The organism is Flavobacterium salmonis (genome assembly GCF_903819435.1).
Taxonomy (GTDB): Bacteria; Bacteroidota; Bacteroidia; order Flavobacteriales; family Flavobacteriaceae; genus Flavobacterium; species Flavobacterium chungangense.
The window spans coordinates 57672-115342 of the sequence record NZ_CAIJDP010000083.1 but is presented as its reverse complement, the minus strand read 5'-3'; the positions used below and the strand labels follow the sequence as shown (position 1 = coordinate 115342).

The following is a 57671-nucleotide window of genomic DNA, read 5'->3' as shown; positions in this document are numbered from 1 at the left end:
GCTTGTTTAGTAATACCCATAATTAAAACATTTTAGATTTTTCGGTACTGTTTTTTTCTATGGTTTTACCACTTTGGAGTGTCATGTTTTCTTTTTCACTAAAAATAGTTACTTTTTCGGCAAGGGTATTAAAATCAGCGGTTTGTCGATGTGTTTTATCTGATGATATTTCATTTCTTACATCAGAGTTTTCCATAATTTCTCCGGCAGCGGTTTGCATAATATCGTTTCCTGCAACTACTGTTATATCATTATTTGCCGAATTATCCATATTTTCTCCTGCGCTAACAGAAACATTTTTACCTGCAGTAATACTAACATTTTCTCCTGCCTTTACTGTAAAATTCTTTGGCGCATTTACATCAATATTTCCCTGACCATCCATTTTCCAGGTATTACCACTCGGGTCTTCAATCAAAATACTTCCTTCACCGTCATTCAAAATAAATTTGATTCCTGAACGGGTATGAATCGCCTTAACATTATTTTGACCATCCGCATAACCGCTGGATTGGCTTCCATTGTATTGTGCTCCCAAAACATACGGATTCTGTGCATTGCTCCCTTCAAAACCTACTAAAACCTCTTCACCAATTTCAGGAATAAAATAAAATCCTTTACCTGAGCCTGAATGTGGCTGTATCATTCGTAGCCACTCGCTTGAATTGTTTCCGCCTGCCCAGTTGAACTGTACTTTTACACGTCCTAATCCTTCCGGATCATTATTGTCTTTTACTTTGGCTGGCTGTGTTTCGGCTTTCGCAAATACATTTACCTCTGTAAAATGTGGTGCGGCAACATCTGCCGGAATGGCCTTGAAATTACAGGAGTAATTTCCGTGGACCTGAGAGATGTGTGTTACCTCTGTCACAATAAGTTCGTGTTCTACAGTCTGGTTTACGATACTGAAAACCTGTCCAAGACCTAATGGAAAATAAGAGGTTCCACTGTAATACACACTATTGGCGTCACTTCCTGCTGTTTGCAGTTTGACCATTTCTTCGATTTCTTCACTGTTTTGGGCATTCGTGGTATAAGCTCCATTATTCAAATCGTTTTGGGTAACGGTTCCCTGGTTATGCCCCACAACAGCTGCGAAGCTGTCTTTGCTTCCTGAGGATGTTCTTGCTGAGGAGTTACGAATATTTGTGGCTCCATTATAATCATACCCTCCCAAAGAAATTTTATGAGAAGCCATATTGGTCTGGATTTTAAAACCATGCAGCGAAGATCCGTTGATGAGTTTTATTTTACTGGTTTTGGTTTGTCCGAACTGCATTCGCATTCCGTCAAAATAGAACCATTGGCCGTAACGTTTTGCCAATCGTTTTAAGAAATCAAAATTGGTTTCATTATACTGGGCCATGTATTTGAATTCCTGAAGATAGGTAGATTTTATAGCATCTCTTTCATAGAATTCTCCCGGCCCTTCTGCTAAAATATCCAATACGATATTATCCATACCTCTTTGCTGGTAGGTTCTTGATTTTTTCATGTCATCAAGAACGATAGTATGGCTGATACCTTTGACATGTAATCCTTCGGCGCTGCCATGAAGATCTATAGAAGATAATTCTGTTATGATTCCTTTGCTCATCAACCGGATTCCGGTGAGGCTTTTAAAGGTAAAGATAACTTCATCTCCAAGATACGTTCGCAATGCCTTTGCCTGATCTGCGGGATTTATGATCGCCTTGCCTGTATATTGCCATACAAAAGAAAAATGATGGTGATCTGCCATCTTTTGTGACAGTTCTAAATTATGATAAACAACATTTTGGGTAAAGCTCCCTATGCTGATATGTACCTGTTCTGAAAAATGTCCCATAATACTACTATTTATTGGTTCTTTACAATTAGCTTAAGGCAATCCAGTTGTTAGAAAATTTAGCATCGCCAAAAGTCAATTCTTTAGCCACTAATTCTATAGTAATTTTCATAGGTACTTCGGTAGTACTCGTAAATTGTTCGTCATAACCAATACAAAATGCTTTAGTAAACGTAAGCTCTTTCATTTTACTCATAGCATCTCTTCTGTAAAAAATGATTTTACCATCTTTTGTTAAATCTCCGTTTAACATCCAGGATAGAAAATTGCTGTTTTGAGTAGCTTCAATAATCATTTTTATAATTCCGCCTTTGGCATTTCCGGTAGGTTTGCTCGTATTGTCAATTTCCTGTTTGAAGCTTACATTGAATTCAAGTACATTATATTCTTCTCCGTCTATATTTAATTTAGATAAAAAACTCATGTTTAGATTTTGTTAGGTTATTAAAAGATATGAAAATAGATTTAGTGCTTATTAAACAAAAAAGGAAGTCCCATAGCAGGACTTCCTTTAATAGTTTCAAGCTTAAAAAAGTTTGATAAAGTCCAAAGGATTAAACCCATGCATTATCAAATTCTCCTCCGCCCATCGAAATTTTGCGTGCTGAGATCATAAAAGTCTCCGTTAAAGGAGTGGCACTGTTATGATCAAAGTTTTCTTTGTACTTAACCATGTAAGCCTCTGTAAACTTTAGCTCTTTTAAAGTAGCATTAGAATCACGCTTGATGAATTTTACAGAACCATCTTTTCTTTCGAAATTATTGGTCATCCACTCAAACAATTCAGTACTTCCTGTAGATTCTACTTCAAGCATAATTCTTCCTCCACGTGTTACCGTAGATGGACGCCCTGAAGCATCTGTTTCCTGAGCTAAATCATAACTCACATTTAATACTTTGTAATCCTTTCCGGCTACTGACAACGATGTTAAAAACGACATAATAAAATTTTTTAATTATTAATTTATTTATTCATGTAGCAAATATAAAAATAATTCTTACAATTAAAAATATTTTAATACAATTTTATTTACTTTGTATTTTTATTTATAAGATAAGGGTCCAACAAAGAAATATCCTCTAAAATCAAAATTTCTGTTGGTACTTTTAATTGTTGCATCGATGATGATATCGACCCGTTTTTTGGCTCTGCTCATATCATCTACATAAAAAGTTTCTTCTGACAATTCTACCCTGAGATCATTAAGTTTTATTCTGACTTCGTGAAACAGCAGGGATTGTTTCATGGTCTTGGAGATTATTTCTTTCAATGTATTTTCATTCATCAGCAAATCAAAATCGATTTCCCATATTTTAGATCCAAAAGTTTCATCAAATTTACATTCTCCAAATGTCGTCGTGGCCAGCAAAATTATTTGTTGGGCAATAGAATGTTCAATAGATGTTTTTTCTAATTCTTTTTTCTGAATGATAGCATTAAAATCTATCGGCAGTTTATAAAAAGCTCCTTTCATATTCTTCTCAATTTAAATATAAATTACCCTGTCCGTTTTTCCGTTATATCCTGTTTCTATAGCTTTAGAAACTTTTTTCCTCTTAATAATACTGAGTGCTACTTTTGGAGTAAGTTTCAGAAATTTCTCACGATACAAAATATCACCAATAAAACGTTTGCCTTTATTTTCGTCAACAATAATAAAATAGCTTGTTCCTTTTTCAATTTTCAGTGTATTGATATCGCCGGCAAAAAGCTGAATGTTTTGATTTTCTTTTTGAAAAGTATAACAGAGTTCTTCGTCATTTAATTTTCTGTATTTTGAAATATCAAACACTTCTATTTCTTCTTTTAAAGGTTCAAAAGGGATATTTTCAAAAAGAAAATTCTTTGGAGCTAAAAATTTCAGTCCAAAAAAACTCCAAATTCCTTTTTTTGTGGTTTTCTCTTTATAGAAAAATGTATCACGTGTAACTTTATATATTTCTTTTTCATTGGTTTTATCATCAGTTACAATCATTTGATACGTTGGAACTTCAATTTCTACAGGAATTTCAGAGCTTTCAAAAAATGTTTTGAGATTTACTGTTCCCACTTCCTGCTCTGAAATTATGATACTTATCGTATGCTTCTTTAAAGCCGAATCTGTTCTGACAACTACATCGCCTTCTCCGCTGCCTGCATAAAAAACAGAACCTTTGTTATCTGTAAGTCCTAATGAAAGATTTAATTCTGGAAATGGCATATTTTAGCTATTTATGTGATGAATTTAAATTTTATTTGAAAAAAGAGTTTGTCCATAAACTATTTGAAATTTTAAACTAACGCTACTTTTTTCTAATCTTATACACTTTCAAACAATTGAGATAGTGTTTGAAATTCTGATTATCGGCAGCACTAGGACTAAACTCATAATCTCTTTTAAGAGTGTAAAATTTTATCGAATTAATCGTATTAGCATTAAGCTTTTTTATATCTGCACCTGTGAGTTCCATAACAGCTGTACCGTCACAGTTTACTGCAAACGAATTCTTTAAAACATACATGTCTCCATTTTTGAAATAAAGTTCTAATGGCTGTTCCTGCTTTACACAAACATTATCTGTGAATATTTTGAAGTATAGATACAATCTACTTTTTCTTTTCCCAAGCTGCAATACTGCGTATTCAGAATCTTCATTAAAAACTCTTAACAAAATTGGAGGTGCACTTGCAAAAAGTTTCCCCGAAAGCAATAAGTCATTTTGCGAAACAGGGCAGTTTATTTCACTTAATACAGGCATTTTTTGAGCTTTAACCGAATTTGAAGCTGTTAACAATACAATGATTGCAAGGAAAATTTTAAGTAGGTTCATAAATTTGAATTATTTGGTTTGACCATTCAAAAGATCAATGTTTTGTTTAAAAAGGAAACATAAAAATATGTTTCCTTTTTATAGAGCTATTACTATTATTTTTGTTCGTAATCTGTATCCCATTCAGTTCCGTCATCTCCTTTGTGTCCATCCATTTTGATAAGGAAGTTTTTTGCAGGGAAATAAGGTTTCATATGGATATCCATATAAATTCTGTCTTTTTGAATTGGATCCTGCTCGAATCTGCGGATTTCAAAATTTTCAATCAATTTGTCAGGACCTGTGATTCCGTCAAGGAAAGCCACAATCTGATTCATGATTTCTTTACGCGTTTTTGCTGTAAAGTTTTCGAAAGCACGACGATTAAGGAAATCCATTAATACTTTGGTAACGTAATCAAAAACACGAACAACTGAGTAGGTCTGCAATCCTAAATTATCACCGCTGAATAATGTTTTGGCAGAGAAAGCCATTACTTTTCCGTACTCGTTTACCATAGGAACCAATCCTAAGTTTTCAAGGTTTGCGATTTCACTTTTCTTAAGGTCAAATTTTACTCCGTCAACTTCGTTGATTCCACCGAATTTTTTACCGGCTGTAACCTGAGACATCAACGTTTTATAAATTTTTCCTGCAAGTGCTGCAGAAGGTGCTATGTGTAAATCTTCATTTTCTCCAATCTGGTCAAATCTGCCACGTCCTACTAACCAGTTACAAGTCATAATTACGTTAGAACGGTACACATCTCCACCTGTTAAAGAAGCTGCATCAAACATTTCCATTACATCATCCGGTTCATCAAGGTGCTCGAAATCTGTAACCAGCATTACTTTATTTTCATGTGCAATTTTTGCCCATTTTTCGATTACTTTGTTTGAACCTAAATAACCAGGAATTACCAAAATACCGTAGTTGTTTTTAAGGTCTAAACGATCGTAATTATCTACGAGTTCAGAGTGAATTGCATCGATAAAACGTGTATTGTCAAGATCTTTTAATTGCTCTAAATCAGCATTTACAATCGTTACATTTTTTACTTTATCAGTTTCTGTGTTTTTGAAGAACAATGCAACTGTTCTGTAAGCTGCCTCGATTTCTCTTGTATCCTCAACTGCTTTCGCCAGGTTCTTTTTCAACAATGCTTCAGACTCTTTGCTTTTGTCTTCACTTTGTGCCACCATATCAGTCAAAGCATCGTTGCTGCTTAAAACTGAAGACCATAATTCTAAAGTCTTTAAAAGTGTTTCTCTTTCTTTTGCTTTATTTACTTCTCCAAGGAAAATTTTTCTTCTTGCTTTTCTCTCCGGATTAAGATTCTGAATTCCTTCAATTGACATTTCCAATAAATCAAAACCACCGTATTTAGCCAGTTTTTCAACATTTTTTTCAATTGAACCTGCTCCGGCAATTACTCTAGGCTCTAATACTGCGGTATCGCTGTCGTTATTTTTATATGCTTCTTTATTTGACATCTCTTCGTATTTTTAAAATTTTATTTATTTTGTTTTAGTTCATTGATAAGTGTTCCAAGACTTTCTAATAAAGCTTTTTTTGCTTCTCCGTCTTCTAAAGCCGCTTTCAGGATTTTGTTTGATTTTAACTGACGGATGATTTTTTGATACTGATCTTTTTCTGTTTCCAGTTCAGACAGGAAATTGCTTTGTGATGTAATTCCTTTTATTCCAAAATCTCCCAGGTTTTTAAAATTTAAAGCTTCTACTTTTGTTGCACCTTCAGCAGTTTCAAAGTTTACTTTTACTTCTGGCTTAAAGTGTTCAAATGCTTTTTCGATACTTGTAATTCCTTCAACCAATTCTGGTTTAATAGGCGCATCAACTGTTAATTTCTGCGCAACAAGTGTTCTGTTTTGAGGGATAGCAATGATTGCTTCATCAGCATCTAATTTTACTTCATTACCTCCAATTCCATAATTTGATAACATAATTTTTAATTTTAGTGATTATTCTATTAATTCTTTTTACTCTAAATTCTAATTATTGATTTTGATAAATCTGACGGCAGACGTCCAAATCCCTGCTTACTTTTTCCAACTCTTCTTTATACGTTTTTGCCGATTGGTTCAAACTGTCTATAAGGTGTGAGTTGTGTGTAAGGCTTCTAATCTGTTTTTTATAGTCGATAATATTCTTGTATGCGAGAATAATATTGTTATACAGCTTTTTATTGTCTGTAGTGTCTTTTGGAATTTTCTGATACATATTGGCAATCATAACATTCGCCAGACGCTGCTGAAAATCATTATCTACTTTTGGTGAATTGATCGAATCAATAGTCATTCTGATACTGTCAATTTTTACCGAAAAATTGGTTTGATAATCGTATTCCCTTTTCATCATTTCGTTTTCTGCCTTAAGCAATTTATTTTCTGCTTTTGGCATATAAAAATTAAATGATACTGCAATTAACATCACTGAAAAAGTGAGGATAAAGGCTATTAAAAAAGCTATAAATGCTTTTTGACGTTCTTGTTTATTTAATACTTCCATATTTATTATTCGTAATTATTTTTTAATCTTTAATGAAGAAACTGTGTCGTTTAGAAGTATGAACAATATCTTTCTGATCTGTTTCAGCAACAAATAATTCGATATTTTCTTTCTTCTTACCTATGTAATCCAGTTTATTCAAGGTTTCGTACAACTTCTCAATTTTAATCAGGAAGTTCATGACCAGCGTTGTCGTTTTATCAATATGTACATGATCGTATCCGGAGTTAATAAGGGATGTAAAAAGCATTTCTAACTCTCCTTGCGACATATCGCACCATTCGGCAAAATAATTTAGCAGTTCCTCTTTACCCGCTCCCGATTTTGAATCAATAAAATTTTTGATGACTCTTGCAAATGATACAACGGTAGTCAGCATTGCAGCAGGATGCTGATGCAGCGAGAACCAACGAAACTGCGTAAGACAACTTCCTAAATAATAACTGGTTGTATCTGTTAACTGAATTACAGTCTGAGGCAAAATTCCAGATTGCTGAATACGGTTAATTTTTTGAGAAATCTGAACCGAGTAAATTTCTATCTGTCCAAACATACGTGCAATCTGCGCATGCATATCAACCAGTTTTGGATGGCAGGCAACAGTTACTGATGGCGGAATATAATTTTCGTCAAGGATTGTCGTATCGCCTATTAAAACTTTACCTATAGCCAGATAAAAACCTCCGTAACCTATTCCGGAACGAAACTCCTCTGCTTTAATCAGGTGAAGTTTATATTCGGGTTGCGTGTATGGATATCTTGGCGGAACTTCCTCAGGATCGGGCTCTCCAAACGGAATTCTTTTTTTAGAATTAACCGAGATACAAGCCAGCAATACCAATTGTTCTCCTTCTTTGATTTCATAAGTATCCTCCGGATATGGAACCTGAAGATCTAATGTGTCTGTACTGCTCCTGCTGATTTCAATTCTTGAACCGTTTGGAGTAATGGCATGACATTCTTCTACACGAACACGTAGTAATTTGTGATTGTCAATTCCGAGTGTGATTTTTGTAGCCTCCTTATTTTGATTTCCGGAATCGAGTAACCCATAACTCATAGGTGTGGTATGAATTCCTATTGCATCATTTACCAATTCAGAAACATTGTCCTGCATGGATAAGAAATGGCTTTTGTTTATTTTCATCCCGTCAATCCAGTTTACGGGAAAATGATTTAATTTTTCTATCATATCTTTTATGTGTTTTTTTTAAACAAAGCTTTATTGTGCTATTTTATTTTTAACTCTGATAATCGCATTATCATAAACTGTATTTTCTTTTAATTCTTTGGCGAGTTTGTAGTAGTTTAAGGCTTCTTCAAAATCATTTGCGTTTTCAAAAATTTTAGCAATATTGTAATAAGCACTGGCTTTTGTAGTGTTTATTGAATTGCCCGATGCATACGTTATTGCTTTTCTGTTTGCGTAAATCGCTTCTGCCTTATACCCTTTTTTGATATACATAAGACCTAAATTTCCGTATGCCTGACCAAATGTTGGATAGTATTCTATCGCTTGCTTATAAAATTCCAAAGCTGCATCAACATCTTTATTTTGATAGGCCTGATCCCCTTTTCTGTTTAACTGCAATGCTCTTTTCTTATCTTCATTTGAAACGTATACTTCTTCCTCTCTGTCATTATCAGCGTAATTGATTCCTATATCCTGGGTAGTTTTAGAAATAACATTGTTGATATCGACAATTTCTCCATTTTCATTTATTTTGAATAAATTCCAAACATTCCCTGTCTTATTTTTAGGAATGTAATAGGTCTTTACTAACGACTGTCCTACATATACAAAGACTTTTGCACCACTGGCTGACAATTTATTTGAGCTGAGATTATCCTTATTGCTGAAATCGTGAACAAAATAATGATAGGTCTCTCCAAACCTTTTGTTTTCAATTGTTATCGTTTCCGGACCGTAACTATCTGTATCGTCTACATCCAGATTTGAGGAAGATCCCTTTTGATGCTGAAAATAGATGTGATTCCCCGGAAAAGTTAAATGCGAATCTAAATCGTACGGATTTTTACCCCAGTTCAACACTATTCTCATTCCGTCTAAGTTTTTCATGTACGGACTCAGCGCATACGTCATATCATTGCAAGGGCATTTTACCACCAAACTCGAATAGTTGTCTTTTTTGATAATTAACAATGTGTTTGAATCATCCGGAAATCCACTATTAATTGTGGTTCTGCCCTGATTGTTTGTCAAACTCTTTGTTGATGATTCACCATTTCTCTGAATCATTACTTCTGCATTACTAATCACTTTATCTTTTTCGACTGCTGACAATACTTGTACAGATATATCTTGTGCGCCTACATTATTACTAAAAGCCAGAGCTAAAAAAGGGATTACTAATTTAAATTTCATTTATACTTTTTTATTAAAATTACTTATGTTATTATATATGTTAATCGTATCATTTAAAGATTTTTTGGGTTAATTATTTTAATTAAACAAGTTTAACCTTAAAAAAAATAATTTATTCGCAAATTATCCTAATCATATTCAAAAAGCCTTATTCTTTTTTTTATTTGATATCTTCTAAATTTGAAGAGATGTTTTTCCTTTCTTCCATTAATTACAATGGATCTGTAACTCGTGAGAACGGATTGCAAATCCATGCTATTCGGGGTTTATTCCGACACTGTTTTTGTTTTAAAAATATATCCTTCTTTACCCGATTTTGTTTTTACTAAATACCAGTCTCCTGATTGTTTAACAACTTCAACAAATTCACCTGTTTTTACTTTTTCCAAAATAAAAGAAGTTGAATTCTTTTCTTTTCTTAAATTAGTATATCCGTCGGGATCAGCGATTTTTAACCTAATTGTAAAATTATTTTTAAAATCATTATAATTAAAATCACTAATATTTACCTTTAAATTATTGATTGTTTTCCTTTCTTTTGGAACTTTATCATTGTATAGACCCGATTTACTTATGATAACATTATCAAGTATAACTTCTCCTTCAATAATTTGAAAAGTATATTTATTTTCAATTAATTCGGAATCATTTATTCTTAACTGAGTAAAAGAAAATAAATTTTTATTGAATAATAAATCATTATAAGAGTCTTCTCCTCCAGTCCTCCCACTACATCTTAAACATGGTATAACATTTTGATTTTTGATTTTTAAAACATATCCTCCGATACCGTCATTTATCAGAATAATTAGTGTTCTTGGGCTGTTGTTCTTGTATTCTTTTTCGCTTGCTAATATTATTATTTTATCCTGGAAATTGTCTTTATTTATATATCCAGACAAGCTGTCTAAAACAAAATAATCTTTTGGTATAAAGTCTGTTATTTTTTTTAACTTGTTAGTTTGACTAATACTGGTAACTTCTGAAATAACATTTTCATTTTGAATTAGTTTGATTTGTTTATCTATAGATTTATATATTGAACTACATTCATTAGTTAAATTGCTAAAATATTTTGGAATAACTTTAGTTGGTTGAGGGGAGTCGAAATAATAATGCCAAAAACTATCCACTTCTTGAATGTTCCTGTTTTTAAGCAAGTTGCATGCTAAATTAGGAGTTTGGATAAATAGCTCTTCCGTTTTTCTTCTAAAATAACTAACCGCATCGGCTTGATAGTTCCCATTTATCCCAATATCAACAATAAGTTTTAGTGATTCTTTGTTTTCTTTCTTTGTAACTATTAAAAAGAATAAATTAATATATTTTTCACTTTCATTATACAATGGATTAGGTTTACCCAGGCTTTCATTCCAACCAAAATAACTAACAAATTGTTTATAATTTTTAGGGAACTTTTTAATAAATAAAAGATCATCCTTTTTTAAATAAGCAGTTTTTAATTCAGTAATTGAAACAAGACTTTCTTGAGATTCTAATTTACATGAAGTCAGGATTAAAAATAAAAATATCAAATATTTATACATCGTTTTAAGTTATTATAATTTTTGCTCCGTCACTAAAGCTTAACCTTTATAATTTTTCCATTCCTCCTTGGAATATTAAATTTTCATTTTATAAAATTCCCTCAGCTAACAAAAAGCATAACACCTATGTTAGCTAAGGCTTTTTTCAATATTTCAAGGAACTTTATATTTAGTTCTTATCTAACCTGATATCGCAGATTTTAAATCCGTGCCTATTCCAAATTATATAGGTCACTCTGTTTTTTATCGTTGCTTTCATTTTCACTTTTTCTTTATCAATTTACTTTGCGGTAACTGATTTAAAATCAGTGATATCAAGTAAAGCTAACATATATGATTGTATCTATTTAATTCTTTCATAAGCTCTTTGAGGTATTTTTTTTATGTCCTTATTTAGGATTTCCATTAAATGAATATATCTCTGATAGGATAATTTAGCATCCTTTTTTTTATTATTTCCCCATTGAGCATCTGCTAAATTTAACCATGCTACAACCCTTTGAGGATTATCATTTATAATTTTATTTAAAAAAAATATAAATTCTTTATAAGCTCCTGATTGCTCTAAGTAATAAGCAACATCATTTAATTTATCTGTATCAATTATTTTAATGTTTTTTATATATTTCTCCTCATTGATTGGAGCCTTTATAAATTTATCATCATGTGTTATTGTAAAATCTACAGCACCAATTTTTTCATAAGTATTGTTATATAAATTTGTAAAAGCAGAGGATTTATTTTTTAAAAATGAGTCATTTAAAGAACTTCCTATATCTTCCAAATCACTATATAATTGATTAGTTAGTTTATAGTTTTTTAAATATACTTTATTAGAAAAAGAACCTTCTTTACTATATTTTAGAATTTCTTTAGATATCAAATAAATAGTATTGTTCTTACATACAAAACTATAAATTTGTTTCATTTTTGTAGAAGATGCATTATACTCATATGTTAAAAAAAAACTTACATCATTTACTATTTCTAAACTTGTAGTCAATGACATTTCATTTATTATTAAATCTTTAAACTCTTTTTGATTTACAAATAATGAAGTATTTTCAATTCGTATTAAATTATTATTTTCCTGTGTATTACTATCTGAATTTTTATCATTTAAAAGTAAATTATAGTCTACAAAAGAAAATATTACTGGCTTATTTCCTTTGATGTACTTTACAATTCCCCAATTATTTTTTAAAGCGTCTATACTTAGATTAAAATTTTCATTTTCAAAATAAATATTTCTCGATTTTAATTTTATAAGATTGTTATCTAATTTTTGGGATATTTCTGAAAAGTAGGCATTGTTATCGTCTGCTGTAATATAAAAATTCTTTTCTCCCATAGCTTTTTTAAGAGAATCTATTGCTTTAAGATTAGGTGTATAATAATACACTCCGCTTTTCGTTACTGTAGTTTGGGCTTGATTATTTGTAATTATATTGACTTGTTCTTTCTCTTGTCCTTTACAGGAATTAAAAAATATGATAGTAACAATCGAAATAATATTTATAACTTTCTTCATAATTTATATTTATAAATCCCTCAGCTAACAAAAAGCATAACACCTAATGTTAGCTAAGGCTTTTTTTCAATATTTCAAGGAACTTTATATTTAGTTCTTATCTAACCTGATATCGCAGATTTTCAATCCGTGCCTATTCCAATTATCTAGGTCAATCTGTTTTTTATCATTCCTTTCATTTTCACTTTTTCTTTGTCAATTTACTTTGTGGGCACGGATTACAAATCCGCGCTATCTGGTTTTATTTTATCTCAACGATTGTATGGTAATGTTTAATCGCATTTTTCTAATAATACTGGATTTTTACCTCCACTCTCTCTTATTAATGAAAAATCTTTCCCGACAAATTCCAGTTTTTTCTTTTTCTTATTATATAAGCCAATCCAATTTAACAATGCTTTACCATCTTTTTGTATAACCATACTCCCAATGATTTTATCTTCTGAAATTTCTCCTTCTTTAATTTTTAGCTCATCTTCATAGTAATTTTGTTGTGAACCAATTCCTGCATATTTTAAAATATATTCCTTTTCTTTACTTGATTTCTCTACTTTAAGATTAATGTAAATGGCATTAACACTATTTAGAGATAAATACCCATCACTATTATCAACACTTAACTCTGTAAATTTATTTCCGCAACCTGTCTGCCAATAGCCTTTTAACTCAGAAGTGTAGGTTTTTTCAATTAAATTATCATCTAATTTTTTCTTAAACGCCAAATTAAATTTTAAGGTATTTGATTTATTAGTAGTTGTATTAGGAAATTTTACATTAATTATATTATCTTTTTTTTCAAAATTAATATAATGAATTCTATCTTCATTACCATATGTTTTTTCTCCTATAAAATAAATTTCATTATTTGTAATATAAAAAAAACGATGTAAATCTACTTCCTCATAAAATTCTTCTATAACAATAATATTTTCGTCAGCATTATTAAATAAATAAACTTGATGCCCAAACTCAGATAATAAACCTTCTAATGAATAAAAATACTTTCTATTATTTATACCAAATAAAAATGAATCGTTATTAAATAAAATGGAAATATCTTCTTCAATATTAGAACACGAAGTACATGAGTTTTTTTCTCCTAAACAGGTTATTTTTTTTTGTTTAAATATTTTTTCTTTTTCACTATTTTTTGGTGAATTATCCGAGACTTTCTTTAAACTCTCCTTTTCATTTTTTGTTTCTATTTTTTGACATGATACTAAACTAGTATTAAGCATCAATAAAACTATACATAATAGATTTTTCATATGTAAGAAATTTATTTATAACATTTATGTTTTGCTTTCTTTTTTATTTATGGGTGATTGGTTACGCAAATTTGTTGTTAATAACAATCGTAATAATTAATTATTTGCTGTTTGATCTTGTTTGTCCTTTTCAGTATTTGTTAATTGCTCTTCATTTTTATAATTTACATAAAATGCAGGATTATAACGTTCTGGATATCCTGAAGGGTTTAATTTACTCCTAATTTCAAAATGTAAATGAGGTCCTTTTGTTCCTGATGCTCCAGTATCACCAGTTTTTCCCAAAATTTTTGTTTTATAGTTATCAATTGTTATCTCTTCATTTAATGCAGCAATAACCTCACTTAGGTGGGCATACATAAAATACACCTCTTCGCTATCGGTAATACCAACATATTCTGTGAAATCACCATAGCCGGCTATACTATATTCATTTGAATTATAACTCCTTTGAGATTTAATATAGTAAGGATCATAATCTCTCCTTTGAGTTTTAAATGATTCTAAATAAGCTGAGTCAACTTTAAGCACAAATCCTCTGCCATAGCCAGTTCCTGGTGTTAAGCTAACTACTTTTCCAGGTAAACAAGCATAAACAGAAGTCCCTATTTCAGCGAATAAATCCAAGCCATGGTGAGGTCTTGGACTAACTCCATCTCTTGCTCTCAAATCAGTTCTAACATTACCAAAAGCAGATCTCCAAGGTCGTTTTAGCCCGCCTTGAGTATAAATTGTAATCTGAGGATTATCAACTGGATTACGCCATTCCCCAGATGAACTTTTAACAGGACTACAATTATTTACTTTGAATACTTGTATTCCTTTTTCATAGAAGCTTTTAGCTTTTGGCCAACCCGCTAAGCCTCCGTTTACCATTCTTCTAATTTTCTTAATATTGGCATCAGTAGATTCTTTTAGGTTGTCTACTGTTTTCCAAATCTCATGTTTTTCCCAATAAGCTATAGCCGATAAAACAGCATATTTTGCCTCTTTTACTTTATCAGGATTTATTTCTAAATCAACATATTCATCTGGAAATATATCCTTAAATGTTGTTGATGCGGTAATATAATTGTCCTTACCTGTTAATTGTTTTAATCCTCGCCCTCGATACTTATAACCATCACCACTGGCTTCATTTCCATTTCCATTTCCATTTCCATTTTCACTAGCATATAAAAAGTTTAATAACTTCTTTTGGGGTCTTTCATCACAAAAAGTTTCAATTTGACGACGTCTTTCTAAGATACCAGTTCTATCTCCAAATATGGATGTATCTCGAATATTTGTTGGTGTATAGGGTATAACATCGGATTCAATAATCCAATCTGTATTGATTCCTGATGTTTCTGCCCCCACTTGCGCAAAGAAATGTGCTTTACGTAAACACGTATTTAGATGTATTGGTTTATCTGTATTTTTACGTTGTTTGATAAATTGGTTTAAATACTTCACAACGTCTTCCCTGAATGCTTTAGAACGAGAATGGACACCAAAAAGATCCTCAATTTGTTTTAAAGTAATTTCCTCTTCACATCTAGGGCATTTCCCATTCCCAATCACAAAATACTCCCCATCTCTCTTCAAAAATTCTCCTTCATGTTTTACAGTCTCACCCTGGCATTCTACTTTTAACCAAAGGCTTTCTGCTTGTGTTTTGTAGGTATCAAAACTAATTGTGGCACCTCTGCCGTAAGTTCCATTTTGTAATGCTTTTTCTATATCGTCGACAAAAGCTGTTTTTCCGGCTGCTATCTTGGTATTGCCTTGTTTTCCTTCTTTTGCATTTTTTAGTATTATTGCTGCAAATTGCTTTTTGTTGTCATCAGTAATAGTTGTTTCTTCACTTTTAAATGTATAGGTATAAGCTTCTTCTTTTTTTCCTTTAAGCAGTTTTTCTTTCCATACTTTTAAATCTTCATCGGCTTTTGGGCGTAATTTTACTTTTACCTTTGCTATGCCGTTTTCAACAGTTGCTTTTAGTATTGTAAGTTCTTCTCCATTTTCTTTGGCTTCTAAGACAGTCAAATCTGCATCGGTTTCACCTAAAACAGCATCTTTTTCTTTTATTTGAATCGATACTTCTTTTCCATCTAATAAAAATGTTTTTGCAACAACATATACTTCCTCTTCTAGTGGGGCATTATTTATTTTTATATAGTTTGCTCCTAACTTGCACAAATTAAAAGAAACAGGATCCCCAATTGCATAAGGACCGGTTGTAAGTGCATTTTTAATATCATCAAGTTTGGCATATTTTTTATCTGCTTTTACTTCTGCATCTACTCTTTTTTTGATGATTGGAGCAATTACATCTTTGTTAATGCTAGAATATGGATTTTTAAATATGTATGTATGCTGACCTGCAGTCTCTGCAGTTTCCAACGAAAATTCTTCTTTAGCAAAATAAGCAGCAAAAATACCTTCTGTTCTCACTACTTCCACTGCAGGGATTTCAGCCACGGTCAAAGGAGCTGTATTAGTTGGTGCTTCAAATACGGGTATTGTAATTATACTGTTCCTTTTTATTATTTTAAACGAAAGTATTTTGTCACTTCCACTTGCATTTTTAATATACTCATTTTCAATATTAATTACTTTTACATAAAAATTTTCTACAACTCCAGGCAACCCTGGAAATTTCCTATAAGATATAGTTTTGAACTTACCTTTGAAAATCCCATCAGTGCAATTTCCTTTTATAGTATCTATAAGTTTAGACTCTTTTTGACTATACAATTCTAATTTTAATGTGTCACCATTTAAACCCTCTGTTTCTAATGTAATAAATAAGTCCTGTCCATAATTTATTTCACTATGATCTGCTGTATTTTGTTTTTTACTCCAAGAGGCAGAAGTTATTTTTTTTTCGCATTTACCAAATACATATACCCCAGTGTTTCTTGGATCATGCTCACCAGATAAACTGGTTTCTAAGTAGTAGGCATACTTCCCACATAGTTTTTTAGGAAAGGTAAGGCCATAAGGTTCTCCTGCTGGTTTTCTTGTTTCTTTAAAACTTTTTATCTTATTATGATCCATCCACAGCCAGTTGATATTTCTTCTTTCTTCCTCAGTAGTTTCATTATACCATTCGCCAACGACAAAAGAAGCCTCTTGATTTGGATTTACACAAATTACATCACCACTTTTATAATAATCACCAGATATAGAGCTGTTTGATAACTTCTTTATTTTTTTTACCCCTTTTGCCATTTCTATGTTTTTAGAAAATAATGAAATTACTTTTTAACTATATATTATTCCTTCGTCTGTATGCTCCCTTGCAAATAGATTTTCTATATCTACCATCGGATTTATTTGCTTTTGGACTTCGGGTTTGGCATTCTTTACATTCTGTTTACCCACTTCTGCTTTTTGTCCGTGTTTGTCAACCGTGATACAATCAGCACCTCCAATAGGACAGGTGGCTTTGCTGTCTTCCAGTAATATTTTTCCTTTATTAGACAAGGTAACTTTTTCATAAAAACCACTCCATTTTGTAATTACTGCCTGACATGGCAGATAATCGCCACTTCCGTTGGGCTGCATTTTACATTTACCAAAAGTATTTTTCTCTAATGTCTGCCCAATTTCTTTATCGGTTGCTATGAGTTTATTTGCTGCATCTTTGTCATTCGCATAATGTTTACTATGTGTTTTTACCTTAAGTTTATCTAACTTAGGTTCTACACTAAACTTACATTTTACGGTCGCTCCCTGTACCACTACATGTTTTACACTCATAACCTTACCTTATTTAGATTTCAAAAAATTACTCAACTTAATTTTCAATTACTTTGTTCCTTTTTTCATTTTCAAAAGGTCAATTTCAATCGTTGTTCTTACAGGTTCAACTTTATCAATATTGAATTCCAGATTCATTTTTTCTATAGTATAAGTATCCGAATTTAGAAAGTAAACGGCATTATAATTCACTTTTAAATGAGCATTCCCATATAAAAAACCAAACCCCGAATCTGTATAATTTCCTTTTTGCTCTATTCTAATATAACCGGTATCATCCAAATTAGGAGATATTTTATGTTGTACTCTAAATACAGATTCTGTTTCTTTTTGTAACGGAAATGACAAATCTTTCTCAAATTCATAATCAGCTGTATACCCTACATGAATACCATTAAAAAAAGCCCTCAAAAAATAATCAGAACGAAGTGAACTTAATAATCTCTCTGAACTCTCAAGCGTACGTTCTACATGCTCTATATACTTTTCAACAACTTCACCTTCATAATAATCTAAAATTTCACTTTTAATTTTTCTCCAACGGTTTTCTATTTCAGCATGGTTATAAATATCAATCCATTTACCAAATTCATCCACAACAATTTTTAACGGATATAAAACTTCTGCGGTTTTAGCTGCCAATCCGTCCATCATGGTGTCCGGAATTTTACCGTTTATATAAATATCAGATGCTCTGTTAATTTCAAACAGATGATACTTATTTTTATCAGCAGCAATCCATTTTACATTGATCTGCATTTCTGTAACATCAATCTCAGCTTCACCTTCATAAGTATATTTTACTTTGTAACTTTGGTCGACTTGTTCCGGTGTAAAGGGTAATCTGTAATTTTTACCTAAAGTGACTTCCTTGGGTTTTTCATCAATTATATCATTTTTAGAAGCTTCACTTTTTTCCGGAGCCAAAATCAAAAACTCTAAATGTCTTTTAAAATCTGCTTCGATTAGATCTGGAATCTCACAATATATATTATGATAGCGTCTGAGTTCACTGGCAGGAACACCAAGTTCAAGGGAAACACTCTGTAGCGTATCTCCTTTTTTAACTTTATAAGTACGGTGGCTACCGTGAAATGAAACTTCTGCCTCTTCTATATAATACATTTGTTCAGATACATCTAAATTTTATCAATTCATTCCTGCATTTGCACCATATACAAATTCCGGATCTTCTGTTTTATCTTTTTTGCTTATTTCAACCTTTTTTTCTTTTTGCCTTTTACAGATTATAACCGAGTTCTCTGTAATACCATTCATTCCTAATGTATATTTTGCATCTACATATCTGGCTGCCTGATACCATTTTGGCTGAAGGAAAAATACCCAGTTGCAATTTTCTCCTTTATATTTTAATTGTATCTTACTCTCGGCATTGTGTTTATTGTAACCCGTAACGGTATGGTAAAACAAAGCACCAAAATCAATTCTTACCGGTCCTTTTGATCTAAGGGAAGTGTAAGTTTCACTATCAGCATCTTTTTGAATCAATAAAGTAATCAGTAAAAGGTCTTTCATTTCTACATTCTCTATAACCGGAAAAGGGTCTTCTCTTTCCGGAATTTTCCATGTAACGTATTCTTTTGGAGGTATCTGCAGCATATAATTGAACACTGCATAAACTCCGGTAGGGACTATAAAAACCAAAAAGTGTGAGCACATTAAAAAAGTAAGTCCAATACCACTTAATGCTGTATAAATAATGATGAACAATACACTTGAATAAAGCATTATCAAACATGCAAACAGCAATTCATTAGCAACCAGCTTTTGATTGAATTCATTAAAATAAATGCGGTACAGGTAAACATGCAGCGTTCCGAATAGTAAGGAAGCGATCTGGTAGAAAAGAAACTCATCAGATATTTCAGTAAATAATTTGTTGTAGCCTAAAAACCCAACCAGCGCATAAATAAGTACAGCTGAGAAAATATAGATATAAAATTTCTTTTTATATTTTACTGCAAATTCTTTTACTTTATCACTAAAAACCATTGTAAGTAAAACACTTACGGCTATAATTACAACCAAAAATACAATGAGCCTAACGTCAATAAGTGCTCCTAAATGCTTTTTTACCATTTCTAAAGTCGTGTTGTATAGCCCAACACAGGCTCATTATTAAAATTAAACTTTTCTATTTCGTTATTTATCAATAAAATTATTTTTACCTCTACTTCCATCGGAAAAAAATGTTCGCAAAAACAATCTATAAACTTTTTTATATCTCCTTCGTTAATATAATTATGAAAAGGCTGATTAACTATTGGCCCTATTTCTATGGTTACATTCATAGAATAATCCGTATAATTTTTTCCGCTGATAAAATCGACTCCTAATCTGTTTTCGCCTAATACAATCTGCTCTTTTTCTTCACTAAGTTCTTTTGATGTTGTCGTTTCAAAACTTACTTTTTCATCTATAATAGTTGATAAACACTTACATGCCAAATCAATATTTCCAACAATTTTGTATGCATAAGGCAAAAGCCGAATGAATTTTGAGACTAACACTGCCGGATAAATATGAGGCAGACCCCAAAAATCATAGAAAAACTCTAACGACTTACCTGAATTGAGTTTGTATAAAAAATCTCTTTCAACACCTTCTATTTTAGTTTTGTAATGAAAAATTTCATTCTCAAAAGGGCTAAAAAAATTACGCGCTTCTGCTTCCTGTTTTTTCTGGTGTTTATGCTCTCTGATCATCTGCTGAACAGATTTATCAGCATTGTTCTCTTTTAAACTGTGCATATATCCTTCAGGCAGGGTATCATAAATACTGTCTCTCGACAAGAGTATATTAAGATATTCACGTTTATCGTAATTATCATCCTTAATACCTGCTCCTAAAATATCACTTCTGAAAGCCCGTGAAAACTGCCCCTGATTAGAAATCATAATTTCATCCTGAGCAACAGAGGTATTCTCCAGAAGCTCATTAGCAATTACCTCGGCTCTTATGTCGTCTGAAATATTCGCTATTTCCTGAACAAGATCTTCAAGACTCATATTATTTTTTCTTTGTGTCCTCATTGATTCTTCCTGCTCCTATGTAGCGTAACTGAAAATATTCGTCATTAAAATTATAAATGGCCAATCCTTTGTTGGTACAGGCCAGAATTCTGTCGTTATGCAGGTATATCCCAACATCAGAAATAGGATGATCCTTATCGTATCTGAAAAAAATCAGATCTCCTTCTGCCAAAAAATTTCTTCCCGTAAAAATCTGTATCGATTTTGATTTCCACATTCCGGCAGGATCCTTAGGTAGTGTAACTTTATAAACTTCACTATACAATGACTGAACAAAATAAGAGCAGTCAATCCCTTTATCCGAAAAGCTTTTTTCTTTATAAGGCGTATTGACCCAGGGATCCAGGTATGAATATAATTTGTAATTTGTAATCTTGTTTGGTACTACTCCCAGCACTATCGAATATTTTTCTTTTAAAGCCAAAACAGCATCGCTCAAATTTTCTGAATTATCATTTACAACTGTTTTATTGCTCAAACCTGATTCTTCCATTTTAGCCTGCTTTTTCAATGCTTCCAAAGAATAATCATATTTAAAAGGAACCTGAGAAATATATTTCTTACTACCACAGCCTATGCCTAACAGCATTATGAGTACTAATACAATTGTTTTATTCATAAAAAAATACTTATTGTTTTGCCATTTTTATTTATGGCAATGATGAAATCATCTTAAACCTATTAATCTTTTGGATTAAAAACTGACTGTAGTGGTATTATCAGTTATTATGTTTTTTATTCATGAAATTATACTTCACAAACATTGAGGTCGCAAACGTAAGAAATTATTCTGTAAGAATTGTTATGAAATTTATAAAAATTATACTAATTATTTTTACAATTATAAAATAATAAAAACTATTTTTGCCAGCGTGTTTATAGAAAATATCTTACTTAATATTAGCCTTTAGAAAAACATGAATAAAAAAAATATCGATATCAGGGTTATATTTTTCTTTGTAATCCTACTATTAATTGGAATTATTGCTTTTTTAATTCAACTTTTTAATCATGTTGATTGCGAAGATGTACGATTTTATGTTTTAACAGAAAACTCAAGAACCGAAGAATCTATAGAGTTTTTTGATAAGACGCCAAATGCAAAATCATGGAAATGGGATTTTGGAGACGGTTCAGAACCGGATTTAAGAAAACATACCTTTCACGTTTATAAAAATCCCGGAAAATATTTAATAACCCTGACGATAAACGGAGAATGCATCCATAACAAAGAGATCGTACTTACAGACAAATATCAAATTGATAAAATAGGAACTCCTAAAATAATTACCTCAAAAATAATTACAGTTGGTCAGCCTACTTATTTTAATTCTGTTTCTGAAGATGCTAAAACCTGGGAATGGGCTTTTGGAGAGAACAAAGGGATTGATGACACATCTGCTAATCCGGTTTATACATTTTCAACACCCGGTGAAAAAACAGTTACACTTGTCGTAAACGGAAACTTTGGCTTAGTAGCTAAGAAAATTATTTATGTACATCCCAAAGTAATAAAAAAAACAAATCCTCTTGATATAACTTCTTATGAGTACGAAAAGAAAGCAGAAGCCTTTTCACTGCCAAGAGGCGCCGCAAAAAAAGATCCTCTTGAAGATATGTTACAATATGTTCCTGTAGCTCCTAAAACTAAAACACAAAAAGACAGCATTATACCAATAAAAAAAGCACCCAAAATTTCTGAAGACCAATTTGAAATTTTGCTTAACAAAGTAGCTGAAGGAAGCAAGGTAAAAGATGATTTTTCTGAGTATTTATGTGATGATTTAGATATCCCAATTGTAAAAAATGACAGTGATTTATTGACTTTCTCTCAACTATGCGCTGCCATTAAAGGAAAGAAAATAAGGATCGAATCAATCCGTCTTAACAAAGACAAACAAAACAATTGTATTAAGGGATTAAACATTAGTTATAAAGTAAAAAAATACCTGATCTGGTCTAAAGATTAAATAAGGATGGAAGAAAAAAATATTTTCAGTACAGAATTACTCAGTGCACTTGAAATTGCTAAAAAAATTGCCAAAAACAATTCCAATAAGTTTTACTCTGCATCACATTTGCTAAAAGCCATCCTTAACAGGGATTTATCTCTATTAAAACGTCTTGAGGCTATGGGCAAGGATGTTTACTATCTTGATGAATGGTCGGAAGTCCGCATGGAGGATGAGCCAAAAACTACAAATATTTCAGATGCGGAGCCAGGTGATCTGATTGATGAAATTATAAAAGAAGCAGAATCGGTTCGTATAATTTTAAATGAAGACGAAATTAGTCTTTATGCCATATTAGTCGCTTTGAGCTCTCCAGGAGTAGGTTTTAACTTCGACCAAATGAAGACGTATCCTATTTCACGAAACGAATTATTAGAAAATCTTGCAATCGCTGAGCCTAACGTTAACATTCCTCATCAAGAAGTAAAAAAAGGTTTTTTAAGTAAATATTGCATCCATAAAAATTCTGAAAAAAAGAAAAAAAGAATTCTGGCGATTGGCCGCGAAACAGAGTTAAATACGATGAAGGAAATTCTTTGCCGATTTTCTAAACCCAATGTATTATTAATTGGCGACAGAGGAATCGGTAAATCAATATTGATCGATACGCTTGTTCAAAATGTAATTGCGAATCAGGTTCCTGAGGGTTTAAATAAAGTACAGCTTTTTGAACTGGATTTATCTACTCTTATAGCCGGTGCATCCTACAAAGGCGAAATCGAAGACCGCTTAAAAAATTGTATTCAGGAATTAAAACAATTTCCTAAAGCAATATTAATTATCGAAGAAATTCATACACTATTAGATAAAAACGGAGGAGATTCAGGTGTATCCAACGTATTGAAAGGGGAATTAGCAAAAGGATTAAACATCATTGCTACTTCTACAATCGACGAATATTCCAAAAGAATCGAAAAAGAACAGGGACTTTCCGGAATGTTTGAAATTGTAAAATTAGAAGAGTCGAATGATGAAACGTTGTTCCGAATGATTCGGGAATCGATAAAACCGTATCAGGAGCATCATAAAATACAAATTGATAATGAAACCATTACAGAATCAATACGATTATCAAGAAGGTATTTAAAAGAGAAAAGCCTACCGGAATCTGCTATTAATCTTATTGATCATACCATGTCAGTTTTAAAGACATCGGGAGAAACTTATTTAAAGGAAAAGCAGTCTCTTTTGGATAAATTATCGATTTTAAAACAAAATGATAATGATTTGCCTGAAGATCAATTATTAAAAGAATGCCATTGGTTCCTTTCTGATTTAATCAGTAAAACGACATTTTTAATGATTGCAGCTGATGAAAATGAGCCACAAATTTTTGAAACTTCTGAAGCTATCATTAAACATATTGAAAACCTTATCCATACTCTTGAAGAAAGAGCACTGGACAAACGTATTCATATTGAGGCTTTTGATTTATCTCTTATAATTGCTCAAAAAACAGGTATTCCTGCAGGGAAATTAAATGAAGAAGAAAAACAAAAACTAAATAATATTGAAGATGTTTTAAACCGCAGAGTAATTGGGCAGGATCATTGTATTGCAACAGTAGCAGGATCAATTTTAGAATCAAGATCCGGATTAAGCAAAGCGGGACAACCTATTGCATCCTTCTTTTTTTTAGGACCAACAGGAACAGGAAAAACAGAGTTAGCCAAAAGTCTGGCGGAGTTTCTTTTTCAGGATGAAAATGCCATTATTCGTTTTGATATGTCTGAATTTAAAGAAGAACATTCGGCAGCATTGCTTTACGGAGCTCCTCCGGGATATGTAGGCTATGAAGAAGGCGGATTGCTGGTGAATAAAATAAGACAAAAACCGTATTCTATTGTATTATTTGATGAAATTGAAAAAGCACATGCCTCTGTTTATGATGTATTCCTTCAAATTATGGACGAAGGAAAATTACATGACCGACTTGGAAAAGAAGGTGATTTCTCTAATGCTATTATTCTTTTTACCTCAAATATTGGGTCAGATCATATTGTAGAAACGTTCAATAATGGTCAAATTCCGGGTTCATCTTCACTAATGGAAATCATGGCTAATTATTTCAGACCTGAATTTTTAGGCCGATTGACAGAAATTGTACCTTTTGCACCTATCAGCAAAGAAAATGCTTTAAAAATATTTGAAATCCATCTTAAAAAAGAGTTTTCAGATTTACTCAAAAATATGAAAATCGAAGTTGAAATCCCGATGGAAACTAAACTTTATCTTGCCGAAAACGGATATAATGCAAAATATGGTGCAAGACCCATAAAAAGCATCATCAGAAGTCATTTACGAAGACCACTGGCCAAGAAAATAATTTCCGGAGAAGTGAAAGATGGCGATAAAATGATTGTTGTTTTAGAAAATGATGAAGTTAAATGGATTAAGGAATATGCTGTAACATTATAATAACCCAAAGCATGATTTATAAAAAGTCATGCTTTTTCTTTTTTTTATTGATTCCATGTTTAATCTATCTATTGTATTATTTAGGCAGTCCATATTTTAATCTATTATAACAGAACGAAACCATGAGTAGTAACTAAAATGAAAAGATTTTAAAGGCAAAGAGCTTCGGCTCCTCACAATCATACCAGCTTTTTAATTATTTCAAAGAATTAAATTATAATAGCCAGTAACTACTCCTCATACATTTCCATCCACAACCTGGTTTCTTCCAGATCCAGTTCTTTTTCCATCTTACGGAAAATTTCCTCGTTTACAGAACCTGCTTTATGCATCAACTCCAATTTGTTACGCTCTACATTTAACAGATCGATTTGAAGTTTGGTAAAATCATTGAAGATCTCTCCTCCTATCAGATTTCCTTTTCCAAAGAAGTTGGCCGGAAGTTCGGTTTTCTGAAGGCGATTGAATTTTACTTCATATTTACTTTTAATATTGTGCAGCAAGTCATCGTTGAGTAACGAGAAATTATCTTCGATGTGGGTAATAGTCTGGGAAACGATACTATTTCGAACCTCATATTCTTCTGCAATTATGGAATAACGTTCAATTTTTAATTTCTTAATCAGCCAGGGTAAACTAAATCCCTGAATAACCAAGGTCGAAAGTATCACACAAAATACCAGATAAATAATAAGGTTTCGCAAAGGGAATTCCTCTGTTTCGTTCATCATTAGCGGAAGCGCCAGTGCAGCTGCCATGGATACTACACCTCGCATTCCGGACCAGCCAAAAATAATCATGTTTCGGTAATCGAATTCTTCTCTCAGACGAATCTTTTTACTGATGAGTCTTGGAAGTAAGGTGGCAGGAATTACCCATAAAAAACGAACCAAAATCACGGCAACACTTACTGAAGTTCCCCAAATAAACAAAGACCAGCCAGAATAGTCGCCAATACCCGAAATAATTTGCCGTAACTGTAATCCTATTAAGATAAAGATTAATCCGTTTAGAATGTTGGTTAAAACACTCCAGATTGTTCCTGTCATGATTCGGCTTTCGTGTGTAAAAATCGTTCCTGATCTTGCCGACAGAAAAAGTCCTGTTGCTACTACGGCCAAAACTCCGGAAGCCTCAAAATGTTCTGCAATTAGATAAGAAGCAAAAGGCGTCAATAAAGTTAAAGTTGCTTCGATAACCTCATCACAGACAAACCTTTTATGAATAAAACTCATTATATAACCAACAGCTAATCCAATCGCGATTCCTAAAACCGACATTACAACAAAATTTAATCCCGCCTCCCAAAGCACAAAATTTCCGGCTGTAATTGCTGTCAGAGCATATTTGTACGCTACCAGACCACTGGCATCATTTACCAGACTCTCTCCTTCGAGAATTGCAATCAATCTGGGGTGCAACCCCAAGCCTTTTGTTATTGAAGTTGCTGATACAGCATCCGGAGGTGAAACAATCGCTCCTAAAAGAAAAGCCAGGGGCCAGGAGATGTCATCGATTAACATATGTGCGACAACTGCAACTGCAACAGTCGTAAAAAAGACTAACCCTACGGCAGCCAAAGTTATAGGCCGAATGGTTTGTTTAAAATCAGACCAACTGGTATACCATGCGGCATGATATAAAAGTGGCGGAAGAAAAATAATAAAAACGATTTCGGGACTTAGGGCAATTACAGGAAGACCCGGGATAATACTGATAATAACTCCGCATAGCACAAGTATTACCGGAACAGGAAAATTATATCTTTTGCTTATTAGACTCAGGAATGCAACGCCAAATAATAACATGATAATTACGGTAATATTTTCCATTTATAACTGTTTTTGTGATACTATTCAAGAGTGCGAATATAATGTTTTAACCATTAGAATTTAGTCCTAAAGGTTCATTAAACAGATCAGAGATATTAGAGCGTATATGTCCCCAATCTTCCGATTAACACTCATTTGAATTATTTTTTTTCAATTCGATTACTTCTCTTTTTACTTCCAGAAGTAATTCTTTCATGCTCTCTATTTCGCTTAATTCCTGCTTTTTATCTGTACGGCCGATACTGCAACTGTATTCCCAAATTTCGATAATATCAGAAACTTTTACCTCATATTGAGGATAAAAGCTGTTATCGGATTCTAAGACCAAGGCATTTTTTTTATTTTTGTTCAGGCGCTTGTATACCATTCCTTCATTTTTAGTAATCAGTATGTACGTTTTGCCGTCCTGTACTTCTCCTAACCTTTCTACATAACGGCCAATAATTATACTTCCGTCTTCATGAGGGGGCATTGAGTCTCCTTCTACAGGAAACCCTCTGTGTTTTCCAGGCCCCAAAAATGGCAATGAGATTTGCTGCAGATTTTCGATGTATTCCGGATCTGCATAACCATTTAAATACCCTGCTTTTACTTTTTGAGTCACTACTTCAATGAAATTTTCTCCTTGCAGGTCTACCTGTATAGGCAGGACTAATCTGTTGTCTTCCAGCTTTAATAAATCATCTACGCTAATTTTACGTATATCGACCGAAAGTAATAAGTCGATACTGATATGATAATGCTGTGCTATCTTTTTTAAAATTTCATAAGGCGCCTCTGAGGTTCCATCTTCGTATTTAACATACCTGCCTCTGGTTATCCCTAAATTCTCTGCCAGTTTTTCCTGTGAAATTTTTTGCTTTACCCGTAAGGTTCTAATATTGTCTGAAAATAGCGACATAATTAATTATGTTATAATTTATAACAACAAATATATTAAAAATTGTTATTATCTGAACTAATTTTGTTTCTCTCAAAAACAAAGAAAATGAGACTATTTAATGATACTGAATTATTTTCGACCGGTACAGGAGGGAAAAAGGTATTTGACGTTCCTGATGCTGACTTACTGTTAATCGACAATTTTTTCACGAAACAAGAATCAGATTACTATTATGATAAACTGCTGAACGAAACCCAATGGCAAGAATATGATATGCCGATGTACGATAAAATAGTTACCGCCCCCCGAATGGTTTCATGGTACAGAGATGATGATTTAGACGAATGCCACCCCCATCTAAACTGGCCATTAGAACTACAAACCATTCGCCAGCGTGTTGAAAATGAAACTCAAATACAATTTAATGCCGTATTACTTAATCTATACAGAAATGGAAAAGACGGAGTTGGATGGCATAGTGACAAAACTGTGAGCAGTAATAAAAACATGAATATCGCTTCGGTCACTTTTGGGGAAACCAGAATGTTCAGACTTCGTCATAAATTCAGAAAGGAAATCCCACAATTAGAGATTCCTCTTCATCATGGCTCTTTTTTACTTATGGCCGGAAATACAAACAGTTTCTGGCAGCATCAGATCCCTAAAACTGCGAGAGAGGTACTGCCGAGAATTAACCTTACTTTTAGGAAGATCAACAGAAAGGAGTGATTTATTTTAAAGGTTATAATACAATACCATTGTCACTTTTGCACTGCTGTATTAATTTTCGAATACTTCTACTAATCATACTGCGTACGGATTTTTTTTTGATCTCATAATCTCTGGTACATTTTTCCAATTCGGCAAATAATACCTGAAATCTATCATATAATGCATCCAGTTCTTTCATTGCTTTTCGCGTTTCTGCATCTTCTTCCTGTTCAATCTTTTCGGCTACCATTTTTGACATATATTCAAATTTGTGAAATGCTGCCAATAAAATTCGATGCTCTTTTGAGTTTATTCCCTGCATAACATATATTCTGATATTCTAAAAAAAAATAATTTTTATGGAGTAACTAATAACGGATCGACATCGGTGTAATTTTTAGATAACGGTAACGATTTTGAGACCGTATTTTTTACTTTTTCACTATTTTCTGAAATTGTATTTATTGCTGTTTTTAATAAAACTTCAGAATGATTTCCCAAGGGAAAAATTTCAGGATTCTGAAGTTCATCTCTATTAACTAAAGGATTTATACCTTTAGAATAATCCCCTTCATGTCTTGAATTGAATAATTTATAGATAGAAGGATATAAAATCCAACCTCTTTTACCTAATAGTCTGTCATCTTCAATAGGAAACCCCGCCATATCTTTACCAACTGTCTTCTCTCCTATTGTGATAACTTCCATAAAAGGCTTTAGATTATTAATGATAATTTCTGAGGCTGATGCAGTTCGGTTTCCGCAAAGAATATATAGTCTCTGAATATTGGGGTGTACATTTTTAAGGGCATCAAAACTTACACTGGATTCATTACTTTCCAAAGACTGTTGAAAAGACTGTTTTACTATACCGCCATTTTTATTACCTTCAAACTGAATAAAAAGATCACCCGATTTTATATTTGGAGCCAAAATTATACTTAATGCCGTAGCAGAAGAAATATCTCCTCCTCCATTGTAACGTAAATCCAAAACCAGTTCTGTTATTTGCTGATTTTTTAATTCCTGAAAAATCTGACTAAAAAGGTTTGCCTGACCCACATCAAAATGTGGAACTTCTACATAGCCAATCTTAATTTTATTTTCTGTAATTACCTGATGCAAAACAGGCTGAGAAAACGAAAAACCCTGTAATAAAGAAACTTGTTTTGCTTTAGAAAAACCGGATTGAGCTGAATATGAAACAACTTGTAAATTTAGTTGCCCTGCTCCTCTCATACTTTTGTAAATATTGTCGTAATTACTTAAATTCAATTCTACATCATCAACCTTAGTTATCAACTGACCTCTAAATAATCCGTTATTTTTGGCTGGAGAATCATATAATGTATATAAAATTACCCCATAAACCCTGCCTTCATATTGCATAAACGAAACATCGAATCCAAATTTCTGTCTTAAACTTTGTGGTACGGTTTCTGGCAGTTCCGGGTGTAAAGCATATGAATACACATCATCAGTCTTTAAAAGCTTTTGAAAATATTCTTTTGGACCTAATGATAAATTGGTTAAAAATGGCACCTCATCATTCCAATAATAGTATTTTTTCATTTGCTCGTAAATCCACATATTTGTGTATTGATTGCTTCCCTTTTCGTATGAAACCGGGCTATCATCACTCTGGCAGGAAACAATGGAAAGGATCAGGAAAAGAAAAGCAAGTATTCGAATCTGAGATGAGTATTTCATTTTAAAGCGTTGTTACAAAGTAATATCTGATTCAGTAAATCCGGTCGCTAATTAAAAACTAAAATAGTCCGCTAAATTAATCACCCCTTCTACACCGGAGAATGCACCATTTAGATCTTGTTTTTCTTCGAGAACAATATATTTGGATTTATTATTTGTCATAGTCAGCGATACAATCACTTTTTTGCCAGGGATGTAAGATTCTGTGGTACCATGCTTAACGAGCTCCATTTTTATACCTGTAGGAGTGCTATACGGAAATTCAATAAAAGAGCTTGGGGTGCTTTTATTGATATTTTCTGCGACCCCTAATAACTGACCATTATTTTTTGTAATTATACCATCAAGCGAACCGGTATATCCCGATGCAGAATATTTATTTACTGATGGAAAAATAAATTTAAAACCGGCATAACCGGACTGACTTAATGTACCCGGTTTTAAAAATTCTGCACTATCTAACCATAAATCTTCTTTGACATAGAAATACAGTGAACTGTTGGGTTCCTGAGTCGTAAATTGATAAGTACCTAATATCACTTTGGTTCTTTTATTAGTAATAACAAATGTTTTTACTTCGTTTTCAAAAAAAACAAACTCATAATTTTTTTCTATTTTTTTTACGAAAGCAGTATTGTTTTTAGCTTTTCCTATTTCAACAAATTTACCATTTACGGCAATCTGAACAGAATCGATCATGGCATTATAGCCTTGTATCACTACTTTGCCGGGCCCTTGCGTTCTTTGATCGTAATAAGGAGTCAGTTCGTCATTTGCACAGGCTCCTAAAACAGCCAGTATGAGGAAAAAGAAAAATACTCTTGCAATGCTATATTTCATATCATGAATTTTAATTATGGCAGCTTATGCTAAATAAAGTCCTGCCTATTTTATTTTTTAATAAATTTTATTATTTCTGACTTTGTATCGTTTTTTAAAACTAGAAAATATAATCCCTGCGATAAATCGCCTACAGAAATGTTTTCGTTATTATAAACTGTTTGCTTTGCCAAAGTTCCTCCTGCATTATAAATTTGTACAGAAGTGGTGCCAGCTTCATACTGATCGCCTAATTGCAATTCTAAATTTTCTGTTACAGGATTTTGTTTCAGGAACGAAGCATTTTTATCCACTATTTGCTCTCCTATTCCTAAGGTTCCTCCCGCTGTTATGGTAACTTTATCTATTTCTAATCCAAAAAAGTTAGAATTTTCAGCTGGTTCATTTGCTATTGCGATATAAACTGTTGCCTCTCCTGCAAATTGAGAAATATCTACCGTGTAATCCTGAAACTCTTCTTCATCTACCGTTTGTCTTAATAAAGTGACTGTACCTAAAAGTGTAAATGTATCCGGATCTGTCGAAGTAGATCCATATACCAATACATTTTGATTGGAATCATAAATCATGGTTTGTGCATTTAAAACAAGCTCTACTTTTTTTCCTGCATGCTGAGATAAATTAACAGCAGGTGTAATAGCCCAGTTATCTACAAAACGACTAATTGTTTCAAGCGTATTTAGATCTGTTACGTAATTTCCTAAAATACTAAAATCGCCATCTACAACTGTACTGCCACTTTCATCCAGATTTACATTTTGTCTGGCTATCCACTTTATTCCATCCTCATCCCTGTCCAATAATGTCCAGTCGGATATATCCGCATCATTAAAATCGTCAACCCATACCGTTGTCTGTGCCGATGAAATTGCAGAAATTATAGTAAACATGCCAAAAAGTATTATTTTTTTCATTTTTTTATTTTTAAAACATGGGCAGAAATTCTGCCCATGCTGAATTAAAATATTTAATTAATTAACCAATTATTAAAAATTAGTAAACTTAGTCCAGGTATTAGTCCAGTTAGCCTCAGTTTTAAATGCACCTGTTGATCCTGTAAAATCTAAGGTCCCATTATTAAAAAATGGCTGAGTAAGGCCCCATGCAGTAGCAGGGTTTGCAGTTGATGTACTGTTTCCTAATCCAGCAATTGAAGTACCTGCAGGCAATACAGGATTATCAAAACCGTGAATAGAAATTCTAGTCCATGATGAACCACTTGGTAACGATGGGCTATCCCATCTGATACCAGAGTTGTAACCTGTAACGGTTGCATCAGTAAGGCTAATTTGTCCTAATCTGCGTACATGTATGGCATTTTCGTATACATCTGCTGCTGTAGTAGAGCTTACCCCAATGATAGATAATTGATTAAGAACCGGACGTGTGATAATTGTGGTAGTAGTTCCTCCAGGATTATTATCTAATTCAATACCATTAGAATCCGGAACTGCAGGAGTACCGCTTGTACTATGCGTAGAACTGCTGTTGGCAATTGCAATCGCTTTTGTAATTGTTCCTGTATAACCAAGATCAAAATCAAAGTTATCATCGTCAGCTGCAAAGGAAACTAAATGAGTCGCATTTACTCTTCCTCCAAAAAACTCAAAAGAATCATCCTTACCGTACGATACCTGAATATGATCCACAACTGTAAGTGCACCAACTCCACCAAAAGTTAAACCGTTTATTTCGACATCATTAGACAAAACACGTCCTGCAAATTCGATACGAACATAATGTAATGCCCCGGCATTGTGGGTATTACTAGTCCCTCCGTAATAGAAATCAGATACATTAGGCTGATCACCTAATCCTTCAACAATATTAGTAGCAAGACCATTGTTTACCGGGTCATCCCCTAAAATAACAACACCTCCAAAATCACCAGGAGCAGCAACGGTATTAACATTGCCATCTAATAAATTATAACTTGTAAAAATAACCGGTGCATTTACTGTACCCTGAGCATCGATTTTACCTGTTTTAGTAATAACAAGCACTCCTGTAGCAACTCCGGCAGCTAATGGTTTTGCTTTAATAAAAGTACCTGCTTCGATTGTTAATGTAGCACCAGATTTTACACGTACTACACCATCAATCTCCCAAACTTTGTTGCTTGTCCATGTAGTGTTTGTTGTAATATCACCACTTACAGTTTCTACTGTTGCAGGATATCCGGAATAATCAGCACCGGATGCTTTCATTGAAAAAGAAGAATCCGTAGATGACGCATCATCATTTTGGCAAGAACCCATAACCAGAGCTACCATTGCGAACATAAATAATTTTTTCATGATAATTTAATTATTACTATATTTGCTGCTATTACAAATGAGGCCTTTGGAGAGAGCAGCAAAATATCTTTCCTTAGGTCTTTCTCTTTTTTGGTAAAATCTTCTAATAAACAATTCCTGCTTTACCATCAGGGTTTATACCTACTTTTCCTTCTTTCACTCATAGGCTTTTTTTAACGCAGTGAAAGGTTTGCTTTCCATCTTTTTAATTTTTTTCATTAAAACAAGTACTCTTATTCTTTTGAAGAAATTATTAAAGAACATTATTAAAGTATTTTTTTATTTTTTGCTTCATGCACTAAGCAAAAAGAAATCCAATACTTATAACTATATATATTAGCTTTTCAAAGTTCAAAATATCATCGCTTTTTTTATTGTTAACGGTTTCTTAATCTGCCTGATTTAAAATGTACAGCAGCTTTACATTTGCTTAAAATGAGTAGTTAACTGATAAGCTTATAGTCCTGCCATTTTTAGCTTTAAACATTTCCTGATCCATGTTTTCATCGTATTTATCTGTTGCTTCGGCTCCCAGACTTCTTTTCTCCCTTGGCGGAATAGTTCCGGAAGCAGCGTTATCATTTATTTTACTGTAACTGTTGGTATTATTATAAGTTTCTATACCAGAATCAAACAAATTTTTCAGGCTGCATTTTAACTCCAGATTTCTTTCCTTAAAAAATTTGTAGCTTATTTGAGCATCTGTTATAGCATAGGGTTTACGAATTTCCTCGGCGTCATAATCATATCCTACTAGCAGGTATTGATCTCCTACGGTATTATACCTAAGACTAAAGCCTAATCGTTCCCCAACATAATCTAAGCCTATGTTGTAGCTGTAGGGCGACTGACCATACAAAGGTCTATTTGCCTCATAAGTACCTCCTGTTCCGTCTAAATTTTTATAGGATATTACCTTTGTAGCATTTATGGTTGCGTTTCCGTATAAAAACAGGTCTTTTAGGGTTTCTCCTTCCCCTAAAAAAGAAAGGCTTTTGTAAAATTCTAATTCAAGACCCCAAAGTTTTGCATTGTGAGAATTCATATTGAAAATTTCCCTTACACCCGAAGTATTCAAGGCACTAACACTTTCAATCGGATTGTCTATGTTTTTATGATATACTCCAAAGGACAAAATTTCGCCACCCGAAGGAAACCATTCCATTTTAAAATCATAGTTATTGGCTACACTCGAAACCAGTCCACCTGTATTGTTATATATAAAAGAAGAACGAATTGGGTCATAATACGGCATTGCCAAACGTTCTGAAAATTGAGGCCTCAAAACAGACCTATTATATCCTAATCGTATATTCATTTTATTGACAGGGCTAATGATTAAGCTGGCTGAAGGTAAAAATTGCCATATTTTTTCATCTTTTTGTTCCTTATTAAAATCACCGGCAGATATAGACTGACTCTCAATTTGTGTGTATATATAACTTTCTGCTCTGGCCCCCCACACAAATCTTAAAAACCGTCCCATTTTATTGTCCAGCATTAAAAATGGCGAATGTACTTTTATATCCCCAACATACTGATTTCCATATTTACCAAAAGAAGTCCAGCCAAAACCTCCGTAATAATAATTTGAGCCGTCTAAATATTTGGCCAAAGAACCATAAATATCTGCTCTGTCTGTCCCCTGCCCAACGACTGCTAAAAGGGCAGAATTCTGTTGATTAGTAGCTTTTTTATAAGTCCCGAAATAGCCTGTTTTGATATCGTTTGTAAACGCATCACTAAAATTAAAGGAGTATTTAAAATTAATGTCGCAATTATAATTCACTTCATCATTCGTAAAATTGCTTCTTTTAATTAAATCATCAGAATTATAAACTGTGTAAACAACCAGCTCATCATCGCCAACCTTTCTCTTTGCTGAGCTTAAAAATGTTGCATCTTTGGTATCTTTTGAAACATTTCCATACGCACCATACCAATTGATTTCGAGTTTTTCAAATTTGTGATTTCCTTCAATTTTATTCTGGATAAAAGTGGTATAAACCGGATAATTGGTTTCTGATGTCCCGGCAAGTTCACTACCATTTAATATATTTTCAATGCTATTACCCTGAGTCCAGCCTGTAATCTGGGTTAATTGATTGTTATATATGTGCATTATCGTATTGCGGCTTGTAATTTTATGGTTGTCTAACTGAATTGCCGCATTAAACATACCGCCCAATGTGGAGGTATAATTATAATTGGCCCCTGAATTCTTAAAGCCATATTTTGTAAAAGTAGAGTATGTATTAGCATCGTTTTCGGCTAAAAACTCCGAATTAATTTTATAACTACCTCTCTGGGTATGCTCGATATCTAGTTTCTCCTGTGTATTCTTAAATATAAAAGATCCTGTAAATCCCCATTTGTTATTTTCTTTTAATTTGTAAACCCGCCCTATACCAAATTGAAGTGTGGTGCCCGGAGCCGCATACGTTTTATAAGTGGTAAAATTATCCTGATTGAATTGCTTTGAATTCTCAAAAAATTCACCAGAACCCTCCTCACTTTTCGGAAGATCATAAAGATTAAATTTATTAGGAAAATCACGTCGTCCGTCATCAAACCCCAAATAGTCGTAATCACCTTCCTGTTTTGTTAATCGTTGTTTAAAAGTGCTTCGGCTGTTGTAAGAAGTGCTTATAGAGAAATTGGTGAAATTTTCTTTAGGAATATCCTTTGTTTTTATCTCTACATAACCGCCTGCAAAATTGGCGTACATATCCGGAGTTGCTGATTTGCTCACTACAATACTCTCTACAATTGAAGTAGGGATAATATCAAACGAAAAATTTTGCTGGTAGGCATCTGTACTTGGCAATACAATACCATCCATTACGGCCTGATTCCATCGTTCGCCCATAGAACGCACAACTACATATTTATCCCCAATTGTAGTAACACCCGTGATGCGTTTTAGTGAACTTGCTACATCTCTGTCCGGTGTTCTGGCAATCTGCTCTGCCGAGATACCATCAGAAAACTGTGCTGCCTTTTTTTGCTGCAGCAGCATTCCTTCAACAGAGGCTGTAGCTTTTTTATAATCCTGAACAATTACAACTTCTTTTAATGATTGAGCATCTTCTTTTAATGATACCACTAAAGGCGTTTCCTGCTCTTCAAATACTTTTATACCCGTAATTTTTTGGGTCTGAAACGAAATAGCACTTAACTCAATGGAATATTCGCCCGGTTCCAGTTCTAGAACATAATGACCATCAATATCAGATTGCACTCCATAATTTAGTCCTGCAACTTTTATATTTACACCCGGCAGTGACAGTCCGTTAACATCCACTACTTTACCGGTTATTTTTCCTTTCTTTTTTTTTTTGCCTGTATCTTTACTATTTACAGCTATGTTATTTGCATTTCTTCTAAAATTTAGATTTGTCAGATTTTCCAGATCCGTCAAAATTTCATCAATAGAAACATTTTCTTTTTTTAAGGTAACAAGAGGTAAACTAAGATCCAGATCTTTTTGATAAACAAATTGATACGGAGTCTGGGATTTTAAATTATCTATAATTTTTTGAGGCGACGCATTCTTAAAATCAACCGATACTGTTCCGGTTTGTGAATAAATAATTTGTGTTCCCAACAGGAAACCGAAAAACAAAATCCAAATGGCAAATTGCCTGGAAAAATCATTGTTCATAATTGATAATTGTTAGTTATTATATTTAATTTTAATATGCTATTTAGGGTTAATTCATTTCGGTCATTTTAATACTTTATCATCAGCTCAAAATATATTAAGCTGAGAGATGTAGACAATGATATGTTTTAGCTAATTATTGACTAATTAAATAAGTCTTATTTCCGGTAGGTTTAATTTTAATTTCTAAAGCAAACGAAATGGTTTGAAGTGTTTCGTAAAAACCTTGTCGGGTATCGAGAGTTCCCTGCATTTTAAGATTCTTTAAATTTTCGTCCACATAATTTACGTTAAAATCATAATCCCGTTTTAAGGTGGCTACAACTTGTTCGAGAGTCAAGTCATCTACATATATTAGAACTTTTTTATATGACGGCTCTAAAACATTTGTTTTTTGCTTACTAAGTACGGCTGTTCCGGAGCCATAAATTGCTTTATCGCCTTTCAAAAGTAAAACACTGTTTTGCTCACTCTCTACTTTTACCTTCCCTGTTCTTACGTTTACTTCGGGTTGACTGTTACTGTACGCCCTAACATTAAATGAGGTTCCTAATACTGTAGTCTTTATAGCTCCTGAACTAATAATAAAAGGATGTGCTACATCGCGCTTTACTTCAAAAAAAGCTTCTCCCTTTAAAGTTACATTTCGGTATTTTCCTGAAAATTTAGAAGGATATTCAATTTCTGAATTCTCATTGAGCCAAAGACGGGTACCATCAGGTAAAATCACAAGCCTAATATCCTTTTCAAATGTTTTTACGAAAGCAGTTTCATTTTTAGCATAATGAAACTGCTTGAAATTATAATATCCTGTAATAGAAATAATGAATACTGCACAAGCAATGGCTGCCCAATTATAAAGTTTTTTATATTTATCAATTGTATTCTTCCGTATATTATTCCACATACGGGCATTTACTTCGCCAGGAAGAATCCCTCTATTTGGTATGGCATTCCATTCTTCTCTTAGTTTTCCGGATCTCATTTATTAGCATTTAGCATTTGGAAATTGACATTCGAATCTTGTCGATTCAACTACATTAGATTTCCAATGTTTTAAATATCACGGACTGATATCACTATTAATGTTTTCTTAACAAAAGAGAAGATTTAATGTAGTCAATGTAAAGTAAAACGCATTTTAAAAGTTATAACAAAGAGAAAGTTTACTGGTTAAGTAATCAACTCAGGATGCTTAATTATAAAATATTTTCTGATTGATTTATAAGAAATAAGGCAAACCAATAAAGTTCATGGTTTTTGACTGAATTCTTTTTAAGAAATTGCAATGTTTTAGAAATTTGATTTGCCACCGCACTTGGTGACATATCCATTTCTAATGCAATTTCTTTGTGACTGAGATCTTCAAACTTATGAAGATTGAATATTTTTCTCCTTTTTGCAGGAATTTTGTTCAGCAGATATTCTATTTTTTCCAATTTTAAACTGATATCATCATCAGATTCAGACGCACTGTCTAACTCTTTTATCAACTGATCATTTTCAACTGAAAAAATTCGGTTTTGTTTTTTATACCATTTCGAAATTTCCTGTTTCGAGCTTTTATACAAAACTGCTTCTAAATCTGTGTTTGAGTCTAATTTTGTTCTGTATTTCCAGAGATGAATAAACACATTTTGCGTCACATCTTCTGAGTCTGCAAGTTGCGCAGTATATTTTTTTACAAAGCAAAATACTTTAAAATGATATAAATCATAGATTTCTCTAAAGCAAGAATCATCTCCCTCTCGTAACCTTACTATCAAATTAGAGCTCATAATATAATTTTAATCGTTAAAGAAGATGCTTACAAAAGTATAATAAACCTTTATTGAAATTATTTGTTTTTTATTCATTTAATAATTTATTAATATTGCTCCTATTCAACTACTTTGAGAGATTTTTATACGCTAAACACCTTAAATCTAACAGGTCGAATTATTCAAAACACAATTACATTCAGAACTGTTTGATTGATAAAAAATACTCTTTAAACATCAAGTACCCGGAAACGTTTTAGTATAAATATCAAAAAGCCGAAAGAAAACTCCCGGCTTTTATCTAACTAACACTAAACACTTATAATCTTCTAAAAAATAATATTAAACCATTTTAAAATGAATATTATAAAATAAAATACGAATAAGCCTAAAATAATAATAAAAATACGTTTTTCAGAAAATATTAAAAATTGAAATTATTTTGGAGCTAAAATATTACTAAATAGTGTTAAATATTTACATATAAACACATAATACTTACATAAAATATTAAAAAACAAAGAAGAGTATTAATTTAAAGTAAGACATCTAAATAAATGAAGACAAAAACAATCGGTTGCTTTTAAATATTATGTTTTGTACAAAATTTAATATAGTATCTCCCCTTGTGAAAAGAATTTTATTTTATCAAAAAGAAACATAAAAACAAACTCATGTTTCAACAAAAACAAAAAATACATACTAAATTTCATTGTTTGTGCAGAGATCATACAGGGTAAAAAGAAACTGATTTTACAATTCGAGCATTGCTTCCATAAAGGTGAAACAATAATTTACACTTTGGCATTAGTGATACAAATCAGGTTGAGTAAACAATTTGCCATTAACCATTTAGTATCAATTACCATATATTTAAAATAATGTTTTCAAATAAAATAAACTCCCTAAGTTTTCTATTTCTTATTTTTACCGTATTAAACTATTAGATAAATTTCTTTTTTTAAATTCCTAATTTACTATGTTCCAAAAAATAACTTCTGCTTTTGCCTTACTTTTAATTTTGAACTCATGTGCTGTACAACAAAAAAGCTTAACCATGAATGATTGGTATGCTTTTACAAAAACCAGCACAGCAAGGCTAGAACCTTCAAAAGCATATGATTTCTCCGATGGAATGATACGTATGTATGGTGAAAACAATGGCTATCTAATGTCTCAAAAAAGCTTTAAGAATTTTGAACTTAGTTTAGAGTACAGATGGAATATAGAAGAAAAATTTAAAACTAAAAACAAGAAAAACAGCGGTGTTATGTACAACATACCTGCAGATTCACCTGACAAAATTTGGCCAAAAGGAATTCAGTTTCAGATAAAAGAGAACACTACAGGTGACTTTATTTTTTTAGATCAGGTAACCGCTAAGGTAAACGGTAAATTAGTTGAGGCGGGTGCGAGTGTAACTTCTCCCAAATTTATTGAAAACGAAAAACCTTACGGCGAATGGAACTCTATTGTAATCAAATCGTTAAACGGTAAAATATCGCAATATCTAAACGGAAAATTAGTAAACGAATGTGAGGAAGCTTCTTCTAAAGAAGGTAAAATTTCATTAAATTATGAAAGTTCTCCAATTGATTTCAGGAACATACAATTACATAATATTTCTAAGTAGTTAGAAATATTATGTAATGTCAGATTTGAAAAAACTCTATATGGGCTTGCAAAGAAATAATCGATTTTGATCATCTGAACCTCCTAGATACTTATAATTCACTTCCTGCGCTAAATGGAAAATCATCCTTTATATTCTTAAAGAGCTAATTTAAAGCACCTGAGAAAAAGATAATTTTTCACAACACTTTACCTTCCTGTTTTAACTTTTCACGATGCTTGATACCGAAGTCTCTTAGTGCCAATATAACAGGTTTTATCGACCAGCTATATTCAGTGAGTTCATATTCCGTTCTTATTACACTGTCTTTATAAATCTTTTTTTCAACGAATCCGTTAAGCTCCATTTCCTTTAATTGTTGTGCCAATACTTTTGAAGTGATTTTAGGAATTTCTTTCATAATCTCACTAAATCTTCTATTTCCTTCCATGAGTGCTATCGTAATAGGAATCCTCCATTTGCCGGTTATAATATAAATGGCGTCCATAATAGGGACTACTTCTTTTTTACAATTCAAAATTCTTTCTTGCCTATTCTTTCCTTTAGGGATATTTTCGTCTATTATAGTCATTGGTTCTAAATATTTAGTCTAGCTATCTTTGGGTAATAATCAAGTAATCAAAAATATCTTTTTTTATTACTTATCATGTAAGGTATTTATGCTTTAAATTTTATTTTAATATAATCAAAAATGATACTATGAGAACTTACAGTATGTAGAAAAATTATCTATTGGTTTTCGCCTGTAAATGTGTGATTAAAAAAAGAAAAACTGTTCCAAATTCAGATGACACAATGGCTAAATAATATTTTACTTTTAATCAGTTACCTTGAGGTAAGTTTTACTGTCTTGAAGCACAAATCTGCCTAATTTTGTGTATTGTAAAATATAAATATTACAACCCGTACCAATATGTGGAACTCTATACTCAATAATATTAAAAATATACGAGAGTTAAAAAATTATACTCAGGAGTATATGGCTGGTCAATTGGGGATAACACAGTCGGCTTATAACAAGATTGAAAAGGGTAAAACTATTTTAGGGCAAAACCGATTACTAAAAATAGCTATTATTCTAGAAGTAGATATCGATGACATTATTAATTTCCAAAGCTCTATATTTGATAAAACTGGTGTTGAAAAAACCAAGGAAATGGATGCAGTTGTGAAACTTAATAAAATTTATCAAAAAAAAATAGAGCTTCTTGAAAAAGCTTTAGAAGACAAGGCTATTGCACTTGATTTAATAAAGAAGCAATAGTTTACGTTTTTTATAAGTGATAAATAGTCGTAGCAAATACAACTACGTCATTATATATTTTTTTTGTAAAATAGAATCTTAACTTCATTTTTTATGAATAATTAAAAGAAGCATATATTCAGTCTCAAAAAACTGAAATATATGCTTCTTAAATTTTAACCCGTCGGGTAATTAAAAGGCTAATTCAATACAATTTCTTTACCATAATTAATGCGTACATTATTATGTTTTTATGTTCTATAATTACACCCACGGGTAAAATATAATTAAAAAGAACCACAAATATTTCCTGTAAAAGTGGCACCTGCGTTAGCTGTAACATCAGCTTTTACAGAAGCTGTAGGAAGTGTAACGATAGTATATGGGGGTGTAAAAGCGTTACTCCCACTTACAGTATTTGTGGTATTTGGAAAACTATTGTCAAGTTCTGTGATGGCTGTAAAACCCGTCATTAGATCGATAGGTTTGGTAACACCTTCGAAAACATTTTTTTCAACTCTGATATCTGCTTCAAAGCCTGCCATGATGCATTTATTACTAACTGAACTGTTAAAATAACTGTTTATGATATGAACTTTTCCAAATCTTACTCTTGGCATTCTCTCTTTGCATCCAGGTCCCCACCAGCATCTCGCAAAAGTGATTCTTAATTTTCCACGATCTCCGGTAGCCGTATCACTTGAACCAATTAAATTTGAAAATCTATGATCGTCCGTTCCGCCTGGACCTCCTGCTTTTGGCGTTTTCAGATAACTGAATTTAGTGTAAGAAACTGTAACAAAATCAGATTTATTTTTAATGTCTAAATTTCCATCTACTCCATCTCTGAATTCGCAATGATCCACCCAAACATTTTGGCAATTATCAATAATAGCATTGTCCCAGCCGTCTGTATCGTAAGCTCCCGGCCCTTCAAAAATTAAATTTCTGATGATAATATTGGTACAGTTCTTAATATTAATAATCCCTGAATTTGCTGTAGTCTGATCTGTTGATACCAATTTTGCACCGCTTGCACCATATATGGTTTTTCCTGACTGTCCCTGAAGCAATAACCTTCCGGTAGCAGTAGCCGGAATTTGAATGGTACCAGTTATCTTTATAACTTTTACAGCACTGTTTTCAATTGCTGTCTTTAAGGCAGCATAAGTGGTGACTGGTGTCTCTGAAGAACTTCCGCCTCCTGTTGTGTTTCCATTTTCTGAAGCCCAGCCGGGAACTTCAGCGCAATTACCAACTTTGGCTGTACTGGGAGCAAGATCAAGAATAGCTATCGCATTTTCATTTTGATCGGCACTGCTATCTTCTTTACTGCAGGAAACAGTAAAAAAAATTGATACTAATAGCAGTGAAGCAATTTTTTTAAATTTCATAATTAATTGATTAAAAGGGGTTACTTAATTTGTGGTACAAATTTTACAGAAATCCTCATTTAATTTGTTGAACTAATTCAATACTTTAGGAATAATTTATGAGCATTGAATCAAATGGATATAGGTTCCTTTTAAAAAAATCTGTCTTTAGATCACAAAAACAACTCTATTAGAAAATGATATTTCTGGATGAGGTAACACCAAAAGTAAAACGAAAAATTAGTAACCTAATGCGTAAAAGCTTCCGCTACAGAAGGCAAATTTTCTTAAAACTTACTAAGGTTTTATCAATTGATTTGAAAAAAATAGAATTGAAAAGTCTCTCGAAAGGATAAACTAAATTCCATGTTTTTTCTCCATAAACTAATCAAAAAACAATATTGTTACATGCAAGACTGTTTAATTTGAAAGGTCTATTGTTTATTTTGATTTACAGGAATATAAATATCAAAAGTAGCTCCCTTGTTTTGTTTGCCACTTGCCATAATAAATCCGTTGTGATTTTCTACGATTTTTTTAACAATAGCCAATCCTATTCCAGTTCCTGTATACTCCATTTTTCCGTGTAAACGTTGAAACACTTCGAATATTTTTGCACTGTATTGTTGGTCAAAACCAATACCATTATCTGAAATACTAATATGGCAATAGTCAATATCAGGGACTACATTTTTATGAGTCAATGTTGCTCCCTTAATTATTTTGCTGTTAATTTTTATTAATGCCGGTATTTCCGGCTTAGAAAATTTAAGAGAATTACTTACTAAATTATACAAAAGCTGTCTAAACTGAAATGGGATAACATCTATTACATACGTTTTCCCTTTTTCTATGACCGCATTGTGCAGTTCTAATTCTTCTCTCAGGTCTTCCTTTACTTCATCAATAATTGCTGATAAATCTGTTTTTTCAAATATCCTTTCCTGTACATTGGTTCTGGAATAAGCCAAAAGATCATTAATCAAAGTTTGCATTCGCTTTGCCGCGTTCTGCATCCTTTGAAATTTATCCTTTCCAACATCTGATAAGTTATCGGATTCTCTATCTATAATTTGTGTGGCAAAAGTCTGTATTTTTCTTAGAGGCTCTTGTAAATCGTGACTGGAGATATAAGCAAAAGACTGGAGTTCCTTATTCATTTGCTCCAATTCTATATTTTTTTGCTCGAGTTCCAATGCATTTAGCTTTAGTTTATCCTCAGCTTTCTTTTTTTCTGTGAGGTCATGTGTCACTTTTGAAAATCCGATAACTTCACCTTTTTTGTTACGAATAGCTGTTATGACCGCACTTGACCAAAAAAGAGTTCCGTCTTTTCTAATGCGCCAGCCTTCCTGTACTGCTTTTCCTCTTTCACGGGCTAATTGTAAAAGTTTATTAGGCAGGTTATTTTTTCGATCTTCTTCTGTATAAAAAATTGAAAAAGATTTCCCTATTATTTGCTCTGCTTTGTATCCTTTTATTTTTTCTGCCCCTATATTCCAATTTTCAACTATTCCTTCATGATTTAGATACAATATGGCATAATCCTGTACTTCCTCTACCATTAAATGATAACGTTCCTCACTTTTTCTCAAAGATTCGTTTATCAAACTAAGTTCTTTTGTACGCTCTTTTACCAGTTTTTCCAATTCATTGGTAAAAGTTTTTTGATCTTCTATATCAGTGCTTGTACCTACCCACATTTGTATTTTTCCGTTTTCATCTATTTGCGGACTTGCACGGCTTAGTTGCCAGCGGTATACACCATCATGTCTTTTGAAACGATGTTCAAATAAAAAATCTTTTCCGGTAGCAATTGACTCCATCCATACTTTTGAACTTTCAGCTCTCTCGTCAGGATGTACAATTTGCAGCCAGCCCTCTTCAGCTATTTGTTTTGGCGTTAAACCGGAATAGGTATAAACCGATTTATTACAATAATTCAAATTACCGTCTGTATCTGATGTCCAGATATGCTGAGGCATTGAACTGGCAAGAAGCCTGAACTTTTGTTCGCTTTCTTCGAGTTCCTGCTGGTGTTTTTTTAGTTCTGTAATATCTCTGGCAGTACCTAATAATCTTTCTAATTTATTATCTGCATCATAAAAAACTTTTCCTTTTGCTTCTACCCAGTGAACAGACCCATCATTCCATATTACCCTTGCTTCATAATAAAGATGTCCTGATGCAATTGCATGTTTAAAGGCTTTTTCTCTAATAGGCAGATCATCCCGATGGACATGTTTAAGTAACTGTTCATGGGTTAATTCTACATACTCTTTATACCCGCCAATGATTTCGAGATATCTGTTGGAATAGATAAGTTCTTTTGTTTTTACATTCAATTCCCAGGTACCAAGCTCGCTGGCTTCTACTATAATATTAAGTCGTTGTTCGTTTTGCTCTATTTCGTTTTTTGCTTCTACTTTTTCAGTTACTTCAGTTACTGTTACAATGATACCCGAAATTTTTCCGTCTTCTTCTTTCAGCGGATGGTAAAGAAAATCAAAATAGCAAACATCCTCAATACCTTGTCTTCTTAAAGGAACCGGTACTTCGTTACCGTGATAGGGAATACCTGTATTTAAAACCGCATCTAATAGGGAACTAACTGTTTCTTTTACCTCAGGCAAAGAATCAAAAAGCGGTCTGCCTACAAAGGATGCTTCGTCTCTGTCAACCAGTTTCAGATAAGCTTGATTGGCCATTTCTACTATATGCTCCTGACCTCTTAAAATGGTAATTCCAACCGGAGCTTGTTTTACAGTATTACGGAATTGTTTATTAGCCTCTTCAATTTCGCGTCTTGCTTTTACCTGAGGGGTGTTATCCAAAACCCAAATAGCAACTTTTTTTACTTCTCCCTCAATATTTTTAAGTGGGGCATAAACAAAGGTTACATATATAGTTTCTTCTTTTCCATGTCGAACAAGTATCATTTCTACCTCATTGATATAAAAAGGGATACCATTGTCCACTACATTTTCAAGAGCCTCTTCATAATACGATTTTACCTCCACGAATGCATCCCAATAGTATTTACCGGCTATTTCATCATAAGGTTTTCCGGCTATTTCAATAAAACTGTCGTTTACTATTTCGGTTACTAAAGTTGCTGCATCCAATACACAAATACCTATTGGAGATTGCAGTACCATACTGCGTAAATTTTCTTCACTTTCTTCTACCCTTTTCTTAGCTAAATTCAGATCTGTCAGGTCAAGTCCGGTATTCATAACACCATATATGTTTCCTTTCAAATCATACAATGGCGTAAATTGATAATTAAAATAATAAGTTCCCCAATTTCCATCTACCAGTAAATCCAGAGGTGTATTTTCTGTATGAAAGGGTTGTCCGGTTTTATAAACATTTTTAATCTGCTCAAACACCAATTGATTGGTTAGCTCTGGTAAAAGATCCATAAATGATTTTCCAATTACATCATTTCCTTTTCCCCAGATATTGATAATAGATTCATTGGCCAGCTCAATAATCATTTCTTCACCAGTATAAACTGCAATGGCAAATGGAGCATTTTCTACCAATGCCCTTATTTTATGCTCGCTTTCCTCTATTCTTGAACGGGATATAATTTGTTCTGTTACTTCAATAGCAATGGCTACTATGCCTGAAATCGTTCCATCGGCTTCTTTTAATGCCTCATATCCAAAATTGATATAAGTGGTTTCTATTTTCCCGTTTCGGGGGAGATTGACAGGATGTTCATTTGCAATAAATTTTTCTCCTGTTTGATAAACTTTATCCAGTATTGACTCCAGACCTTGGCCTTTTGCTTCAGGCAAGCCTTCAAATATAGGTTTGTTTATGACTTCATTTTTGCTTTTTCCCCAAATCTCAAGCATCATGTCATTTACAATTTCCACAACATGATTTTTTCCTCTGAAGACACACATTGCAGTTGGAGCCTGAATGATATTGTTTAGATAGCGGTTGTTACTTTCTTCTAATTTTTTAAGGTAATATATGTTTTCTGTTGTTTCGCTGCAGATTACCATTACACCGGCAATTTTTCCGGATTCATCGTGTACCGGACTGTAGCTAAATGTCCAATAGACATCTTCAATCTTTCCGTTTCTGTATATTGGAATAAGCTGATTTTCACTCCATGTAGATTCTTCTCCTGCTAATACCTGCTGAATAAGAGGGTTTATAATTGGCCAGATTTCAGGCCAGGCGTCCTCTGCTTTTTGTCCTAAAATTTTAGGATGTTTACCTTCGTTTCCAAGGCTTGGACGATATGCATCGTTGTAAAAACAAGTAAGTTCATCGCCCCACCATAAAAACATTGGGAATTTTGAGTTCAAAATAATACCGAGCGAAGTACGAAGACTTTGCGGCCAGATATCCGGAGTTCCTAATGGTGTTTTACTCCAATCTTTATTCCGAATGAGCTCTCCCATTTCGCCTCCACCCTGAAGAAAATAATACTCTTTATTTGTCATGCGTATCCAGGTAAATATTTAGGGCTGAAGAATAAAATCCTCTCTTTCAGGTTTTTTAAAATTGGTTTCGGCTGTTACTTTAAGTGCATTCCCTATCACTTGTTTTAATTTGGAAAAATCACCGGGTTTGCGAATATAATATAAAGCACCTTTATCATACATTGTATTTACAATTTCCATATCCAGAGAAGTTGAAAAAATAATCACCGGAAGCTCTTTTAGCTCGTTGATTTCTTTTATTTCAGCCAGACATTCATACCCGTTTTTACGTGGCATATTTAAGTCAAGAAAAAGCAAATCTGGCAAATTATCTGAATCTGTTATAGTCAAATGATTCATAAGCTCTACACCGTCATTAACTGTTATAAGAGTAACAGGAAGTGTGAGTTCATCAAGTGCTTCTTTAAAAAAAGCGCAATCATCCTCATCATCGTCAGCCAATAGAAGACTGTAATTATGTTTCATTTTGTGCAGGATAAATTTAATAATTTTGATTTTGTTTAAAATCATTTATGAATCAGAAAAATCATCTTGTTTTAGGTCAATTTTATTTTTATTTCTAAAAAAAAATAAAATCTAAAATGTTTTTATATCTGCTAAGATAAAACTAATTTCAATAGCAATAGTGAATACTATCCTGATAAATTTTAATGCTTTAGGATAAAATCTACAATCTTTTTGTTTAAAGCACTTTGTCAATTATAAGTAAGAATTGAAAACTGAATCTTACAATTTATTTTCAGGAAGAGGATATGAGCACTTTTTCTATAACTTCTGATTTTTTTTTCGTCAAGTTGGTTACAAGATGTAAAAAGATGCTCTAAGAATTCAGCATTTTCAGGATTATTAAGGATACGATATCAAAAAAAAAATTTGCATACACTCTCTTCGTCATTGTAGGTTAGTCCTATAGATTTAATGAAAAGATAAATTATTTTCTCCTATTTAAAGTATATATATTGAGTGTAAATAAAAAGGCTGTCTTTATCAGACAGCCTTTAAAACTAATTAAAATAAAAAAAATGTATGTTAAAGCTCTTACTTTCCTGATGTGTTTTCAGGGTTCATAATTACCTCAACACTACTAGAACTATCCAAAACGTGCTTACTAAACTGCTGAATAGTTTTTTGATTAATTTTAGAAATTAAATTTTTATAGTCTTCATCCTGTAAAAACGGAATCTGATTTAAAGTGTTATTATAAATGGTACTGTTCCAGAATGAATTGGTTTTAAGCGATTCTTCTCTGTTTTTTAGGAGCGCTTTTTTAATGTCCTCCAAATCATTTGTATTCACCGGAACCGTCTTTAAATCATTTAATTCTTTCCAGATAATCTGCATCAATTTTTCCTGTTTATCAGGATTACAGTCAAAATTTAGTGCGAGACTAAAAGTTGGTGCTGGAATCTGTTCTAAGGTTCCGCCTACATTTACCCCATAACTTCCGCCTTCTTCTTCTCTGATCGTCTGCAGGAATCGTTTTGATAATAATTGCCCGATTACATAAATATTCATTGCGTTTTCTTTACTGTACTCGGTTTTACCTGTTAGGTTTAAATAAACAGTTGTCTTAGGAACTTCCATTGGGCGTTTAAAATGAACAACTGTTTTTCCTTTTTTAGGTTCAATGTTATGATTGACATAATTCTCTTTTACAGCCGGATTTGATTTTAGATTTCCGATGTATTTCTGAATCAATTCTAATCCTGATTCCGGAATATTTCCAACAAAAATAAACGTGAAGTCAGCCGCGTTTTTAAATCGGTCACGGTAGATGTTTTCAGCTTTTTTCAGATCAATAGCTTCCAGGAATTTTTCGTTGAACAGAAACGTACGTGGGTTTTGGTTAGAGTTCGCTAAGTCAACAGCCTCTTTAAAAGCATTTTCATTGTCGTTTTTAATATTCTCTAAATTGTTTTTATATTGTTCTTTTAGAATATTAAAAATGTTCGAATCAAAACGTGGTGACTCAAAAGAAAGATAAAGCATTTGTAGCATCGTTTCTAGATCGGCTTTATTTGAACCTCCCTCGAATCCCTGCGTATTTTCACCAATAAAAGGAGATGACTGTGCCATTTTTCCGGCGAGCTTTTCTTTTAAACCTAAATTATCAAAGTTGCCTAGTCCGGAAGATCTTGCAATAACAGTTGCGATTTCGGCAGAAGCGAGATCTTCTGTCTTTACTAAAGATTTACCTCCTTTTGAAAATGCTGAGAAAACAATCTGATCCTGAGAATACGTTGTTGGAAGCACAATTACTTTAGCTTCATTTTCTAAAATATATCCTTTGGCATCTTTTATTCCGGCTACTTCAAATGTTTTTTTGATGGCAGCTGGTTTTAATTCTTTTTCTATTAAAGGCGCATTGTTTTCTTTTTTTGTATAAGGTTCTAAAGTCATGTTTTCCACTTTTTTCATGACATTAACAACGGCTTCTTTGTTTGGGAAATCATTTTTATCCTGATCAGAACCTGTTACCAAAACCACCTGATTTGTTGGTTTTTGAATGGTTTTCACATAAGCATTCAATTCTTCTAAACTGATGCTTTTAATAATGCCTGTTATTAGTTTGTAATCATCCTCAGCCGAAAGAAAAGGTTTGGCTTTCAGGAAATAGTTTGTCAATTTATCTGCCCATGTTTCATTGTCAATTTTATCTTTATTACTGATAAAATCATCGTAAGAACTTATAAAAAGTTTTTTAGTCCGGTCTAATTCGGCTTGTATCGCACCAAAGCGTTTTAAACGTTCTGCTTCTGTGTAGGCTTCTTCAAATGCCTCCAGCGTTTTTCCTTTTTTACCTAAAGCCAAAATATTATAAGTGGTATTTAATCTTGAAATTTCGCTAAAATAGGTTTTTAAATTCAGGCTTGAACCTTGATTTTTTAAGAGTTGTTCGTTAAAACGATTGTTTAATATACTGGTATAAAAAGAGTTCATGACGTTTTTACGTGTTACAAGACTATCTTTTATAAGTGGTTCGTCTATGATGTACCGCAAAGTAATAGCTGTTGAAGAAGCTTCTTTATCTGAAGCAGTTTCAAAATACAATTCGTCATGTTTCGGAATTATTTCATACGTTCTTGGTGTAGCTTTTTTAGTTAAAGGAATACCAGAAAATATTGCTTTTACCTTTTGTTCCATGGCTTTTACATCGATATCTCCAACGATAATAACAGCTTGTAAATCCGGTCTGTACCATTTTTTATAGTAATTACGCAATTCAGCATATTTAAAATTATTGATGATATCCAAATCTCCAATCACATCGCGTTTACTATATTTTGAACCTTTGTACAAAACAGGATCGGTCTGCATTTTTAAACGGAAATCACTCGTTCTTCTTGTTCTCCATTCTTCGCGGATGACACCTCTTTCTGCATCGATTTCTGCATCGGTTAAAGATAAAGAACCGGACCAGTCGTGTAACACCCAAAGGGTAGAATCGATTAGTTTTTCGTTGGTTACCGGAACAGTACTGATGTTGTAAACCGTTTCGTCCTGAGCGGTGTAAGCGTTGATGTCCTTACCAAAACTAACACCGTTTTTTTCCAGCATTTTGATTATGCCTTTTCCTTTAAAATGTTCCGTTCCGTTAAACGCCATGTGTTCCAGAAAATGCGCCAGTCCGTTTTGATTGTCGTCTTCTAATATGGCACCCACATTTTGAACAAAGTAAAAACTCGCCCTGTCTTTTGGTTCTTCGTTATGCAGAATATAATAGGTCAAACCGTTTTTTAATTTTCCGGTTGTAACGTTTTTATCCAGCGGAATTGTAGTTTTGAATTGAGAAAACGCTCCTTGAAAAGACAACAGCAGCATCCCAAAGATGATATTTTTTTTAGTCATTTTTTTTATTTTTTTACCCAATGGTTGTCATTAAAAAGTCAATTCGGTGTTTTTTTGATTGGGGGGCAAAAATTAAATCGAAAATCATTTTTAACGACAACATAGAGGGGGATTTTATCTTCTGTTTCTTCTAATTAATATAAAAGCACCACTTAATATAATCAATAAAGGAAACAGTCCGATGAAGACCATTTTACTGATGAAAACCTGATTTGCATTAATTGTTATTTTATTGTCTGTGCTTTCAGGACGTGTTGTATCTATTGGAAATTCATAATTGCTGAACCAGCTGAAGAGATCTGTAACAAACTGAAATGTCCCTGATCCGCCTCGGCTCAACTCAGCATTACCCATAAAATCAGCATCACCGGCAACGATTATTTTTTGTGATTTGCCATTGATGTTTCGGGTTAAAGCTACTACAAGAGGAACTGATTTTACAGCAGGCTGTTTTTTCAATTCCGGTGAAACTGATGTAATTCCAGTTTGTGATTCCCAGGCTGGCTGATTGTTTGTTTTTAAAAGTGGGGTTACTTTAAACCCTGCATTTTTAACTATTTTTATACCACTGCTTCCTAAAAACGGAATTGGATTATTATTTGGATTGGGGCTAAACTTAATTAAAGTCGAATCTACATTTCTTTGAAGTTCCGTTACTAAATAATCCGGAGAATTGATTTCGCTTTCCTGAACCAATGTTTGTTTGGTATACCCTAAACCTAACTTATCGGTAATTGCAGTTAAAGCCGAATTCGTTTCAGGCTCTGCTAAAAGCATCAGGTTTTTTCCCTGATCGATATATTTGTTGATACGGTCAAGAGCACCCTGACTTAATTGCGTTTTTGGATCTGCAATAATTAAGATATCTGTCAGCTCTGGAACATCCTGCGCATTAATATCAACAGAAGATACATCAAAGCCCTGATTGATTAGGGAATATCTGAAAGTAATTTCATTGAAACCTGTTTTGTAATTCTTATCTCCAATTTTGTCTACACTGCGTTCCATGTTACCGGTTGCAAAAACAATTTTAGGGGCAGTCACCACCAAGCGTTTTAAGGCTGCCGAGATTTCTTTTTCACTAGGAGATTTGAACATATCATCATACATTCTCAAAAATGTTTTCTTTCCGTTGTATTCTATCGTTCTGACTACGCGGTTTTGTTCTGGTCCTAAGTCAATAATTTTTTTAATTTCGGCAGGGTTATATACTTTTTTTAGTTTCAGATCTTGGGACTCTATCATTTTTTCAGCAAGCTGCTTATCATTCAGTCCCGGATTTTGTGCGTACAATGCTGTATTCGTAGATGTATCATAATAGTACACATATTCCATCTGAATTTGAGGCAAATAACGGGTGTATTTAGCAAAACTGGCAATATCCTGATTTTGAAAATAAGGCATAGCCATATAATAATTAATGTCCAGAAGATTATCATAAGCTGTAATCTTAATCGGTCCTTTCATTTGCTTAACTATCGCTAAACTGTTTTCGGTAAGGGTTTTGTCTTTTGTACGGGTCATATCATGGTACAAAGTCAAAGGGGCTCTTGACGTGATATAACCAAGGGACAAAACGACAGTGATTAATAAGCTATATTTTAGAACTCTTTTTGAAATAGTCTGTGCATCTCTTCCGGTTTGTAATTTGTAAATGCTCAGTACAATAAACAGAGCGCTTACTAAAATAAAATAAAAGACGTCTTTACTAATGATAAGACCTTCAAGCATTTCGTCGGCACGGCCTGCAATAGACAGGAAATAAGTAATGTCTTTTACATATTCGATATCCTGCCATAATTTGCCAATAAAATTTAAACCAGCCAAAACAACCAAAGTGCTAATAGCCGCCACAACCTGATACGAAGTAAGGCACGACATAAAAAGCCCGATTGCTGCATAAGTACAAACCATCAAATACAAACCTATAAGTCCGGAAAGTGCAAATTTGAGATCGACATTTTCAATAGCGAAATAGGCAATTCCAACCTGCAGTCCCAGAATTGCAATAAATAATGAACAGTAAACTGCAATAGCCAAATACTTTCCTATTACAATTTCCTTAATTTTTATGGGAGAAGAAAGTAAAAGTTTTATAGAACCACTGTTAATTTCGCGGCTTACCAACCCCATAGTCAATAATGGAATGTATAGGTATAAATATTCCTGCATTTCCGTATATAATCCGCTGAATCCGGAAAAGACAGTTTGAGTAAGGTTATGCATTCCTTCTCCAATTTTTTGTGCTTTTTCAAAACGTTCGACTGTGTTAAAAAATTTCCAGCTGGACTGGATTGAAAATATGACTAAAACGACCCATGCCACCGGCGAATAAAACATGGTGTTGAGTTCAGTTTTAGCGATTCTGTATATTGTTTTCATTTATTTGTTTTTTAAGAAAGGATAGCGTTTTTTGAAGGTGCTTTTTTAGATAATTGGGCAAAAATTTCATCGAGAGAGACTTTTTCGAACTGAATTTCACGTAATTTCCAATTGCTTGAAACGCTCTGAGCTACAATTTTTTCAGCAACTTCCTGTGTTCCTTTAAAAGTAATCTGTACTTTTTTAGGAGAAAGATAAACTGCTGCTGTGATTTCATCTATTGCAGTTAAGGCGTCGATTGTTGGCGGATTCTCGAAACTTGCCGTTAATTTATCGGCTTCGATATAATTATTAAAAGCATCCAGCGTATCAGCGAAAACCATGTGTCCGTTTTCAATCATTCTGATATCCTGGCATGTAGCCTGAACTTCAGAAAGAATGTGTGACGAAAAAATCACAGCTTTATCCTGGGCAATTTTCTTGATTAAATTTCTAACTTCTAAAATTTGGTTTGGGTCTAATCCGTTGGTTGGCTCATCTAAAACCACCAGTTTTGGCTCGTGAATAATGGCTTGTGCAATTCCCACACGCTGTCTGTATCCGCCGGATAAGTTTTTAATCAATCGGTGGCTGAAATGTGAAATCCCGCATTTTTCTTTGGCTTTTTCAACTGCATTTTTTAAATCTTCTTTTTTAACATGACGCAATTCTGCACAGTGAATTAAATATTCGTTTACTGTTAAATCTAAATGCAAAGGTGGTGTCTGGGGTAAAAAACCAATTAGTTTTTTAGCTTCAACAGGGTTTTCTTTCAGGTTGATTCCGTCAATAAAAATATTTCCATGAGTTTGGTTTAAAACGCCACAAAGAATATTCATCGTGGTTGATTTTCCGGCTCCATTAGAGCCCAAAAGCCCCAGAATCCTGTTTTGTTTAATTTCAAAATTAATATTTTGTATTGCCCAATCCTTACTATATTGATGCGACAAATCCTCAACTCTTACAATTGTTGTTTCCATAGTGTTTTTTAAAATTGCAAGAATGTATTTTTAATCAAAAACACATTCTTGCATCAATTTTAGTGTTTAATATCCTGAATTTTGTTTTAAGAAAGGATTAGAGCGAATAGCTTGTTCAGGTATTGGATATAAACGGTCAGTAGTTTTCCAGATTTTATCTGATAAAACAGAGAGGGTTTCATCCAGTTTTCCGGTTCTTTTAAGATCCATCCATCTGTGTCCGTTTTCTGCAAAAAATTCACGTTGTCTTTCCAGCGCAATTAAATCCAGTAATTGATTAGGATCTGTTAAAGTAGTATTGCTTAATAAAGCTCTGTTTCGAATGACATTGATATCTTCCTGAGCTCCGGTAATATCATTTGATTTTACTCTGGCTTCGGCTCTGATCAAATACAACTCTGCCAATCTAAGTACTGTTGAGCGTTCTGAAAAAGAACTACCAAAATTAACTTTGTACTTATATGGTGCAATACCTAAAAATGCACCGTTTCTATCCTTAATATCAATTGTCCACTTTGTCTTTCTGTCATCACCGGTTTCAAAAAGGGCATTTCCTTTTCTTAATAATGACCGACCAGCGGTTGTAAATACAAAAGCACCTTCATAAGTATAATTGACATTATAATAAGGTATTTGAAGAATAGACTCCTCATTGTCTGAAATAAACGGACTGTTTGATTCACTCAAACCTGTAATTATTTTGTAAGTTCCCGTTTCGTTTAGTACTGCAGTAGCATGTGTAGTTGCATCAGTCCATTTTCCTAAATACAAATTTACTCGTGCAAGCAAAGCCTCAGCAGCCCATTTTGTAGCTCTGATTCTTTGTTGTTCTTTATATTTTGTATAATCCGTTGGAAGATCTTTTGAAGCATCCGTTAAATCAAGTATAATTTGTTCATAAACAGCTTCTTGAGATGATTTCGGCAACAATGCAGAAACATCAATATTTGTAGTGAGTACTAATGGTACATCACCCCAAATATTAGTCAGGTAAAAATAACAATAGGCTCTTAAAAATTTTGCCTCTGCAATCCATTGTTTGCTTTTAACAGGATTAAGTGTCTTACTTTTGCTTACTCCTTCGACAACATTGTTGGCATTATAAATTGTTTTGTATAATTCTGACCACATCGAGCCTATAGTACCATCAATTTCCTCAATTTCATTGCTACTATAAACAGTTGCAATACCATTTTGAGGTATTAATTCGTCAGAAGTCTGTCCAAGAACATGATGTAGATTATTGTAGTAAAATGAGGTAACCATACTCTGGTAAATTCCGTTTACCGCAGCATCTGCAGTTTGATCTGAAACATATACGGTTTCAGATGATAATTCGTTAACAGAAAGGTCAACATCCAGCATATCCTCACAGCCTGTAAGTCCTGCTAAAATTAAAAACGAAAATATGTAGGTATATTTAGTGAAAATATTTTTCATAATTTGTAGAATTAAAATGTAAACTGAGTTCCAAAAGTGATCGTACGTAATGGAGGCAATGCCAAGCCTGGTGTTTCCGGATCAAGTCCTTTGTATTTTGTAAAGGTTACTAAATTCTGCCCCTGAAGCGAAAGACGGATTGCTTTTATATATTTCTGAGCTCCTTCCTTTAGAGGAATCTGGTAAGAGGCATTCACATTTTTAAGTTTTATATAAGATGCATCTATTATAGTAGCATTTGACCCCATATAGTCATAAAAGCCACTCTGATAACCTGAGCTTAGGACATTTCCTTGCGCTAAGTAATCTCTATACTCATCTACCTGAAAATTAGCCGTACTGTAAGGATATCCTGGCTGTGCACCCTGAGTGGCCATTAATGTTGTGCCATCCTGTTTTACGAACTGGAATAAAAAGTCAAGAGTAAAGGCTTTATAGCTAATTGTATTTGAGATACCACCATAATATTGCGGATATGCTGGGCCATAATATTCTCTGTCACCCACTTTTGTATCTGCTAATCCGCGGGAAATTTTTCCATCGCCGTTTGCATCTTTAAATTGTGGTTTTCCATTAATATTGCCTGTATAAGTATATAAATATCGACCGCCTAAAGGTCTGCCTACAACGTATTGAGAGTAATAACTACTAAATTCAATACCATCAAATTTTGCCAATTTATTGGAGTTAGTCGAAATGTTAAAAGAAGTTGACCACGTTAAATCTTTGGTACGGATGTTTGTTGTACCAAGGGTAAACTCCCAGCCCTGATTTTCAACCTGAGCAGGTAAATTTGCTGTGTAAGACGGAAATCCTGCTTGTGGACTTAGTGTATAACTTACTAATTGATTACTAGAGCTATTTTTGTAATAAGCTGTTGTAAAAGAGATACGATCCTTAAGGAAACTTAAATCTAAAGCTGCTTCAAATTTCTTGGTAAGTCCCCATTTAATATTTGGATTGGCAATTTTGGTAGCAGCCATAGAAGGATTTCCAACACCATAAGTAGCTGCTTTATAAGTATCGGCATATTCGTAATTTCCAATCTCGTCGCTTCCGATTTCTCCATAGCTGGAGCGGATTTTACCAAAACTTAGCCATGAGTTGTCCTTTAAGAACTTTTCTTCGGTAAAAATCCATGCCCCTCCAACAGAACCAAAATTTCCATAACGGTTATTAGCACCAAATTTAGAAGAACCATCTCTTCTGAAGTTAACATTCAGAATGTATTTGTTTTCAATATTATAATTAAGTCTGCTGAAAAGCGAAAGGTATTTGTATTCTGAGCTTCCATTAGTTGCAGATATTGTTCCTGCTGCCGCTACATTACCAATTAAGTTATCCGAAGAATAATCAGAAGCGCTTAAATAAGCCGGCATTTCATCTTTTCTGTCTTGCCAGGATCCTCCAACAAGTGCTGCAAGGTTACCTTTCCATAATTGGGTTGTATAATTAAGCTGAGGATCTATGGTAAAATTATTGCTATTGTTTGTTGAAGTAGTATAAGATCTTGATGTATCA

45 protein-coding genes (2 of these 45 cut by a window edge) are annotated in these 57671 nt (G+C 33.0%); 5 read left to right on the top strand and 40 right to left on the bottom strand.

What is annotated here, in order from left to right:
• The 21 genes from FLACHUCJ7_RS19670 to FLACHUCJ7_RS19570 all read right to left on the bottom strand — a co-directional run.
• Positions 1-20: the beginning of an HET-C-related protein gene (locus FLACHUCJ7_RS19670; RefSeq protein WP_180910143.1), read on the bottom strand. 3052 nt of this gene lie to the left of the window's left edge; only the first 20 of its 3072 coding nucleotides appear in the window; it begins with the start codon at positions 18-20; its stop codon lies beyond the left edge, outside the window.
• Positions 21-22: 2 nt separating this feature from the next.
• A complete protein-coding gene (locus FLACHUCJ7_RS19665) occupies positions 23-1828 on the bottom strand; it encodes a type VI secretion system Vgr family protein (protein ID WP_180910142.1) in 1806 nt (601 codons plus the stop codon).
• 28 nt (positions 1829-1856) lie between these two features.
• On the bottom strand, positions 1857-2252 hold the full coding sequence (gene tssD, locus FLACHUCJ7_RS19660; RefSeq protein WP_031457448.1) for a type VI secretion system tube protein TssD: 396 nt from the start codon (positions 2250-2252) through the stop codon (positions 1857-1859).
• A 130-nt stretch (positions 2253-2382) separates the two neighbouring features.
• The gene (gene tssD, locus FLACHUCJ7_RS19655; protein ID WP_031457447.1) at positions 2383-2769 is read right to left on the bottom strand and encodes a type VI secretion system tube protein TssD; all 387 of its coding nucleotides are present in this window, start codon (positions 2767-2769) and stop codon (positions 2383-2385) included.
• 102 nt (positions 2770-2871) lie between these two features.
• Complete coding sequence (locus FLACHUCJ7_RS19650; RefSeq protein ID WP_031457446.1) at positions 2872-3303, bottom strand: GPW/gp25 family protein; 432 nt, start codon at positions 3301-3303, stop codon at positions 2872-2874.
• Between the two features lie 12 nt (positions 3304-3315).
• Positions 3316-4029 carry a hypothetical protein gene (locus FLACHUCJ7_RS19645; protein ID WP_180910141.1) on the bottom strand — a complete coding sequence of 238 codons (714 nt, stop codon included), beginning with the start codon at positions 4027-4029 and terminating at the stop codon, positions 3316-3318.
• 82 nt (positions 4030-4111) lie between these two features.
• Positions 4112-4639, bottom strand: coding sequence for a hypothetical protein (locus tag FLACHUCJ7_RS19640; RefSeq protein ID WP_031457444.1), 528 nt, complete (start codon positions 4637-4639; stop codon positions 4112-4114).
• Positions 4640-4734: 95 nt separating this feature from the next.
• On the bottom strand, positions 4735-6111 hold the full coding sequence (locus FLACHUCJ7_RS19635; RefSeq protein WP_031457443.1) for a DUF5458 family protein: 1377 nt from the start codon (positions 6109-6111) through the stop codon (positions 4735-4737).
• 20 nt (positions 6112-6131) lie between these two features.
• Positions 6132-6581 (bottom strand): hypothetical protein, encoded by a 450-nt coding sequence (locus tag FLACHUCJ7_RS19630; protein ID WP_031457442.1) that lies wholly within the window; start codon positions 6579-6581, stop codon positions 6132-6134.
• Positions 6582-6633: 52 nt separating this feature from the next.
• On the bottom strand, positions 6634-7146 hold the full coding sequence (tssO, locus tag FLACHUCJ7_RS19625) for a type VI secretion system TssO (protein WP_031457441.1): 513 nt from the start codon (positions 7144-7146) through the stop codon (positions 6634-6636).
• Positions 7147-7168: 22 nt separating this feature from the next.
• Positions 7169-8338 carry a hypothetical protein gene (locus tag FLACHUCJ7_RS19620; RefSeq protein WP_031457440.1) on the bottom strand — a complete coding sequence of 390 codons (1170 nt, stop codon included), beginning with the start codon at positions 8336-8338 and terminating at the stop codon, positions 7169-7171.
• Positions 8339-8368: 30 nt separating this feature from the next.
• Positions 8369-9532 (bottom strand): tetratricopeptide repeat protein, encoded by a 1164-nt coding sequence (locus tag FLACHUCJ7_RS19615; RefSeq protein ID WP_180910140.1) that lies wholly within the window; start codon positions 9530-9532, stop codon positions 8369-8371.
• 266 nt (positions 9533-9798) lie between these two features.
• On the bottom strand, positions 9799-11079 hold the full coding sequence (locus FLACHUCJ7_RS19610) for an SH3 domain-containing protein (RefSeq protein ID WP_180910139.1): 1281 nt from the start codon (positions 11077-11079) through the stop codon (positions 9799-9801).
• Between the two features lie 343 nt (positions 11080-11422).
• Entirely contained in the window at positions 11423-12610 is a 1188-nt protein-coding gene (locus FLACHUCJ7_RS19605; protein ID WP_180910138.1) for a tetratricopeptide repeat protein, read from the bottom strand.
• A gap of 272 nt (positions 12611-12882) precedes the next feature.
• Positions 12883-13878 (bottom strand): hypothetical protein, encoded by a 996-nt coding sequence (locus FLACHUCJ7_RS19600; RefSeq protein ID WP_180910137.1) that lies wholly within the window; start codon positions 13876-13878, stop codon positions 12883-12885.
• 96 nt (positions 13879-13974) lie between these two features.
• Complete coding sequence (locus FLACHUCJ7_RS19595) at positions 13975-17094, bottom strand: M23 family metallopeptidase (protein ID WP_180910136.1); 3120 nt, start codon at positions 17092-17094, stop codon at positions 13975-13977.
• A 33-nt stretch (positions 17095-17127) separates the two neighbouring features.
• Positions 17128-17625: a DUF4280 domain-containing protein gene (locus FLACHUCJ7_RS19590; RefSeq protein ID WP_180910135.1), complete on the bottom strand. Its 498-nt coding sequence runs from the start codon at positions 17623-17625 to the stop codon at positions 17128-17130.
• 48 nt (positions 17626-17673) lie between these two features.
• The gene (locus FLACHUCJ7_RS19585) at positions 17674-18750 is read right to left on the bottom strand and encodes a LysM peptidoglycan-binding domain-containing protein (protein ID WP_180910134.1); all 1077 of its coding nucleotides are present in this window, start codon (positions 18748-18750) and stop codon (positions 17674-17676) included.
• A 24-nt stretch (positions 18751-18774) separates the two neighbouring features.
• Positions 18775-19725: a TssN family type VI secretion system protein gene (locus FLACHUCJ7_RS19580; protein WP_078226507.1), complete on the bottom strand. Its 951-nt coding sequence runs from the start codon at positions 19723-19725 to the stop codon at positions 18775-18777.
• A gap of 2 nt (positions 19726-19727) precedes the next feature.
• Positions 19728-20654 (bottom strand): type VI secretion system baseplate subunit TssG, encoded by a 927-nt coding sequence (locus FLACHUCJ7_RS19575; RefSeq protein WP_230408880.1) that lies wholly within the window; start codon positions 20652-20654, stop codon positions 19728-19730.
• Position 20655: 1 nt separating this feature from the next.
• Entirely contained in the window at positions 20656-21297 is a 642-nt protein-coding gene (locus tag FLACHUCJ7_RS19570; protein WP_031457429.1) for a C40 family peptidase, read from the bottom strand.
• 298 nt (positions 21298-21595) lie between these two features.
• On the opposite strand from FLACHUCJ7_RS19570, the gene FLACHUCJ7_RS19565 reads away from it, so the two are divergent.
• Positions 21596-22648, top strand: a complete 1053-nt coding sequence (locus FLACHUCJ7_RS19565; RefSeq protein ID WP_031457428.1) for a PKD domain-containing protein — start codon at positions 21596-21598, stop codon at positions 22646-22648.
• Between the two features lie 6 nt (positions 22649-22654).
• Positions 22655-25108 carry an AAA family ATPase gene (locus tag FLACHUCJ7_RS19560; protein ID WP_180910132.1) on the top strand — a complete coding sequence of 818 codons (2454 nt, stop codon included), beginning with the start codon at positions 22655-22657 and terminating at the stop codon, positions 25106-25108.
• Positions 25109-25338: 230 nt separating this feature from the next.
• Here the strand turns inward: FLACHUCJ7_RS19560 and FLACHUCJ7_RS19555 are convergent, their stop codons facing one another.
• Both FLACHUCJ7_RS19555 and FLACHUCJ7_RS19550 read right to left on the bottom strand, forming a co-directional pair.
• A complete protein-coding gene (locus FLACHUCJ7_RS19555) occupies positions 25339-26940 on the bottom strand; it encodes a Na+/H+ antiporter (protein WP_180910131.1) in 1602 nt (533 codons plus the stop codon).
• Positions 26941-27064: 124 nt separating this feature from the next.
• Positions 27065-27841, bottom strand: a complete 777-nt coding sequence (locus FLACHUCJ7_RS19550) for an XRE family transcriptional regulator (RefSeq protein ID WP_031457425.1) — start codon at positions 27839-27841, stop codon at positions 27065-27067.
• 87 nt (positions 27842-27928) lie between these two features.
• Between FLACHUCJ7_RS19550 and FLACHUCJ7_RS19545 the strand changes: the two genes are divergently transcribed.
• The gene (locus FLACHUCJ7_RS19545) at positions 27929-28552 is read left to right on the top strand and encodes an alpha-ketoglutarate-dependent dioxygenase AlkB family protein (protein WP_078226502.1); all 624 of its coding nucleotides are present in this window, start codon (positions 27929-27931) and stop codon (positions 28550-28552) included.
• Positions 28553-28565: 13 nt separating this feature from the next.
• Here FLACHUCJ7_RS19545 and FLACHUCJ7_RS19540 read toward each other — a convergent pair whose 3' ends face one another.
• The 8 genes from FLACHUCJ7_RS19540 to FLACHUCJ7_RS19505 form a co-directional block, all read right to left on the bottom strand.
• On the bottom strand, positions 28566-28856 hold the full coding sequence (locus FLACHUCJ7_RS19540; protein ID WP_180910130.1) for a hypothetical protein: 291 nt from the start codon (positions 28854-28856) through the stop codon (positions 28566-28568).
• A gap of 35 nt (positions 28857-28891) precedes the next feature.
• Positions 28892-30244 carry a S41 family peptidase gene (locus FLACHUCJ7_RS19535; RefSeq protein WP_180910129.1) on the bottom strand — a complete coding sequence of 451 codons (1353 nt, stop codon included), beginning with the start codon at positions 30242-30244 and terminating at the stop codon, positions 28892-28894.
• A 51-nt stretch (positions 30245-30295) separates the two neighbouring features.
• Positions 30296-31084: a hypothetical protein gene (locus tag FLACHUCJ7_RS19530; RefSeq protein WP_230408879.1), complete on the bottom strand. Its 789-nt coding sequence runs from the start codon at positions 31082-31084 to the stop codon at positions 30296-30298.
• A gap of 50 nt (positions 31085-31134) precedes the next feature.
• Positions 31135-31998: a T9SS-dependent choice-of-anchor J family protein gene (locus tag FLACHUCJ7_RS19525; RefSeq protein ID WP_180910128.1), complete on the bottom strand. Its 864-nt coding sequence runs from the start codon at positions 31996-31998 to the stop codon at positions 31135-31137.
• 72 nt (positions 31999-32070) lie between these two features.
• Positions 32071-33381, bottom strand: coding sequence for a hypothetical protein (locus FLACHUCJ7_RS19520; protein WP_180910127.1), 1311 nt, complete (start codon positions 33379-33381; stop codon positions 32071-32073).
• 430 nt (positions 33382-33811) lie between these two features.
• Positions 33812-37045 (bottom strand): TonB-dependent receptor, encoded by a 3234-nt coding sequence (locus FLACHUCJ7_RS19515; protein WP_180910126.1) that lies wholly within the window; start codon positions 37043-37045, stop codon positions 33812-33814.
• Between the two features lie 136 nt (positions 37046-37181).
• Positions 37182-38030 carry a FecR family protein gene (locus tag FLACHUCJ7_RS19510; RefSeq protein WP_180910125.1) on the bottom strand — a complete coding sequence of 283 codons (849 nt, stop codon included), beginning with the start codon at positions 38028-38030 and terminating at the stop codon, positions 37182-37184.
• Between the two features lie 214 nt (positions 38031-38244).
• The gene (locus FLACHUCJ7_RS19505) at positions 38245-38823 is read right to left on the bottom strand and encodes an RNA polymerase sigma factor (protein WP_078226495.1); all 579 of its coding nucleotides are present in this window, start codon (positions 38821-38823) and stop codon (positions 38245-38247) included.
• Between the two features lie 1039 nt (positions 38824-39862).
• Here FLACHUCJ7_RS19505 and FLACHUCJ7_RS19500 point away from each other — a divergent pair.
• Positions 39863-40438 (top strand): 3-keto-disaccharide hydrolase, encoded by a 576-nt coding sequence (locus tag FLACHUCJ7_RS19500; protein WP_180910124.1) that lies wholly within the window; start codon positions 39863-39865, stop codon positions 40436-40438.
• A 178-nt stretch (positions 40439-40616) separates the two neighbouring features.
• Here FLACHUCJ7_RS19500 and FLACHUCJ7_RS19495 read toward each other — a convergent pair whose 3' ends face one another.
• Positions 40617-41009, bottom strand: coding sequence for a winged helix-turn-helix transcriptional regulator (locus tag FLACHUCJ7_RS19495; RefSeq protein WP_180910123.1), 393 nt, complete (start codon positions 41007-41009; stop codon positions 40617-40619).
• A 342-nt stretch (positions 41010-41351) separates the two neighbouring features.
• Here FLACHUCJ7_RS19495 and FLACHUCJ7_RS19490 point away from each other — a divergent pair, with 342 nt between their 5' ends.
• Entirely contained in the window at positions 41352-41702 is a 351-nt protein-coding gene (locus FLACHUCJ7_RS19490; RefSeq protein ID WP_035137010.1) for a helix-turn-helix domain-containing protein, read from the top strand.
• Positions 41703-41968: 266 nt separating this feature from the next.
• On the opposite strand, the gene FLACHUCJ7_RS19485 is transcribed toward FLACHUCJ7_RS19490, so the two are convergent.
• The 8 genes from FLACHUCJ7_RS19485 to FLACHUCJ7_RS19450 form a co-directional block, all read right to left on the bottom strand.
• Complete coding sequence (locus FLACHUCJ7_RS19485; protein ID WP_078226491.1) at positions 41969-43075, bottom strand: pectate lyase family protein; 1107 nt, start codon at positions 43073-43075, stop codon at positions 41969-41971.
• A 413-nt stretch (positions 43076-43488) separates the two neighbouring features.
• Entirely contained in the window at positions 43489-47520 is a 4032-nt protein-coding gene (locus tag FLACHUCJ7_RS19480) for a PAS domain S-box protein (protein ID WP_180910122.1), read from the bottom strand.
• Positions 47521-47538: 18 nt separating this feature from the next.
• A complete protein-coding gene (locus FLACHUCJ7_RS19475; protein ID WP_031457402.1) occupies positions 47539-47985 on the bottom strand; it encodes a response regulator in 447 nt (148 codons plus the stop codon).
• A gap of 573 nt (positions 47986-48558) precedes the next feature.
• Positions 48559-51369, bottom strand: coding sequence for a M16 family metallopeptidase (locus tag FLACHUCJ7_RS19470; protein WP_180910121.1), 2811 nt, complete (start codon positions 51367-51369; stop codon positions 48559-48561).
• Positions 51370-51483: 114 nt separating this feature from the next.
• Entirely contained in the window at positions 51484-53751 is a 2268-nt protein-coding gene (locus tag FLACHUCJ7_RS19465) for a Gldg family protein (RefSeq protein ID WP_180910120.1), read from the bottom strand.
• 11 nt (positions 53752-53762) lie between these two features.
• Complete coding sequence (locus FLACHUCJ7_RS19460; protein ID WP_180910119.1) at positions 53763-54710, bottom strand: ABC transporter ATP-binding protein; 948 nt, start codon at positions 54708-54710, stop codon at positions 53763-53765.
• Positions 54711-54776: 66 nt separating this feature from the next.
• Positions 54777-56150 (bottom strand): RagB/SusD family nutrient uptake outer membrane protein, encoded by a 1374-nt coding sequence (locus FLACHUCJ7_RS19455; protein ID WP_180910118.1) that lies wholly within the window; start codon positions 56148-56150, stop codon positions 54777-54779.
• A gap of 11 nt (positions 56151-56161) precedes the next feature.
• On the bottom strand, positions 56162-57671 hold the end of the coding sequence (locus FLACHUCJ7_RS19450) for a TonB-dependent receptor (RefSeq protein ID WP_180910117.1). It continues 1892 nt past the right edge of the window; only the last 1510 of its 3402 coding nucleotides appear in the window; the start codon falls outside the window, past its right edge — the gene reads right to left on this strand; its stop codon occupies positions 56162-56164.

Bases quoted from the DNA above. Each gene is read 5' to 3' on its own strand.
- FLACHUCJ7_RS19665 (WP_180910142.1), bottom strand. From the start codon at position 1,828: ATGGGACATTTTTCAGAACAGGTACATATCAGCATAGGGAGCTTTACC.
- tssD (WP_031457448.1), bottom strand. From the start codon at position 2,252: ATGAGTTTTTTATCTAAATTAAATATAGACGGAGAAGAATATAATGTA.
- tssD (WP_031457447.1), bottom strand. From the start codon at position 2,769: ATGTCGTTTTTAACATCGTTGTCAGTAGCCGGAAAGGATTACAAAGTA.
- FLACHUCJ7_RS19650 (WP_031457446.1), bottom strand. From the start codon at position 3,303: ATGAAAGGAGCTTTTTATAAACTGCCGATAGATTTTAATGCTATCATT.
- FLACHUCJ7_RS19645 (WP_180910141.1), bottom strand. From the start codon at position 4,029: ATGCCATTTCCAGAATTAAATCTTTCATTAGGACTTACAGATAACAAA.
- FLACHUCJ7_RS19640 (WP_031457444.1), bottom strand. From the start codon at position 4,639: ATGAACCTACTTAAAATTTTCCTTGCAATCATTGTATTGTTAACAGCT.
- FLACHUCJ7_RS19635 (WP_031457443.1), bottom strand. From the start codon at position 6,111: ATGTCAAATAAAGAAGCATATAAAAATAACGACAGCGATACCGCAGTA.
- FLACHUCJ7_RS19630 (WP_031457442.1), bottom strand. From the start codon at position 6,581: ATGTTATCAAATTATGGAATTGGAGGTAATGAAGTAAAATTAGATGCT.
- tssO (WP_031457441.1), bottom strand. From the start codon at position 7,146: ATGGAAGTATTAAATAAACAAGAACGTCAAAAAGCATTTATAGCTTTT.
- FLACHUCJ7_RS19620 (WP_031457440.1), bottom strand. From the start codon at position 8,338: ATGATAGAAAAATTAAATCATTTTCCCGTAAACTGGATTGACGGGATG.
- FLACHUCJ7_RS19615 (WP_180910140.1), bottom strand. From the start codon at position 9,532: ATGAAATTTAAATTAGTAATCCCTTTTTTAGCTCTGGCTTTTAGTAAT.
- FLACHUCJ7_RS19610 (WP_180910139.1), bottom strand. From the start codon at position 11,079: ATGTATAAATATTTGATATTTTTATTTTTAATCCTGACTTCATGTAAA.
- FLACHUCJ7_RS19605 (WP_180910138.1), bottom strand. From the start codon at position 12,610: ATGAAGAAAGTTATAAATATTATTTCGATTGTTACTATCATATTTTTT.
- FLACHUCJ7_RS19600 (WP_180910137.1), bottom strand. From the start codon at position 13,878: ATGAAAAATCTATTATGTATAGTTTTATTGATGCTTAATACTAGTTTA.
- FLACHUCJ7_RS19595 (WP_180910136.1), bottom strand. From the start codon at position 17,094: ATGGCAAAAGGGGTAAAAAAAATAAAGAAGTTATCAAACAGCTCTATA.
- FLACHUCJ7_RS19590 (WP_180910135.1), bottom strand. From the start codon at position 17,625: ATGAGTGTAAAACATGTAGTGGTACAGGGAGCGACCGTAAAATGTAAG.
- FLACHUCJ7_RS19585 (WP_180910134.1), bottom strand. From the start codon at position 18,750: ATGTATTATATAGAAGAGGCAGAAGTTTCATTTCACGGTAGCCACCGT.
- FLACHUCJ7_RS19580 (WP_078226507.1), bottom strand. From the start codon at position 19,725: ATGGTAAAAAAGCATTTAGGAGCACTTATTGACGTTAGGCTCATTGTA.
- FLACHUCJ7_RS19575 (WP_230408880.1), bottom strand. From the start codon at position 20,654: ATGAGTCTTGAAGATCTTGTTCAGGAAATAGCGAATATTTCAGACGAC.
- FLACHUCJ7_RS19570 (WP_031457429.1), bottom strand. From the start codon at position 21,297: ATGAATAAAACAATTGTATTAGTACTCATAATGCTGTTAGGCATAGGC.
- FLACHUCJ7_RS19565 (WP_031457428.1), top strand. From the start codon at position 21,596: ATGAATAAAAAAAATATCGATATCAGGGTTATATTTTTCTTTGTAATC.
- FLACHUCJ7_RS19560 (WP_180910132.1), top strand. From the start codon at position 22,655: ATGGAAGAAAAAAATATTTTCAGTACAGAATTACTCAGTGCACTTGAA.
- FLACHUCJ7_RS19555 (WP_180910131.1), bottom strand. From the start codon at position 26,940: ATGGAAAATATTACCGTAATTATCATGTTATTATTTGGCGTTGCATTC.
- FLACHUCJ7_RS19550 (WP_031457425.1), bottom strand. From the start codon at position 27,841: ATGTCGCTATTTTCAGACAATATTAGAACCTTACGGGTAAAGCAAAAA.
- FLACHUCJ7_RS19545 (WP_078226502.1), top strand. From the start codon at position 27,929: ATGAGACTATTTAATGATACTGAATTATTTTCGACCGGTACAGGAGGG.
- FLACHUCJ7_RS19540 (WP_180910130.1), bottom strand. From the start codon at position 28,856: ATGCAGGGAATAAACTCAAAAGAGCATCGAATTTTATTGGCAGCATTT.
- FLACHUCJ7_RS19535 (WP_180910129.1), bottom strand. From the start codon at position 30,244: ATGAAATACTCATCTCAGATTCGAATACTTGCTTTTCTTTTCCTGATC.
- FLACHUCJ7_RS19530 (WP_230408879.1), bottom strand. From the start codon at position 31,084: ATGAAATATAGCATTGCAAGAGTATTTTTCTTTTTCCTCATACTGGCT.
- FLACHUCJ7_RS19525 (WP_180910128.1), bottom strand. From the start codon at position 31,998: ATGAAAAAAATAATACTTTTTGGCATGTTTACTATAATTTCTGCAATT.
- FLACHUCJ7_RS19520 (WP_180910127.1), bottom strand. From the start codon at position 33,381: ATGAAAAAATTATTTATGTTCGCAATGGTAGCTCTGGTTATGGGTTCT.
- FLACHUCJ7_RS19515 (WP_180910126.1), bottom strand. From the start codon at position 37,045: ATGAACAATGATTTTTCCAGGCAATTTGCCATTTGGATTTTGTTTTTC.
- FLACHUCJ7_RS19510 (WP_180910125.1), bottom strand. From the start codon at position 38,030: ATGAGATCCGGAAAACTAAGAGAAGAATGGAATGCCATACCAAATAGA.
- FLACHUCJ7_RS19505 (WP_078226495.1), bottom strand. From the start codon at position 38,823: ATGAGCTCTAATTTGATAGTAAGGTTACGAGAGGGAGATGATTCTTGC.
- FLACHUCJ7_RS19500 (WP_180910124.1), top strand. From the start codon at position 39,863: ATGAATGATTGGTATGCTTTTACAAAAACCAGCACAGCAAGGCTAGAA.
- FLACHUCJ7_RS19495 (WP_180910123.1), bottom strand. From the start codon at position 41,009: ATGACTATAATAGACGAAAATATCCCTAAAGGAAAGAATAGGCAAGAA.
- FLACHUCJ7_RS19490 (WP_035137010.1), top strand. From the start codon at position 41,352: ATGTGGAACTCTATACTCAATAATATTAAAAATATACGAGAGTTAAAA.
- FLACHUCJ7_RS19485 (WP_078226491.1), bottom strand. From the start codon at position 43,075: ATGAAATTTAAAAAAATTGCTTCACTGCTATTAGTATCAATTTTTTTT.
- FLACHUCJ7_RS19480 (WP_180910122.1), bottom strand. From the start codon at position 47,520: ATGACAAATAAAGAGTATTATTTTCTTCAGGGTGGAGGCGAAATGGGA.
- FLACHUCJ7_RS19475 (WP_031457402.1), bottom strand. From the start codon at position 47,985: ATGAAACATAATTACAGTCTTCTATTGGCTGACGATGATGAGGATGAT.
- FLACHUCJ7_RS19470 (WP_180910121.1), bottom strand. From the start codon at position 51,369: ATGACTAAAAAAAATATCATCTTTGGGATGCTGCTGTTGTCTTTTCAA.
- FLACHUCJ7_RS19465 (WP_180910120.1), bottom strand. From the start codon at position 53,751: ATGAAAACAATATACAGAATCGCTAAAACTGAACTCAACACCATGTTT.
- FLACHUCJ7_RS19460 (WP_180910119.1), bottom strand. From the start codon at position 54,710: ATGGAAACAACAATTGTAAGAGTTGAGGATTTGTCGCATCAATATAGT.
- FLACHUCJ7_RS19455 (WP_180910118.1), bottom strand. From the start codon at position 56,150: ATGAAAAATATTTTCACTAAATATACCTACATATTTTCGTTTTTAATT.